Source organism: Flavobacterium sp. CG_23.5, from assembly GCF_017875765.1.
GTDB lineage: Bacteria > Bacteroidota > Bacteroidia > Flavobacteriales > Flavobacteriaceae > Flavobacterium.
In genome coordinates this window covers 1,882,672-1,940,342 of the sequence record NZ_JAGGNA010000001.1, presented here as the reverse complement: position 1 = coordinate 1,940,342, position 57,671 = coordinate 1,882,672, and the positions used below count along the sequence as shown (strand labels likewise).

General features: G+C 33.5%; 51 protein-coding genes and 1 riboswitch (1 of these 52 running past the window's edge). Of the genes, 23 read left to right on the top strand and 28 right to left on the bottom strand.

The window, feature by feature from the left end; translation table 11 throughout:
* Together H4V97_RS08315 and H4V97_RS08310 are read left to right on the top strand one after the other, a co-directional pair.
* On the top strand, positions 1-75 hold the 3' end of the coding sequence (locus H4V97_RS08315; protein WP_196848938.1) for a peptide MFS transporter. 1,437 nt of this gene lie to the left of the window's left edge; the window shows 75 of its 1,512 coding nt (coding positions 1,438-1,512); its start codon lies beyond the left edge, outside the window; its stop codon occupies positions 73-75.
* Positions 76-126: 51 nt separating this feature from the next.
* Positions 127-588 (top strand): thioredoxin family protein, encoded by a 462-nt coding sequence (locus H4V97_RS08310; protein ID WP_196848939.1) that lies wholly within the window; start codon positions 127-129, stop codon positions 586-588.
* 4 nt (positions 589-592) lie between these two features.
* Here H4V97_RS08310 and H4V97_RS08305 read toward each other — a convergent pair whose 3' ends face one another.
* The 5 genes from H4V97_RS08305 to surE all read right to left on the bottom strand — a co-directional run bounded on the left by H4V97_RS08305 (position 593) and on the right by surE (position 5,531).
* Positions 593-2,629, bottom strand: coding sequence for a ComEC/Rec2 family competence protein (locus H4V97_RS08305; RefSeq protein WP_209549444.1), 2,037 nt, complete (start codon positions 2,627-2,629; stop codon positions 593-595).
* A 93-nt stretch (positions 2,630-2,722) separates the two neighbouring features.
* On the bottom strand, positions 2,723-3,229 hold the full coding sequence (locus tag H4V97_RS08300) for a C40 family peptidase (RefSeq protein ID WP_245345218.1): 507 nt from the start codon (positions 3,227-3,229) through the stop codon (positions 2,723-2,725).
* 45 nt (positions 3,230-3,274) lie between these two features.
* Positions 3,275-4,387, bottom strand: coding sequence for a lipid-A-disaccharide synthase (lpxB, locus tag H4V97_RS08295; protein WP_209549443.1), 1,113 nt, complete (start codon positions 4,385-4,387; stop codon positions 3,275-3,277).
* Positions 4,388-4,483: 96 nt separating this feature from the next.
* Positions 4,484-4,756, bottom strand: coding sequence for a hypothetical protein (locus H4V97_RS08290; RefSeq protein ID WP_209549442.1), 273 nt, complete (start codon positions 4,754-4,756; stop codon positions 4,484-4,486).
* Complete coding sequence (surE, locus tag H4V97_RS08285; protein ID WP_209549441.1) at positions 4,749-5,531, bottom strand: 5'/3'-nucleotidase SurE; 783 nt, start codon at positions 5,529-5,531, stop codon at positions 4,749-4,751. Before surE ends, H4V97_RS08290 begins: the two co-directional genes overlap by 8 nt.
* A 204-nt stretch (positions 5,532-5,735) precedes the next feature.
* Here surE and H4V97_RS08280 point away from each other — a divergent pair, with 204 nt between their 5' ends.
* Both H4V97_RS08280 and H4V97_RS08275 read left to right on the top strand, forming a co-directional pair.
* Complete coding sequence (locus H4V97_RS08280) at positions 5,736-8,015, top strand: carboxy terminal-processing peptidase (RefSeq protein WP_209549440.1); 2,280 nt, start codon at positions 5,736-5,738, stop codon at positions 8,013-8,015.
* A gap of 220 nt (positions 8,016-8,235) precedes the next feature.
* On the top strand, positions 8,236-9,063 hold the full coding sequence (locus tag H4V97_RS08275; RefSeq protein WP_209549439.1) for a DNA/RNA non-specific endonuclease: 828 nt from the start codon (positions 8,236-8,238) through the stop codon (positions 9,061-9,063).
* A 39-nt stretch (positions 9,064-9,102) separates the two neighbouring features.
* Here the strand turns inward: H4V97_RS08275 and rodA are convergent, their stop codons facing one another.
* The 6 genes from rodA to purH form a co-directional block, all read right to left on the bottom strand.
* A complete protein-coding gene (gene rodA, locus H4V97_RS08270) occupies positions 9,103-10,338 on the bottom strand; it encodes a rod shape-determining protein RodA (RefSeq protein ID WP_196848947.1) in 1,236 nt (411 codons plus the stop codon).
* Positions 10,339-10,356: 18 nt separating this feature from the next.
* On the bottom strand, positions 10,357-12,312 hold the full coding sequence (gene mrdA / locus H4V97_RS08265) for a penicillin-binding protein 2 (RefSeq protein WP_196848948.1): 1,956 nt from the start codon (positions 12,310-12,312) through the stop codon (positions 10,357-10,359).
* Positions 12,309-12,815 (bottom strand): rod shape-determining protein MreD, encoded by a 507-nt coding sequence (locus H4V97_RS15860; RefSeq protein ID WP_196848949.1) that lies wholly within the window; start codon positions 12,813-12,815, stop codon positions 12,309-12,311. The genes mrdA and H4V97_RS15860 overlap by 4 nt, the downstream gene beginning before the upstream one ends.
* Positions 12,808-13,632, bottom strand: coding sequence for a rod shape-determining protein MreC (gene mreC / locus H4V97_RS08260; RefSeq protein WP_196848950.1), 825 nt, complete (start codon positions 13,630-13,632; stop codon positions 12,808-12,810). Before mreC ends, H4V97_RS15860 begins: the two co-directional genes overlap by 8 nt.
* 87 nt (positions 13,633-13,719) lie before the next feature.
* On the bottom strand, positions 13,720-14,748 hold the full coding sequence (locus H4V97_RS08255) for a rod shape-determining protein (RefSeq protein WP_196848951.1): 1,029 nt from the start codon (positions 14,746-14,748) through the stop codon (positions 13,720-13,722).
* Between the two features lie 54 nt (positions 14,749-14,802).
* Positions 14,803-16,329 carry a bifunctional phosphoribosylaminoimidazolecarboxamide formyltransferase/IMP cyclohydrolase gene (purH, locus tag H4V97_RS08250; RefSeq protein WP_196848952.1) on the bottom strand — a complete coding sequence of 509 codons (1,527 nt, stop codon included), beginning with the start codon at positions 16,327-16,329 and terminating at the stop codon, positions 14,803-14,805.
* Positions 16,330-16,493: 164 nt separating this feature from the next.
* Here purH and H4V97_RS08245 point away from each other — a divergent pair, with 164 nt between their 5' ends.
* The gene (locus H4V97_RS08245) at positions 16,494-17,744 is read left to right on the top strand and encodes an ABC transporter permease (RefSeq protein WP_196848953.1); all 1,251 of its coding nucleotides are present in this window, start codon (positions 16,494-16,496) and stop codon (positions 17,742-17,744) included.
* Positions 17,745-17,864: 120 nt separating this feature from the next.
* Here the strand turns inward: H4V97_RS08245 and accD are convergent, their stop codons facing one another.
* The 3 genes from accD to H4V97_RS08230 all read right to left on the bottom strand — a co-directional run bounded on the left by accD (position 17,865) and on the right by H4V97_RS08230 (position 22,488).
* Entirely contained in the window at positions 17,865-18,719 is an 855-nt protein-coding gene (gene accD, locus H4V97_RS08240) for an acetyl-CoA carboxylase, carboxyltransferase subunit beta (RefSeq protein ID WP_196848954.1), read from the bottom strand.
* Positions 18,720-18,799: 80 nt separating this feature from the next.
* Positions 18,800-19,867 (bottom strand): class II fructose-bisphosphate aldolase, encoded by a 1,068-nt coding sequence (gene fbaA, locus H4V97_RS08235; RefSeq protein WP_196848955.1) that lies wholly within the window; start codon positions 19,865-19,867, stop codon positions 18,800-18,802.
* Positions 19,868-19,929: 62 nt separating this feature from the next.
* Positions 19,930-22,488 carry a BamA/TamA family outer membrane protein gene (locus H4V97_RS08230; RefSeq protein WP_196848956.1) on the bottom strand — a complete coding sequence of 853 codons (2,559 nt, stop codon included), beginning with the start codon at positions 22,486-22,488 and terminating at the stop codon, positions 19,930-19,932.
* 37 nt (positions 22,489-22,525) lie between these two features.
* On the opposite strand from H4V97_RS08230, the gene H4V97_RS08225 reads away from it, so the two are divergent.
* Entirely contained in the window at positions 22,526-23,248 is a 723-nt protein-coding gene (locus H4V97_RS08225) for a TrmH family RNA methyltransferase (RefSeq protein ID WP_196848957.1), read from the top strand.
* A gap of 23 nt (positions 23,249-23,271) precedes the next feature.
* On the opposite strand, the gene H4V97_RS08220 is transcribed toward H4V97_RS08225, so the two are convergent.
* The 4 genes from H4V97_RS08220 to H4V97_RS08205 form a co-directional block, all read right to left on the bottom strand.
* Positions 23,272-23,976, bottom strand: a complete 705-nt coding sequence (locus tag H4V97_RS08220; RefSeq protein ID WP_196848958.1) for a porin family protein — start codon at positions 23,974-23,976, stop codon at positions 23,272-23,274.
* Positions 23,977-24,000: 24 nt separating this feature from the next.
* Complete coding sequence (ubiE, locus tag H4V97_RS08215) at positions 24,001-24,732, bottom strand: bifunctional demethylmenaquinone methyltransferase/2-methoxy-6-polyprenyl-1,4-benzoquinol methylase UbiE (RefSeq protein WP_196848959.1); 732 nt, start codon at positions 24,730-24,732, stop codon at positions 24,001-24,003.
* A gap of 567 nt (positions 24,733-25,299) precedes the next feature.
* Positions 25,300-25,782 carry a dihydrofolate reductase gene (locus tag H4V97_RS08210; protein ID WP_196848960.1) on the bottom strand — a complete coding sequence of 161 codons (483 nt, stop codon included), beginning with the start codon at positions 25,780-25,782 and terminating at the stop codon, positions 25,300-25,302.
* Between the two features lie 12 nt (positions 25,783-25,794).
* Entirely contained in the window at positions 25,795-26,127 is a 333-nt protein-coding gene (locus H4V97_RS08205; RefSeq protein ID WP_196848961.1) for a 2TM domain-containing protein, read from the bottom strand.
* A gap of 236 nt (positions 26,128-26,363) precedes the next feature.
* Between H4V97_RS08205 and H4V97_RS08200 the strand changes: the two genes are divergently transcribed.
* Positions 26,364-26,660, top strand: coding sequence for an isoamylase early set domain-containing protein (locus H4V97_RS08200; protein ID WP_196848962.1), 297 nt, complete (start codon positions 26,364-26,366; stop codon positions 26,658-26,660).
* Positions 26,661-26,727: 67 nt separating this feature from the next.
* Here the strand turns inward: H4V97_RS08200 and H4V97_RS08195 are convergent, their stop codons facing one another.
* The 4 genes from H4V97_RS08195 to H4V97_RS08180 form a co-directional block, all read right to left on the bottom strand.
* Positions 26,728-27,552: a thymidylate synthase gene (locus H4V97_RS08195; RefSeq protein WP_209549438.1), complete on the bottom strand. Its 825-nt coding sequence runs from the start codon at positions 27,550-27,552 to the stop codon at positions 26,728-26,730.
* Between the two features lie 100 nt (positions 27,553-27,652).
* On the bottom strand, positions 27,653-28,276 hold the full coding sequence (locus tag H4V97_RS08190; RefSeq protein WP_196848964.1) for a bifunctional nuclease family protein: 624 nt from the start codon (positions 28,274-28,276) through the stop codon (positions 27,653-27,655).
* Between the two features lie 175 nt (positions 28,277-28,451).
* Positions 28,452-29,420 (bottom strand): electron transfer flavoprotein subunit alpha/FixB family protein, encoded by a 969-nt coding sequence (locus H4V97_RS08185; protein ID WP_196848965.1) that lies wholly within the window; start codon positions 29,418-29,420, stop codon positions 28,452-28,454.
* 75 nt (positions 29,421-29,495) lie between these two features.
* Positions 29,496-30,242 carry an electron transfer flavoprotein subunit beta/FixA family protein gene (locus H4V97_RS08180; protein WP_196848966.1) on the bottom strand — a complete coding sequence of 249 codons (747 nt, stop codon included), beginning with the start codon at positions 30,240-30,242 and terminating at the stop codon, positions 29,496-29,498.
* Between the two features lie 447 nt (positions 30,243-30,689).
* Here H4V97_RS08180 and H4V97_RS08175 point away from each other — a divergent pair, with 447 nt between their 5' ends.
* The 3 genes from H4V97_RS08175 to H4V97_RS08165 all read left to right on the top strand — a co-directional run bounded on the left by H4V97_RS08175 (position 30,690) and on the right by H4V97_RS08165 (position 34,983).
* Positions 30,690-31,691: a pyruvate dehydrogenase complex E1 component subunit beta gene (locus tag H4V97_RS08175; RefSeq protein ID WP_317196507.1), complete on the top strand. Its 1,002-nt coding sequence runs from the start codon at positions 30,690-30,692 to the stop codon at positions 31,689-31,691.
* 62 nt (positions 31,692-31,753) lie between these two features.
* On the top strand, positions 31,754-34,240 hold the full coding sequence (locus tag H4V97_RS08170; protein WP_209549436.1) for a DUF5686 and carboxypeptidase-like regulatory domain-containing protein: 2,487 nt from the start codon (positions 31,754-31,756) through the stop codon (positions 34,238-34,240).
* Positions 34,241-34,374: 134 nt separating this feature from the next.
* Positions 34,375-34,983 carry a DNA-3-methyladenine glycosylase family protein gene (locus tag H4V97_RS08165; protein WP_209549435.1) on the top strand — a complete coding sequence of 203 codons (609 nt, stop codon included), beginning with the start codon at positions 34,375-34,377 and terminating at the stop codon, positions 34,981-34,983.
* A 149-nt stretch (positions 34,984-35,132) separates the two neighbouring features.
* Here H4V97_RS08165 and H4V97_RS08160 read toward each other — a convergent pair whose 3' ends face one another.
* Positions 35,133-35,894 (bottom strand): outer membrane beta-barrel protein, encoded by a 762-nt coding sequence (locus H4V97_RS08160; RefSeq protein ID WP_209549434.1) that lies wholly within the window; start codon positions 35,892-35,894, stop codon positions 35,133-35,135.
* A gap of 386 nt (positions 35,895-36,280) precedes the next feature.
* Here H4V97_RS08160 and H4V97_RS08155 point away from each other — a divergent pair, with 386 nt between their 5' ends.
* Positions 36,281-36,811, top strand: coding sequence for an inorganic diphosphatase (locus H4V97_RS08155; RefSeq protein WP_113637499.1), 531 nt, complete (start codon positions 36,281-36,283; stop codon positions 36,809-36,811).
* Between the two features lie 111 nt (positions 36,812-36,922).
* On the top strand, positions 36,923-39,382 hold the full coding sequence (locus H4V97_RS08150; RefSeq protein WP_209549433.1) for a sodium-translocating pyrophosphatase: 2,460 nt from the start codon (positions 36,923-36,925) through the stop codon (positions 39,380-39,382).
* Between the two features lie 115 nt (positions 39,383-39,497).
* On the opposite strand, the gene H4V97_RS08145 is transcribed toward H4V97_RS08150, so the two are convergent.
* From H4V97_RS08145 to H4V97_RS08135, 3 genes are all read right to left on the bottom strand, one after another.
* A complete protein-coding gene (locus H4V97_RS08145) occupies positions 39,498-39,875 on the bottom strand; it encodes a hypothetical protein (protein ID WP_209549432.1) in 378 nt (125 codons plus the stop codon).
* Positions 39,876-40,076: 201 nt separating this feature from the next.
* A complete protein-coding gene (locus H4V97_RS08140) occupies positions 40,077-40,691 on the bottom strand; it encodes a deoxynucleoside kinase (RefSeq protein WP_103998264.1) in 615 nt (204 codons plus the stop codon).
* Positions 40,691-41,485 carry a hypothetical protein gene (locus H4V97_RS08135; RefSeq protein WP_209549431.1) on the bottom strand — a complete coding sequence of 265 codons (795 nt, stop codon included), beginning with the start codon at positions 41,483-41,485 and terminating at the stop codon, positions 40,691-40,693. The genes H4V97_RS08140 and H4V97_RS08135 overlap by 1 nt, the downstream gene beginning before the upstream one ends.
* Positions 41,486-41,600: 115 nt before the next feature.
* Between H4V97_RS08135 and H4V97_RS08130 the strand changes: the two genes are divergently transcribed.
* Positions 41,601-42,494 carry a GLPGLI family protein gene (locus H4V97_RS08130; RefSeq protein WP_209549430.1) on the top strand — a complete coding sequence of 298 codons (894 nt, stop codon included), beginning with the start codon at positions 41,601-41,603 and terminating at the stop codon, positions 42,492-42,494.
* Between the two features lie 56 nt (positions 42,495-42,550).
* Positions 42,551-45,253, top strand: coding sequence for a carboxypeptidase regulatory-like domain-containing protein (locus H4V97_RS08125; protein ID WP_209549429.1), 2,703 nt, complete (start codon positions 42,551-42,553; stop codon positions 45,251-45,253).
* Between the two features lie 217 nt (positions 45,254-45,470).
* Here the strand turns inward: H4V97_RS08125 and metK are convergent, their stop codons facing one another.
* Positions 45,471-46,721 carry a methionine adenosyltransferase gene (gene metK, locus H4V97_RS08120; protein WP_196848976.1) on the bottom strand — a complete coding sequence of 417 codons (1,251 nt, stop codon included), beginning with the start codon at positions 46,719-46,721 and terminating at the stop codon, positions 45,471-45,473.
* Between the two features lie 743 nt (positions 46,722-47,464).
* On the opposite strand from metK, the gene H4V97_RS08115 reads away from it, so the two are divergent.
* The 9 genes from H4V97_RS08115 (at position 47,465) to H4V97_RS08075 (ending at position 56,737) form a co-directional block, all read left to right on the top strand.
* Complete coding sequence (locus tag H4V97_RS08115; RefSeq protein ID WP_196848977.1) at positions 47,465-47,764, top strand: hypothetical protein; 300 nt, start codon at positions 47,465-47,467, stop codon at positions 47,762-47,764.
* A gap of 134 nt (positions 47,765-47,898) precedes the next feature.
* Positions 47,899-48,099: a hypothetical protein gene (locus H4V97_RS08110; RefSeq protein ID WP_209549428.1), complete on the top strand. Its 201-nt coding sequence runs from the start codon at positions 47,899-47,901 to the stop codon at positions 48,097-48,099.
* Between the two features lie 641 nt (positions 48,100-48,740).
* Positions 48,741-50,045 carry an O-acetylhomoserine aminocarboxypropyltransferase/cysteine synthase family protein gene (locus H4V97_RS08105; protein ID WP_196848979.1) on the top strand — a complete coding sequence of 435 codons (1,305 nt, stop codon included), beginning with the start codon at positions 48,741-48,743 and terminating at the stop codon, positions 50,043-50,045.
* Positions 50,046-50,390: 345 nt separating this feature from the next.
* Positions 50,391-50,585, top strand: coding sequence for a hypothetical protein (locus H4V97_RS08100; RefSeq protein WP_196848980.1), 195 nt, complete (start codon positions 50,391-50,393; stop codon positions 50,583-50,585).
* 177 nt (positions 50,586-50,762) lie between these two features.
* A riboswitch (SAM riboswitch) is annotated at positions 50,763-50,870 on the top strand.
* A gap of 79 nt (positions 50,871-50,949) precedes the next feature.
* The gene (locus H4V97_RS08095) at positions 50,950-51,912 is read left to right on the top strand and encodes an alpha/beta fold hydrolase (RefSeq protein WP_231385379.1); all 963 of its coding nucleotides are present in this window, start codon (positions 50,950-50,952) and stop codon (positions 51,910-51,912) included.
* A gap of 20 nt (positions 51,913-51,932) precedes the next feature.
* On the top strand, positions 51,933-54,347 hold the full coding sequence (thrA, locus tag H4V97_RS08090; protein WP_209549427.1) for a bifunctional aspartate kinase/homoserine dehydrogenase I: 2,415 nt from the start codon (positions 51,933-51,935) through the stop codon (positions 54,345-54,347).
* A 119-nt stretch (positions 54,348-54,466) separates the two neighbouring features.
* On the top strand, positions 54,467-54,892 hold the full coding sequence (locus tag H4V97_RS08085; RefSeq protein ID WP_196848983.1) for an OsmC family protein: 426 nt from the start codon (positions 54,467-54,469) through the stop codon (positions 54,890-54,892).
* Positions 54,893-54,963: 71 nt separating this feature from the next.
* Complete coding sequence (locus tag H4V97_RS08080; RefSeq protein WP_196848984.1) at positions 54,964-56,136, top strand: trans-sulfuration enzyme family protein; 1,173 nt, start codon at positions 54,964-54,966, stop codon at positions 56,134-56,136.
* Between the two features lie 190 nt (positions 56,137-56,326).
* Positions 56,327-56,737: an RrF2 family transcriptional regulator gene (locus tag H4V97_RS08075; RefSeq protein ID WP_196848985.1), complete on the top strand. Its 411-nt coding sequence runs from the start codon at positions 56,327-56,329 to the stop codon at positions 56,735-56,737.
* An 83-nt stretch (positions 56,738-56,820) separates the two neighbouring features.
* Here H4V97_RS08075 and H4V97_RS08070 read toward each other — a convergent pair whose 3' ends face one another.
* Complete coding sequence (locus H4V97_RS08070; RefSeq protein ID WP_196848986.1) at positions 56,821-57,603, bottom strand: sulfite exporter TauE/SafE family protein; 783 nt, start codon at positions 57,601-57,603, stop codon at positions 56,821-56,823.
* Positions 57,604-57,671: the final 68 nt, after the last annotated feature.

The window sequence follows — 57,671 nt, the reverse complement described above, 5'->3', positions numbered from 1 at the left end:
TATGCCTTGATTGCGGGAGTGCTTTTGATAGTTATTTCACCTTTGGTAAAAAAATTAATGCAAGGTGTAAAATAATTCACTAATTTTAGGTATTGTTTTTGATTGATAAAATTAAAATTAAAATATATGAAAAAGATACTAGTACTTATGATGTTGGTTTTTGGATCTGCTGCCATGCAATCTCAAGAATTAAATTGGCATACCAATGTTAAAGAAGCTATTGCTATTGGAAATAAACAGAAAAAACCTTTATTGCTTTTTTTTACTGGTAGTGATTGGTGTGGATGGTGCATTAGATTGCAAAAGGAAGTGTTGAAAACGCCCGAATTTGCAAAATGGGCAAATGAAAATGTGATTCTGGTAGAACTAGATTATCCAAGAAGAACGCCTCAAACTCCAGAAATTAAGCTTCAGAACAATGAATTGCAACAAGCGTTTAGCATACAAGGTTTTCCAACAATTTGTTTTGCCAATGGTACTAATAAAGACGGGAAAGTCAACTTTGAAGGATTAGGGACTACAGGTTATGTAGCTGGTGGCCCTGTCGCTTGGCTTGAAGTTGCCAATGGAATTCTTAAAAAGAAATAATCTTTTAGTCCACTTTATAAAATCCCTTTTCACCAGTCGCGTGAAAAGGGATTTTTTGTTTGTTACAAGTTGCTTTCCAATATTTTTGTATCGTTTTATAGTTAGACGCATCAGCTACTACTATTTTGGGTTGTACGGACTGAAACAGTCGTTCTAAATTTATTTTTGGAGACTGAGTTAGCAACAAAATGTCCGGCTTACTATTTATTGGATAAATACCCGAACTATCCACTATTAGAATTTTTTTTCCATTGAAAAAGACTGTGTTTTGAATTCTTTTTTTTGTTTCCAAAACACTAAAATTGCCCACTAAATAGGAATTGAGAACTGTGTTTTTTCGAGCTATTTTTAAAATACTATCATTGGCATATAAAGTAACATGATTACCATTTCGCTCTGTAATAAGTGTATTCTTTTTTATGTTAAACACCACCAATTCTTTTTGGTTTTGAATATTATAATGATTTTTTATATGAGCTATTTGTAAAATGATAATCGAAAATATAACGATAATTAATTTATTGAAATTTGGTTTTTTCAACCAAATGATAACGGTAACAATCAAAAGGTAACTACAAATTAAAAGGTAGTAATTAAATGAAATATTTTGAATTATAAATTGCTCTAGCGAGGCAATCGAATTAATTATCTTATCCATATAATAGATACTCCATTCTAAAAGTTTGGCAAGAAAAAATGGTACATAACCAAAAGCAGCCAAAACCATAACCAGCACTCCCAACACCATTATAAAACTAAGTAGCGGTATGATGACTAGATTAGTAATAAAGAATAGACCCGGGAATTGATGAAAGTAATAAATACTTAAAGGCAAGGTGCCTATTTGAGCCGCGAAGGAAACTGTGAGAATATCCCAAATGTATTTTAAAACTTTGTTTTTTGGCAGCCAAAGCGAAGATAAAAGAGGCTGTAGCCAAATTATGAAAAACAAAGCGATGTAGCTTAACTGAAAACCAACATCAAATAGAAAAGAAGGTTCGAAAAGTAAAATAATAAAAATGGAAACGAGTAACGTATGATAAATGTTGACACTTTTTCGCAGATGATTTCCAATGGCAACAAACGAAAACATGGTAACAGACCGCAGAACGGATGGCGCTAAACCTGCGATTATTCCAAATAATGATAAGGAGGCGAGAATGATTAACAACTTGATAAACGAACCTCGTTTTGTATTCGGTAAAGGTTTTAGAATAAATGTTACAAAAAGTAATATAAATCCAATATGCAATCCGGAAACCGACAATATATGAACGGCACCGGCATATTGATAATCCCTGATAATTTCTGGAGAAATATCTTGTTGTTGTCCCAGAATTAAAGCGATAGCAACATTTAATTCTGTTTTATGAAAGTTGCTTTTTTCTAGGTTTTGGATTATTGTAGATCTTAATTTGGAAGTATAATACCAAATGTTTTTTTCAATAGTAGCACTTATGTTGATTTCATCAATGTCCGCATAGATTTGAGCATAGATTTGCTTGTTTTCGAGGTATTTGCTGTAATCAAATTGATTCGGGTTATTTGGCGGACTGTTTTCATTTAATACAGTTTTTATTTGTAAAATGTTCCCTATTTCAAAGACATGACTTAAACTGTCTTTTCGGATGTTTACAATTATTCTGCCGGAACTTTCGGATTGGTCGATGTGGTTTACAATAGCGATGTAACGATCATTAAAAGTGGAGCTTTTCAATTTTTCTCTTAGCGTGACATCGATTAAATGAGGCTTTTCAAAAATGGTTTTAAAATGGGAATAATTATCCTTTCGGAAATAATCGGTGTGAATAATTTGAGTTGTTACACCGATAAAAAACGAAAGAAAATAGGTAATTATTCCGAAAAATAAGTGGGAGCTGAAATTTTTCTTTGCCAAGAAGTAACTTATTCCTAATCCAAAAAGAGAAATCAGCAGTAAAAAAAATACTATTTGTGGATTTGGTTTTAAATAAAAAGCAGCAATTATGCCTAGAACAAAACCGAATGTTATTCTCGCTAAAGGAAATTGTAGCACTTTCATGTCTCTAAAGTACAATAATTTTTAGTAAGAAATAACTTTGTATTTAAAAAAGCGTATCGGAATTTAATTTAAGATGCCAGTAGCCGTGATTATTTATAAAATTCTATTCAACTGTACAAATGTTCTTTGATAGTAAGGCTCTTTTGTGGAGGAAATTATAACTCCTTTTGAGGTAGAAGAATGGATGAATTTTATTTCATCATCCGTAACTTCAATAACCATTCCTACATGATTGATTTGTGATTTGCCGTTAGTTTTAAAAAATATCAAATCCCCTTTTTTAGCATGTTCAGGATCTCGATTTACAATTACTCCCACTTTTGATTGCTCATACGAGGAGTGCGGAAGCGGTATATTGTAGGAATTAAAGATAGTGTAAGTGAGTCCCGAGCAATCAAAGCCGGATTTGGTGGTGCCGCCGTATTTGTATTTTACTCCAATATTTTCAGTTGCTGTATCGACTATTTGTTCAATCAAACGGATGTTTTTTCTCTTCTCGGATTTAGTAAGATTTTCTTTCTTCGAAGTAATTACCATGGAGGTTGGTTTACAAGCCGTAAAAAGTACAATTAGTAAAAAAGTATTTAGTATGTGTTTCAAAAGATTCAAATTTTTTAAATATAAATAACGATGAAACAACCGAAATCACTGTAAATCAGCAACAATCAATTTTGCTGTTTTTTCACTCGCACCAATTCCACCTAGTTTCTCTTCTAATAACTCATATTCTTGTAAAATAGTACTTCGATGTTTTGATTCCAGTATTTTTTTTAATTCTTCTCGAATGCGTTTCGTGGAACAGTCTTCTTGGATTAATTCAGTAACCACTTCTTTATCCATGATCAAATTGACTAACGAAATGAATTTAAGAGTGACGATACGTTTTGCAATTTGGTACGAAGCCCAGCTGCCTTTATAACACACAACCTCCGGAACTTTGAAAAGTGCCGTTTCCAATGTTGCAGTTCCTGAAGTAACTAATGCAGCAGTTGCATTTCGCAATAAATCATAGGTTTTATTCGATATGAATTTTATATTTTCATTAGAAATAAAACTTTTATAAAACGAATGTTCCTGACTTGGTGCACCAGCAATTACAAACTGATAGTCCGGAAAATCATTTACAACGCTCAACATCACCGATAACATTTTAGTGATTTCTTGTTTTCGGCTGCCAGGTAAAATAGCAATTATTGGTTTTTCGTTTAATTGATTTTCTGTTCTAAAAACGGCAGCGTCAATTGGTTTCTGGTTATGGATTGCGTCAATCAAAGGATGGCCTACAAATTCAACTGGGAAATTATGTTTGTCTTCATAAAAGCTTTTTTCGAAAGGTAAAATCACGTACATTTTATCAATGTCTCGTTTGATTTCGGTAATTCGGTTTTCTTTCCATGCCCAAATTTGCGGCGAAATATAATAATGGTTTTTGAACCCACATTCTTTGGTCCATTTTGCGATACGCAAATTAAAACCGGGATAATCTATAAAAATTACTACATCGGGTTGAAAGCTGGTGATGTCTTTTTTACATATTTTGATATTATTCAAAATGGTTTTTAAATTGAAAATCACTTCAACAAAGCCCATAAAAGCCAATTCTCGGTAATGTTTTACCAAAGTCCCTCCAACATTTTGCATTAAATCACCACCCCAAAACCGAATATCAGCAGTAGGATCTTCTTTATAAAGTGCTTTCATCAAATTCGAACCATGTAAATCGCCCGAAGCTTCTCCTGCTATGATGTAATATTTCATATTTTATGTTTTGGAGTTTTTAAATTAATTGTAATAAATGTAAAACTCTTTTATCGATGGTTTTTTAGGGAACAAAGGTATAAATAATTGTATTTCTTAAATCAACAGAGAGAGAAGCGTCAGGATAATGACTGCTAAAATGACTCCGCGTGCCATCATCTCTTTATTTAATTTTAGTAAAACGGCAAAAGCGACCAAATCAAGTACAGATCCGAGCGTGATTAGTTTCCCCAGTTTCCCCTCAAATTTCATAATCTGAATACCCGCTAGAAAGGTGTAATCAGTAAAAAAAGTGATGAAAATAAAACTGCCCAGCAATGAAGCTAAAATTCCAATAATGAATCCGGTAAATAAATCTATTTTATTCATTCCATTTCCAGGTGTTAAGTTGTTGCATGCTATGGTGTGCGGTCAAATCAAACTGAACAGGAACTACCGAAACATAGCCGTTTTTCAAAGCCCATTCATCTGTATCTTCGCCATGGTCCTGATTAACAAGTTCACCTGCAAGCCAGTAATAATCTCGACCTTGAGGTGTTTTTCGTTTGTCGAATTTCTCCACATAAATTGCTTTAGCTTGACGGCATATTTTAATTCCTTTAATGTCTTTTGTTTCTAATTTTGGAAAATTCACATTCAATATGACACCGTCTGACAGGCTATTTTCAAGAACTTGCGTAGCTATTTTTCGAATAAAAGGCTTTATGTTTTCAAAATTAGCATTCCAGTCATAATCCAAAAGCGAAAAACCTATAGCCGGAATTCCCTCAATACCAGCTTCTACAGCCGCACTCATCGTTCCGGAGTAAATTACGTTAATTGAAGAATTAGATCCATGATTCACACCGGAAACGCACAAATCAGGTTTTCTATGCAGAATTTCATTTACAGCTAATTTCACGCAATCTACAGGAGTTCCTGAACAACTGTATTCGGTTATGATATCGCCATCTTTTGAAATTTTATTTAAATATAAGGTGTCGTTTATAGTGATGGAATGACCTGTAGCGCTTTGTGGTTTGTCTGGAGCGACAATTACTACAGTGCCAAGTTCTGACATAACGTCAATTAATGCTCTTAGTCCCGGAGCCGAAACGCCGTCGTCATTTGTAATCAAGATTAAAGGTTTGGCCGTTTTTGTCATTTTATTTTAAAAAAAATTGGGGTTTATCGTTTTGAAAGCAAATGTAGTTACACAAAACCAAAATATGTAAACAAAGAATATAAAATTTAACAACTTGATTTAGTAAACTTAAAATAAAAAAAACAATTTTATATCTTTAACAAAAAATTATGCAGCCCTTGTTAACGTTGGCATAGTTTTTACCGTAATTTAGACTAAAAATTGATGAATACTATTATTGACTATATGAAAAGAAATTATAAAATACTTCTTGTTGTTGCGTGTCTTTCGATATCGCTATTTGCGTTCAAAATTAATGCAACAAAAGATACAGACCCCGATAAAGATAAATTGCTTTTGGAGTTATTAACTTTTGTAATTCAAAAAGGACATTATAATCCTGCTGCCATAGATGATACTTTTTCTAAAGGTATTTATAAAGATTACATTCAAGCTTTAGACCCGTCTAAACGATTTTTCTTGCAGTCTGATATTGATGAGTTTTCCAAATATCAAACGGAATTAGACGATGAATTGCTAAATAAAGATTTGACTTTTTTCAATCTTACTTATGATCGTTTGATGAAAAGAATGGAGGAGAGCAAAAAAATCTATAAAAGTGTTTTAAGCCAGCCGTTTGACTTTAAAGTTGACGAGAATTTTAATACGGATTATGAAAAAGCTCCGTATGCAAAGGATAGCAAAGAACTTGCAGATAAATGGCGTAAGCAAATTAAACTATCTGCTCTTTCTTCACTGACTGAACGTTTAAAAATACAAGAGAATAAAAAGAATGGGATTGCAGAAACTAAAGATTCTTTGAATGTTGATAAGCAAGGAGAGAAATTTAAAGTTGATATAATTAATTCTGAAAAAGATAAAAGTGCAACAACGTCAGATAATGGCAAACCAAAAACTTTCGAACAATTAGAGAAAGAAACTAGAGAAAATGCGATAAAATCATTGGATGAATATTTTGGTTTTATTAAAGATTTAGATAGAAACGATTGGTTTTCTGTTTATATTAATTCAATTACAGCCCGTTTTGATCCTCATACTAATTACTTCGCTCCTGAAGAAAAGGAACGTTTTGATGTAAGTATCAGTGGAAAATTAGAAGGAATTGGAGCGCGTCTTCAAAAGAAAAATGATTTTACTGAAATTTCAGAACTTATTTCAGGAGGACCGGCTTGGAGAGGAAAAAAACTCGAGGCAGGAGATTTAGTAATGAAAGTTGCTCAAGGAAATGAAGAGCCTGTAGATGTGGTTGGGATGCGTCTTGATGATGTTGTTAAGAAAATTAAAGGACCTAAAGGAACTGAAGTGCGTCTTACAGTAAAAAAAGTGGACGGAACGATTAAAGTTATTTCTATAATAAGAGATATTGTAGAAATTGAAGAAACCTATGCCAAATCAAGTGTTGTTAATAAAAACGGATTGAAATACGGCGTTATATACTTACCGAAATTCTACATTGATTTTGAAAATAAAGATGGTAGAGATGCCGGAAAAGATATTGCTAAAGAAGTAGAACGTTTGAAAGCGGCGGGTGTAAACGGTATTGTATTAGATGTTCGTGATGATGGTGGTGGTTCTTTATCAACCGTAGTAGATATTGCAGGATTATTTATTGAGCAAGGACCAATTGTCCAAATCAAATCTGCTGGAAAAAAGAAAGAAGTGTTGTTTGACAGAGATAGTAAAATTGAATGGGACGGTCCTTTGGTAATCATGGTTAACAGTTTTTCTGCTTCAGCTTCTGAGATTTTGGCAGCTGCAATACAGGATTATAAAAGAGGAATTATAATTGGAAGTAAACAAACCTACGGGAAAGGAACGGTACAAAATGTATTTGATTTAAACACATTTGTTCGTAGTAGTTCCGTTGGAGATTTAGGTGCCATCAAAACAACAACTCAAAAATTCTATAGAATAAATGGGGGGTCAACTCAACTTGAAGGTGTTAGTAGCGATATTGTTATGCCGGATAGATATGCTTATTTAAAAATGGGTGAACGCGATGTAGATAATGCGATGCCTTGGGATAAAATTGACCCAGCAGCTTATACCGTTTGGAACAAAACGGCTAATTTTAATCAGGCTATTGCTAATAGTAAGAACAGAATTGCAAAAAGTTCCCAATTTCAATTGATTGAAGAAAATGCAAAATGGATAGACAGTAGAAGTGAGGACAATACTTATAGTTTAAATATTGAAAAATTTAAAACGGCTCAAAATGCAATTGAAGAAAAAGCTAAAAAGTATAAACCACTTTACGACTATAAAAACACGCTTAAGTTCACTTCATTGCCTTATGAAGTAGCGGAGTTTGATAAAGACGTAGTTTTAAAAGAGAAACGCGACAGATGGCATGAAGCGTTGTCTAAAGATATTTATGTGGAAGAAGCACTAAATGTTTTAGATGATTTGCAATCAAAAACTATTGTAAAAAAAGCTATTCCTACTGCTAATAAATTAAAAAAAGGCAAACTAGCTAAATCATAATTTGCTATAGTATGCTTATTTTTTTAATATTAATTAAATTGCGCTCCAAGAAACTAGTTTTCTGGAGCGTTTTTAGTAATAGACCATTTGTATTTATTCGAGTTGTCGATTTTTCATTATTAGGCACCAAATTATTTTTGGAAGTCTATTGAAGAATTGATTTCACAATCTAGTGCATTAGTTTTTAGTTGCGTTTAATTATAATTTTTTATAAATAGAAATGAAAAATAAATATCTACACATATATTCAATTGCATTACTTCTAGTCGGTATTTTTTTCTCTTGCAACCGAAATCAAGTAGTGGAAAGTTCCGTGTTTGATGGCACTTCCTTGACTAATGAATTAGACAATAGTCCATCGAATCCGAATAAAATTATTGATTTTTTGCCTTCTTCGACTACCAATCAAATTATTAAACATACTTATTATACGCTCTCTTATAATGAGAAATTTGAACAAGCAGAGTGGGTTGCTTATGAATTAAAGAAGTCGTATATAAGAAATAATCATTTTCAAAGACCCTTTTTTGTGGAAGATCCCAAAGTTACAACGGGCTCAGCTGATTGGAGGAATTATAAAAATTCAGGGTACGACAAAGGCCATTTATGTCCGGCTGGGGATATGGATTTTGATTTAGAGGCATATAACGATACTTTTTTCACTTCAAATATATCTCCACAGATCCATGATTTTAATGATGGAGTTTGGAATAGATTGGAACAGAAAGTTCGGTATTGGTCTGTAAAATATGATGGAATTTATGTAGTTACCGGTGGGGTTTTACAAAATTCATTAGAAACTATCGGAAAGGAAAACGTTTCAGTTCCTAAATATTTTTACAAGGTTTTATTCAGTAATTCGGGAAATAAAATGAAAATGATTGCCTTCCTAGTGCCGAATGAGCCAAGCGACAAGCCATTATATGATTTTGTCATTTCTGTTGACAGTATCGAAAAGATGACAGGGATAGACTTTTTTCCTAAACTAGATGATAAAATCGAAGCTAAATTAGAAAGCAGTCATGATTATAAATCCTGGAGTTTTTAATTAAAGTTTAATCAGGTTTTATTTATTGCAAATTTTTCTTTACCATTCATTCACTTTATTGGCATCCATTTTAATAAAGATAAACAATAAAATAGTGAATCCCCAAAGCCCAGAACCACCATAAGAAAAGAACGGAAGTGGAACACCAATCGTGGGGAATATGCCTACTACCATAGCAATATTCACAAAGAAATGGATGAATAAAATTCCCGCTACACAATAACCGTAAACTCTGCTGAATTTAGTTTTTTGTCTTTCGGCGAGATAAATTATTCTTAGAAATAACCCGACAAACAGTCCAATAACGACTAGCGAACCCACAAATCCCCATTCTTCTCCTACTGTCGTGAATATATAATCGGTATGTTGTTCCGGTACAAATCCTCCTTTAGTTTGTGTGCCCTCAAGAAATCCTTTTCCAAACCAGCCACCTGAACCAATTGCTATTTCAGATTGGTTTGTGTTGTATCCTATTCCTTTTAAGTCGACAGTCTTACCTAATAAAATATTAAAACGATCGCGATGATGTTGTTTAAAAACATTGGTAAAAACATAATTTACTGACAGAACAAAGCCTGAAATTAATGCAAATAGTATGCTGCTTAATACAATGTTTCTGTTGCCTAATCGAGATTTGAAATGAATTAATAGTATGACTAATAAAGCAATCAAGATTACATATTGCGGTTGTAATATCAATGTCATTACAAATAAAAGAATGGTTACAAATCCAGTCCAAACATACCAGGAAGGAAGTCCTTCGCGATATAGAACAATAATAAAGATGCTATAGATTAAAGCACTCCCGGGATCCGGTTGAGGTAAGATTAACATAACCGGTAGCAAAACAATAGCTAACGCTTGAACTTGTCTATTGACTTCTTTTAAGTTAATTTGTGGATCACTTAAATATTTGGCTAATGCCAATGCGGTGGCGGCTTTAGCAAATTCAGAGGGCTGTAAAGTAAATCCACCAATAGCATACCAGCAACGTTGTCCTGCTATTGTTTTTCCAAAAACAAATAGACCTGCTAATAAAAGCAGTGCGAATCCAAAAATTATACTCGCGTATTTTTCATAGAATTTACCATCTACATTCAGTAAGATAAAAATTAATGGAATCGTAAGTATTATAAAAATAAGCTGCTTATCAGATGTTCCTTCCATCGATGATAACGAAGAAGAATAAATATTTAGCCATCCCATAATTACAAGTGAGACATATATAATAATACATATCCAGTCGAGATTATTTTTTATGCTTTGGTTTTTCATTTGAAAAAATATGGCTTATTAATTTTGATTTGTAGTATCTATTTTAACTATTGGAGTAGTAGCTTTAACAGTTGGAACTACGGTGGTTTTTTTATTTAATACAGAATCTTTAGGCGTAGTTTCAATCGCGCTAGATTCTTTAATTCCGCCTAATATGGCATATTGATCTTGTAAACTTGTTGCTAATATTCGCGTCTCCAAATCAGTTCTCGTGATTTTTGTTCTTAAATATTTTTCAATCATCAAACTGGCTATCGGACCTGCAATTGTTGCACCAAATCCACCGTTTTCGACTAAGATTGCTATTGCGATTTTCGGGTTGTCTTTTGGTGCAAAAGCAACAAAAATAGAGTGATCTTTTAGTTGTATTCTTTTACCGCCTATTCTAGCAAAATTCTCTGCTGTACCGGTTTTACCGCAAATATCAATTCCTTCCACACGCAATGAACTAGCTGTTCCCAGATTATAAACATCAAATAGACCACTTATCATAGGTTTGAAATATCTTCGATCTATAGTAGTTACATGTTTTGTGGTGAATTTTTTATCTATACTTTTTCCTTGAATTTTCTTGATGATATGAGGCGTGTAATAATAACCTTCATTAGCAACTGTTGCCATCATGTTCGCAAGCTGAATGGGTGTCATTAAAACTTCTCCTTGACCAATGGCGTTAGATACAATTGTTGTGCTTCTCCAACCTCCGTTAGGATAGATTTTTTTATATGTTTTTGAATCAGGAATGTTTCCTTTTTTTCCTGTTGGCAAATCATATCCCATAAATTGGCCTAATCCAAAGCTTTTTACGTGATTACTCCATACATCGACAGCATAAGCTGGTTTGGCATATTTATTTATCGTTAGCATATAAGCGCTAGCGAAATAGGTATTACAGGAATTGTAAATTCCATTATGCAATTGATGTGGACCAAAACCATGGCATTTCATGAATCGTCCTCTTGCATAACTAAAACCATGGCGGCACATAAAAGTAGTCTGTTCATTTACTGCTCCTTCTTGCAGCGCAACCAGACCTGTAAGGATTTTAAATGGAGATCCTGGAGGATATTCCGCTAAAAGACCTCTGTCGTATAGTGGTTTAGCGATAGAGTCATGATATAAAAGCGTATAGTTTTTAGATCTTTTTCTACCCACTAAAATGGAAGGGTCATAAGATGGCGCAGTGACCAATGCCAGGATTTCCCCAGTTTTAGGTTCAATGGCAACGATGCCTCCCCTTTTATTGATCATTAATTGTTCACCATACTTTTGAAGTTCAGCATCAATAGTAAGATTTATATCTTCGCCCTGAACAGCAATTGTATCGTATTTGCCATTTTTGTAAGAGCCAATTTCTTTATTGTATTTGTCTTTTTGAAAATATTTTACCCCTTTTATCCCTCGTAAAATATCTTCGTAACTTTCTTCAACTCCTTGCCTTCCAATTAAATCGCCACTGTTATAATAGGGATTTTTCGCAACTAATTTTTCGTTTACTTGAGTAATAAATCCAAAAACATTGGCGCCGTAATCTACCTCGTAGTCTCGTAAAGAACGTTTTTGAAAGTAAAAGCCTTCGAATTTTCGAATTTTTTCTTGAAAAGCCGCAAATTCACTTTTGTTTAATTGAGGTAAAAAAACAGAAGGTAATCGCGGACTGTATATTTTGGCTTTAGCCATTCTTTTTAGGAAATCCTCCTTGGTGATATCCAATAATTGACAAAACTCGGTAGTGTCAATGTCTTTTACATCTCTTGGAATCACCATGATGTCATAAGAAGCTTGATTGGCAACTAATAATTTCCCATTTCTATCATAAATATAACCTCGCTCCGGATAATCATATTTTATTTTAATGGCATTATTATCTGATTTTAGTTTGAATGAATCATCAACAAATTGCAAAAAGAATATCCGTATCACTAGCAATGACGCTGCAACAATGATTAAAGAAGGCAGCAATACTTTTCTCATCTTCTGTTTGGCTTAATAAGATATATTATTATTATGCAAATTAGTATAGTAAACACTGAGCTTAATAGAGCTCGAAGTAAAATGTCTAAAAGGAAGCTAAACTGAAAAGCTTCGAAGATAAACAACGTGAAATGGTGAATAACAACGGAAAGCAATATAAAAGAAAATCGTTCTGGAGTTAAAACATCATTTAATTTGATAGTTTGATATTCATAACTCAAACCGAATGAAAATTTGAATATAAAAGGTCTAAAATACGCGAGGACTAAGCAAGCCGTCGTGTGGATACCTCCTGAATTAGAAAACATATCCATGATAAGTCCAAGAAGGAAACTGGCAATTAATAATCCTGATTTATTGCCATTTACAGGATATAATATTATAAAAAGTATATATGGAAAAGGACTTATGTAGCCCAAAAAATTCATGTTATTGAAAATAACAATTTGAACTGCTAATAACAGAACAAATCGAAAAATATTGACTAACAAAGTGCTATTCATTTTTTTCTTTTTTTTCTAAATTATTAAGTTCTTCGCGGTCTTTGCTTTTAATGATATAAACGTGCCCTAAATTGGTCATATCATTGAAAAGTTTCACATTCAATGTATAATAATTAGTTTGATTATCTGTGTAGATTTTATCAATAGTTCCAATGTTTATGTTTTCAGGAAATATTACCGATTGTCCACCGGTTACAATCGTATCTCCTTTTCTAACAGCAGCTAGTCTTGGAACATCAATCAATTGCACGAAGCCTGTATTTTTCCCATCCCAAATTAAAGAACCGAAATGATTGGATTTTTTAATCTTTGCGTTTATTTGAGATTTTATATTTAAAATACTCACCACAGTGGAGTAGTTTGGTGATGTGTTATCAATGATACCTACAATTCCCAAGTCATTGATTACTCCCATGTCTGGTTTTAAACCTTGGATTTCGCCTGAATTTAAAGTTAAATAGTTTTCATGTACATTGAAAGAATTATGAATCACTTTTGAAACTATGATATCGGATGGTTTTACTCCTTTTAAGCTGTCTAATTTTTTTATTGCAGTGGTGTCTTTTTTATTAAATAGAAGACTTTTTAATTTTGCATTTTCAATAGCAAGTGCATCATTTTGAGTTTTTAAATTTAAGTATTCGTGGAGATTATTCACTTTTTCATAAACACCTCCGCTTAAAAAATTAGCGGAACTGATTATTTTACTTCTGTGGAAAGAATGGGATTGAATAGTAAGAGTTAACGAAATACCCAAAAGCAGCAAAAACAGTATACGATTACTGTTTTTAAAAATAAAATTAAATATTTGCTGCATTTTTTTTAATTAAAAATTTTTAAAAAAATCAAATTCCAAACTCCAAAAGTATCTGATTACCATTGGAATTTGAAAAATTGGAATTTGTTATTTTATAAGAATACTTTTGAATTTTGTGATGTTTTTAAGCGCCATACCAGTTCCTCTAACTACAGCTCTCAATGGATCTTCGGCAATGTAAACAGGTAAATCTGTTTTTTGCGAAATTCTTTTGTCAAGACCTCTCAACATCGATCCTCCTCCAGCAAGATAAATCCCTGTATTGTAGATATCCGCTGCTAATTCTGGAGGTGTTTGAGATAAAGTTTCCATTACAGCATCTTCAATTCGTTGAATTGATTTGTCTAATGCTTTTGCAATTTCACGATACGAAACTTCTACTTGTTTTGGTTTACCAGTCAATAAATCTCTACCTTGAACTGACATGTCTTCAGGAGGAGTTTCTAAATCTTCTGTTGCGGCACCGATTTGAATTTTTATTCTTTCAGCAGTAGTTTCTCCAACATAAAGGTTGTGTTGGGTACGCATATAATAAACGATATCATTGGTGAATACATCACCTGCAATTTTCACTGATTTGTCGCATACAATTCCACCTAATGCGATTACAGCAATTTCAGTAGTTCCACCACCTATGTCTACAATCATGTTTCCTTTTGGCTGCATGATGTCAATTCCAATACCTATTGCTGCTGCCATAGGTTCATGTATCAAATAAACTTCTTTACCGTTAACTCTTTCACATGATTCTTTAACCGCTCGCATTTCAACTTCGGTTATACCGGAAGGAATACAAACAATCATTCTTAATGCGGGAGTAAACATCCTTTTCTTTAATGCTGGGATGCTTTTTATAAACAAGCTTATCATTTTTTCAGAAGCATCGAAATCTGCAATTACACCATCTTTCAAAGGTCTAATTGTCTTAATATTTTCATGCGTTTTACCCTGCATCATGCTTGCTTCTTTACCCACAGCAATGATTTTGCCTGATATTCTATCACGAGCAACTATTGAAGGGCTGTCAATTACAACTTTATCATTATGTATGATTAAAGTATTTGCGGTACCAAGATCTATTGCGATATCCTCGGTCATGAAATCAAAAAATCCCATAAGTTTTTTAGGGGTTAAAAAGTTATAAATTTGAGACGGGCAAAGTTAAACAAATTAATGTTTAAAATGACGCGTTCCAGTAAATACCATTGCAACTTTATTTTCATTGCAATAATTGATGCTCAATTCGTCTTTTATTGATCCACCGGGCTGAATTACTGCAGTAATACCTGCCTCTTTTGCAATTTCCACACAATCGGGGAAAGGAAAGAAAGCATCACTTGCCATCACGGCTCCGTGTAAGTCAAAATGAAAATTATTTGCTTTTTCTATGGCTTGTAATAAGGCATCAACTCTTGATGTTTGTCCTGTGCCAGAGGCTATAAGTGTACCGTTTTTTGCAAAAACAATCGTGTTTGATTTTGTGTTTTTACAAATTTTAGAAGCAAAAATTAAATCTTCAACTTCTTGTTCTGAAGGCGCTGTATTAGTAACGGTCCTTAAGTCGTCTTTATTGTCTGTAATACTGTTTCTTTCTTGAATTAAAACTCCATTCAAGCAAGAACGAACTTGCTTTTGTGGTAATACTACTTCATTTTGAACTAATATAATTCTGTTTTTCTTTTCTTGTAAAATGGCAATAGCCTCAGCATCAAACTCAGGAGCGATAACAACTTCGCAAAATAATTTATTTATTTCTGTAGCAGTTTCAACATCGATTTTTGTGTTTGAAATCAATACTCCTCCAAATGCTGAAGTGGGGTCACAAGCCAAAGCAACGTTGTATGCCTCGCTTATTGTTGCTCTTGTAGCTAATCCGCAAGCATTGTTGTGTTTTAATATGGCAAATGTAGGTCCGTCATTTTTGAATTCATTAATCAAATTAACGGCAGCATCTACATCTAATAAATTGTTATACGACAATTCTTTTCCGTGAAGTTTTTTGAACATAGCGTCAAAATCGCCAAAGAAAAACCCTTTTTGATGTGGGTTTTCTCCGTATCTCAGTACTTGTCCATTAGCAATACTTTGTTTGTATATTGTTTCGTCAGTATTGAAGTAATTGAAAATAGCAGTGTCATAATGAGAGGAAACATGAAAAGCTTTTGTTGCCAACAACTTTCTGTCTTCAAGAGTTGTTGCTCCATTTTGATTCGTAATCAAATCTAAAAGCAAACCATATTGGTCCACTGAAGCCACAATTACGGTATCCTTGAAATTTTTTGCGGCAGCGCGAATTAATGAAATTCCGCCAATATCAATTTTTTCAATAATATCAGCTTCACTGGCTCCTGAAGCGACTGTTTTTTCAAAAGGATATAAATCAACAATAACCAAATCAATTTGCGGAATATTAAATTCTTCCATCTGTTGTACATCACTCTCGTTGTCTTGACGATTTAAAATACCTCCAAAAACTTTTGGGTGTAATGTTTTTACTCTGCCACCAAGAATGGAAGGGTATGAAGTTACATCCTCAACTGGTATTACAGGAATTCCAAGGTTTTTTATAAAATCTTCAGTCCCACCTGTAGAATAAAGTATGACATTTTGAGAGTGTAATTTTCTTACAATAGGTTCAAGCCCTTCTTTAGAAAATACCGAAATTAATGCAGATTGAATAGTTTTAGTTGTGCTCATTGTGTAGTTATAATTATAAAATGCAAAAATAGTTTTTTTTTGATTATAAATTTCTATCATCGTTCGTAACATTATCTTAAATAATCATACTAACTGGAAGATAGGTTTTGATTAGGATTTAGAATAAAATTTATTGAATTTTACCTTAACACAAAAATGATTGTATGTTAGTCTATTTTCGATTATTAAAAGAGAGTTTCAGTTTTGCGATGAATGCTTTAACAAACAATAAATTAAGGACTTTGCTTTCTTTATTGGGTGTTACCATAGGTATTTTTTCTATAATAGCTGTACTTGCAGCCGTAGATTCTTTAGATAGAAAAATTACAAAGGATTTAAGCAGCTTAGATAAAAACACTATTTATTTAATGAAATTTTCTTTTGGACCCTCGGATATTCCACAATGGAAGAGGGAGCAGTTTCCTAATGTGGAGTATGATGAATATACCTATATGAAAGGTACTATGACTAATACGGCCCAAATGGGATATCAAATATTTACCAAAAGAGAATCTATTAAATATGATTCTAAAACGGTAAGTGACGTCAATGTTGTACCGGTTTCACACGAATTTATAGATATTCAAGGGCTGGAGTTTGAGAAGGGGAGATTCTATAACGAATCGGAAGCTAATTCTGGTGCGACTGTAATTGTCTTGGGAGATGAAATTGCTAAATCATTGTTTGAAAATTTAGAACCCATAGGAAAAAATGTACGTTTGTACGGGAAACGCTTTACGGTAATAGGTATTTTGAAAAAAGAAGGTGCAGGATTATTTGGAGACAGTAATGATACCACTGTTTTTATTCCCGTTAATTTTGTTCGTCAATTATACGGGGACAGTAATAAGTCATCAACTAATGTGATTATTTTAAAACCTGAAAAAGGGGTTGATATGGAAGCTTACAAGGGTGAAATATCGCAAAAATTAAGAAGCTACAGAGGATTGAAAGCGGGGGAAATTGACAATTTTTTTATTAATGTGTTTTCCGGTTTCACCGATTTTATTGATGGTATTTTAGGACAAATGAACGTTGTGGGATGGATTATCAGTGGTTTTTCTCTACTTGTTGGAGGTTTTGGTATTGCCAATATTATGTTTGTATCTGTAAAAGAACGCACTAATTTAATTGGAATCCAGAAATCATTGGGTGCGAAAAACAGGTTCATCTTGTTTCAGTTTTTATTTGAAGCAATTATACTTTCTGTAATTGGTGGAATAATTGGGCTTTTGTTAGTTTGGATAATTTCCGTTGTTTTAACAAAATTGGTGGATTTTGAATTCGTTTTAGGCATGGGAAATATTCTCTTGGGAACTGGCCTTGCTGCATTAATTGGCTTGATATCTGGAATCCTCCCTGCTATTGCCGCTTCAAAATTAGATCCTGTTGAAGCGATCAGAACGGGAATGTAGGTTTTAATAATTTTGATTATAGATCTAATATAGAAGCGGCTTTCAAAATATTTGAAAGCCGCTTTGTTTTTGTTTGTTATTTTTAAACAAAAAAAATCCCGATTATCTCGGGATTTGAATTTATCTTATTTCGTTGTTTTGAATTAAATCAATGTACAAGTTAATCTTGTCTTTCAATTCTTTTCTAGGCGTTATAAAATCTAAGAAACCATGTTCCAATAGGAACTCAGCAGTCTGAAAACCTTCAGGTAAATCTTTACCGGTCGTGTCACGCACAACTCTTGGTCCTGCAAATCCGATTAATGCGCCTGGTTCAGAAATGTTAATATCTCCTAGCATGGCGTAAGAAGCAGTTGTTCCACCAGTGGTTGGGTCAGTACAAAGTGAAATGTAAGGTAATTTTGCTTCGGCAAGTTGCGCCAGCTTTACTGATGTTTTTACTAATTGCATTAACGAGTATGCCGCTTCCATCATCCTTGCTCCACCTGATTTTGAAATCATAACAAATGGCAGTTTGTTTTGGATAGCGTGATCAATTCCTCTTGCGATTTTTTCACCTACTACTGCTCCCATCGAACCACCAATGAAGGCAAAATCCATACAGCAAATCACCAATTCCTTACCTTTTGATTTTCCAACTCCTGTACGTACTGCGTCCTTAAGTTTGGTTTTTTCCATGACATCTTTTAACCGGTCTGCATATTTTTTTGTATCCACAAAATGCAAAGGGTCTTTAGAAGTCATGTTTTTATCTAATTCAACAAATTCATTATTGTCAAATAAAATTTGAAAATAGGCTTCACTTCCAATTCTGACATGAAAACCATCTTCAGGGCTTACATATAAGTTACGTGCCAATTCATCGGCATCAATAATTTTTCCAGTAGGAGATTTGTACCAAAGACCTTTTGGGATGTCCATTTTGTCTTCAGTAGGAGTTGTAATCCCTTTTTCTTTTCTTTTAAACCAAGCCATATTTTTGTAATTATAAATTATAAGTTATGAGTTATGAGTTATAAGCTATAATCCATAACTCATAACTCAAAATTTATAACTTAAAGTGTATTCACGTTGTTCAAGTCAGCAAATGCTTGTTCAAGTCTTGTATTGAAAGTGATTTCGCTTTCACGCAACCATTTTCTTGGATCGTAATGTTTTTTGTTTGGAGCATCAGAACCTTCTGGGTTTCCAATTTGAGTTTTTAAATAGTCAATATTTTTGATCATGTAATCACGAATACCTTCAGTAAATGCAAATTGCAAGTCAGTATCGATATTCATTTTTATTACACCGTAGCTAATACCTTCTCTGATTTCCTCCAATGTAGAACCGGAACCACCATGGAAAACAAAATCTACGGGATTAGGTCCTGTATTGAATTTGTTTTGAACGAAATCTTGAGAATTTTTTAAGATTTTTGGTGTCAATTTCACATTTCCTGGTTTGTAAACACCGTGAACATTTCCAAAAGCGGCTGCTATTGTAAATCTTGGGCTTACTTTCGAAAGTTCTTCGTATGCGTAAGCAACTTCTTCCGGTTGTGTATATAATTTTGAACTGTCAACATCAGAGTTGTCAACACCATCTTCTTCACCACCTGTAATTCCAAGTTCGATTTCCAATGTCATTCCCATTTTGCTCATTCTTGCTAAGTATCCTTTGCAAATTTCAATATTCTCTTCGATTGGCTCTTCAGATAAATCGATCATATGAGAACTGAATAATGGTTTTCCTGTTTCAGCAAAATGTTTTTCTGAAGCATCCAATAAACCATCAATCCAAGGCAATAATTTTTTTGCACAATGGTCGGTATGAAGGATAACGGTTGCTCCGTAAGCTTCCGCCAAAGTATGAATGTGTAAAGCACCAGCTATTCCACCTGCGATTGCAGCTTTTTCATTAACGTTAGAAAGTCCTTTTCCAGCATTGAACTGAGCTCCCCCATTAGAAAATTGAATAATGACCGGAGCATTAAGTTTTGCAGCAGTTTCAAGAACGCCATTTATTGTGTTAGATCCCGTAACATTCACAGCTGGAAGAGCAAATCCTTTCTCTTTTGCGTAATTAAAAATTTCTTGTACTTGATCTCCCGTAGCTACGCCCGGTTTTATATTATGTGCCATTGTGTGTTTTTTTAGTTATTAATTTTTAGTTTTTAGATTGCAAAAATAAGAATTAATTAGCATTAGAACGGGTAATTTATTCCAAAATTTAAAACCGAGTGGGCAAGATTGTATTCGTTAAACCATTTTTTACCACTTTCATTCGCTGGATTATAAGTCTTGAATCCTAAATCGAAACGAATTACAAAAAAACTAAAATCATATCTTATTCCAAAGCCGGTGCCTAGTGCAGCATCTTTTAAATCACTAAAACTGGTAAAAGTTGACTTTTCATCCTTCACATTATCCAATACATTCCATATGTTTCCGGCATCAGCGAAAAGAGCTCCTTTTAAACCGCCTAAAATTTTGAATCTAAATTCTCCACTAACGGCTATTTTCATATTTGCTTCGTTGAAATCATCAATAGCACCGCTGCTTCCCGGTCCTAAAGCATAAGGTTGCCAAGCTCTGTTATCATTAGATCCGCCGGAAAAATAACTTCGTGAAAAAGGAACGTTGTTTGAATTTCCAAAAGGTATGGCAATACCAAAAAAAGTTCTGACTGCAAAGACTTTTTCTTTCGTTAAATCCCAGTGTTTAATATATTCGAATTCTGTTTTTACATATTCTGAATATTCTAAATTGAATAATTCATGGTTGCCATTTGAGTTTACAGGTTGATTTAAAGTTTTTTCTACTACTGATAAAAGTGTACCTGCAGATTCAATTTTAGTCCTAAAAAGATGAAAATTATTATCTAACAGATCTTTTTTAGTTGTTTTTGTAAAAGAAAAACTGGTCGCCAAAATAAGATCATTTTCGCTAAGTCTAATTCTTCGCTCTTCAATACTTCTCACTCTTTCAAAATCTGTTTTTTCTATTGGTTTTGTAAAAGTTCCGGTTCCTGTTAAAACGTCATTGGTAAAACCAGCGGTTCCTTCCTCAATAATTAAATCACGATTTTTGTCAAAATAAGAATTGGTAGTATTATAGGCTTGTCCTATTTCATTTAATGCTTTATAAGAAGATTGGTAAACGTTAAAATAATTTTGTGGATTTAAATTTCGCACAAATTGTATGTTGAATAAATCAAAACGGGCTGTGTTGTTTTTTTTAGGTGTCCAATTGTAAGTTAAAGCCCCGGTAAAATTTTCCTTGTCTAAACCAATATTTCTCTGCTTTGTAAATCCTGCAATGACGAGCGTTGACGGAATCATACTTTTAGGAATAATTTTCTCTGTACTAAAAGGCATGAAAATCCTTGGGATATTCAGTTTTAAATCAAGTCCGTATTCTAAAACATTGAAGAAATTATTTTTAGGGTTTGCCAAATCTTTTGATGAACCAATGTTCCCTCGAGCGCCCACTTCTAAAGTTTCGGCACCATTAAAAACATTTCGAATCGTTTCAGAAACACTCAATCCAATACCAACATCTTGAATGTTAGAATGGGTTAAATCTAAGGTCGTCCCAAAACTATATTTTTTCCTCGGTGTCAGGTATATTTTGGCAATTAATGAGTGCGCCGTAGTGTCTCTAGTGTCAACTTCGTACTGAATGGAGGGGTAATTAAAAATTTTAAGATTGTTCAAATACCGCGTTGTTAAAACTGTTTTGTTGTCGGCAAATAAATTTCCCTTATTGATAAAGATGGCATTAGTAATGGCGCGCGGTTTGTATTTTAGCTTTTCCTGACTGTATAAATTAAAATTATTATAAGTGGTGCTGTCCGTTATATTTAACTTCTTAGTGGGTGAATAATCCGTGTAAATTTTTACATCACTTATTTTATACATTTTAAAAGGCTCTGTTTTACTCGAGTCTTGCTCTTGATACGTATAATTATTGATAATTAAATTTACATTTGCCTTATTTACTTTTTTTATGGTGTCAATATCAAAAGTTACATAATTAGGTTGAAAATAATACACACCATTATTTCTAAAGTGCGTAGTGATTCGATTTTTTTCATTTTCAAAATCTATTGTTTTATATTGATTGCCAGATTTTATTAAAGTGTTAGATTTTATAGATTCATATAAAGAGTCTAAAACAGGAGTTTTAATAGTTGTCTTTATGGTGTCCAATGAATACGGTTCACGAGTAATAATCGCGTATTTTATTTTGGCTTTTTTACCGCTCAAAGTATCTATCGTATAATTCGCTTTTACATTAAAAAAACCAGTATTAAAATAGTAATATTTCAAACGCAAAATCGATTTATCAATTTTCGTCTTGTCAATAATTACGGGAGGTTCTCCAGTCTTTTTTAAAAAATCATGGATTCCGTGGTACCAAAAAGACTTCCCAAGACGGTCCACTTGTTTTGAAGATAACCATTTTGATTTCCGTTCGTATTTTCCTGGATTATTAGTAAATTTGGCTTGATAGGTGGAGTCTGGATTTAGGTTTGCCAAATTATATAAATTCAAACGCAATCGATACCCTAAAAAAGTGCTATTCGGTTTTTGGTAAAGCTGGTTGAAAAGGATTTCTTCTTTTGAAGTCTTGTCATTTACCTTAATTTCATTTTTGGTAAGAAGTAATTTCCCTTGGGGAACTCTTTTTACAGCGTTACAGGCGCAAATAAATATTGCTATTAGAATAAATGCTGCTATTTTTGTGGAAATCTTCTTCAAGTGTAATAAATATTTTAATTCAAAAGTACATTATTTTATGGTTAGTAAAAACCAAATAAAACTTATAACGAGTTTACAGCAAAAAAAATATAGATATAGCAATAAATTATTTTTTGCCGAAGGGGTAAAGGTAATACAAGAATTTCTTCATTCAAATTTTGAATTAGAGCATTTGTACTCAACTCAAAATGATTTTGACGAAGTTTCAAATTTAAAAAAGACGATTATTGATGACAATGATCTGAAAAAAATTAGCGCATTAGCTACTCCAAACTCCTGTCTGGCCGTTTTTAAAATGCCAGTGGAGAAAAAAATTATTGAATCAGGATTAATTCTTGGGCTTGATTCCATTCGTGATCCGGGAAATTTAGGCACAATATTGCGGTTATGCGATTGGTTTGGAATCAATCAGTTAGTGTGTACTAAGGAAACAGTTGATATTTATAATCCAAAAGTAGTTCAGGCAACAATGGGTTCAATTACCAGAGTAAATGTAAATTATATTGATTTGAATGCTTTTCTGGCTCAAACAAAATTGCCGATTTTCGGGACTTTTATGGATGGAGAAAACATTTATAAATCCGCTTTGCCTCAGGAAGGAATTATCATCATGGGAAATGAAGCCAATGGAATTTCGTCCCAATTGGAACAATTAATTCAAAAAAGAATAACGATTCCTCGTTTTGGAGACATCCAAAAAACAGAAAGTTTAAATGTAGCTACAGCTACAGCTATTATTTTGAGTGAATTTCGTCGATGATAGTAAAAAAATGATAATGGTTTTTAATGGAAAGTAAAATTGATAAAAACGGCTCTGGTTTTTATGGATTCAATATTGCTTGTCCACGGACTATTAGGATCATTATCCCTAATTAACTCGTCTTTAAGCCCAAAAACACCGCGAATTGAAGGAGAAAATATAAAATATGGTGAAAAAAGATCAATTCCAAAACCCAGTTCGTAATTTGTAGTCCAAGGCTTAACTCTAAAACGCTGCGCTGAATTATCATCTACCGATTTTGAATTACTGGATAAATTTAAAGTGGTTGAAAGACCGCCTTCAAGGTACGGGCGAATATTTCCAGTTCGTAGGGAAGAGAATTTCAATAATAAAGGAAAATGAATATAAGTACTGTTAACTTCTCTTATAGCATCTGCTGTTTTAGTAAAACCCGGATAATATAAATCTCTTTTGGTATAATACAATCCGGGTTCAAACCGTAAGTTTATATATTCATGAAGTTTTAAATCGCCAACAATTCCCACATTAAAACCAGTTGTTTTTTTTACCTGAATATCCGGACCAACAGTTTTATAATCTATTTTGAAATCATAAGAATTGAACCCTAAAAAATAGCCAAAATAAAGTCTTTTATTCTGAAAATTTTCGAGATTAATAATTGGATCCTTACTGAACATGTTTTTGGTAAACTGCGCATATCCGTTCAGAGTAAAGGCAAAGAAAATTAAGAAAACTATTTTTTTCATGTTAAAGCTAAATGATCTTCAGTACTATTTTTTTGAAGCAGAATAAATGGTGGCCACGCCAAATGTTTGAGGCATAGCTATAACATCTATAAACCCCGTTTTTCTCAAAATATTGTTTAATGCTTCTCCATAAGGAAAGGCAGCTGAAGATTCTGATAAATAGCCGTACGCCACGTTATCTTTAGAAAATAATTTTCCTATTATAGGAAGTATATTTTTACTGTAAAAATGATACCCTTGTTTATAAGGAGTTTTTTCAGGAACGGAGGTTTCCAAAATTACAAATACCCCATTTGGTTTTAAGACTCTTAGAATTTCAGATAATCCTTTTTCTAAGGTTTCAAAATTTCGAACACCAAAAGCAACAGTTATCGCATCAAAATAATTGTCTTCAAAAGGCATGTTTTCAGAATCCGCTAAAATCATTTCAATAGTTTTAGATAGATTTTTAGCGGCAATCTTTTTTTTGCCCACATCAAGCATTCCCGCAGAAATATCTAGTCCGATGATTTTTTCGGCATTAGTTTGGGCCATTAAAATAGCCAAATCTCCTGTTCCTGTTGCAATGTCTAAAATTATTTTAGGATTGGATTTAGCTACTATTTGCAATACTTTTTTGCGCCATTTTATATCGATTCCAAAAGAGATGACACGGTTTAGATTGTCATAATTCCCGGAAATGGTATCAAACATTTGAGCAACTTGTTCCTTTTTTCCTAAGGTCGAATTTTTATATGGAGTAATATTTTTTGACATTTTATTTTTATTTCCACAAATATAATACAAACGATACGAACTAAAAATGGGTTTCAAAATTTGAGTACACTTTATTTGATGAAAAGTGCTACTGATTTAGATATTGATTAAAAAAAAACTGAAATATCACTAAAAGTGGGTATTGTAAGAATGATTTTTAAAGGTCAATTTTACCATTTAGTATTAAATAATTACAGCAATGATTAAGAGGGGTTTAATGACTCAAACAAAGTGGTTTTTTCTTGCGTTAACAATCTCATTTGTTCTTGTAAGCTGTGTTGAAAGTACCTTTTTACAAACTGGTACTTTGTTAAAAGCGCAACATACGTTCTTAGGATTAAATTTGTTTTTGGAAATTTTGGTTTTCTTTGTCTTTAGTACCTTCGTGGTATTTGGTATTAAAGGCTTTTTTGAGATGTATTCTCAAAAGACATCAAATATTATTATCTTCATTTCTGGAGTATTTTTAATATTTGTAATTTTTATTTTATGTTTTCAAATACTGTTTCAAGAGTAGGTCATTTCTCTTTTCATTGCAAAAAAAAACATCCCGTAATGGGATGTTTTTTATTTTCTTAAATAGGTGTCGTAACTATAATCGTAAAGATGTTTTTCATCTTTTTCATTAAATTCCGAATTTGTTTTTTCCCACTCTTCAAGATTTATTTCAGGGAAAAACGCATCAGCGTCAAAAGAGTGATGCACTCTTGTTAATTCAATTTTATCTGTAAAGGGAAGTCCCAAAGTATAAATTTCACCACCGCCAATAATAAAAGAAGTTTCATTTAAAGGGCAGATTTCAAGTGCTTTTTCCATGCTGTCCACAACGATGCATCCTTCAGGTTTGTAATCTTCCTGTCTGGAAATTACAATATGAATGCGATTAGGCAATGGTTTTGGAAAGCTTTCAAATGTTTTTCTCCCCATTATGATATGATGGCCTGAAGTTAGTGTTTTGAATCTTTTGAAATCATTTGGAAGATGCCAAACCAATTCATTGTTTTTTCCAAGCGCATTGTTTTCGGCAGCTGCCGCAATCATTACTATCATTTTTTTTAAATTTTATGTAGCGGATTCTTCATTTATTTGTGATTCTAATTGAGTAAGCTTCTTTTGCTGTAAGGCAACGAGGCGGTCTATTTGTTCTCTTTCCCAATCTTTACTCATAAAACGGTCGGTTATATAAACTTTTATAAAATGCAATATAAAAAGGAAAAACCAGATTGTAATGAACCAAAGATGCCAATTTGAATCCATGCCAATATTAAAAAAAGTATGGCCAATAAATAAAAATAGACTTCCTAAAAGAAATAAAACTGCATGAAAATACAAGCCTTTTTTTTGTTTTATTCTTCGTCGAGCATATTCATATTGTTCATGTATTTCTTTTTCCATGGTTAGTTTTTAGTTTATAAAGATAAAATTTATTTCGGAAAGGTAATATTTTGGTTGGGTATTATTTAGTAAGAAATCGTTTTCTTATTTTGGATATCAAAATTAAATCTTAGAAATTTAGGAAATCATTTAAAAATTAACACACTTTATCTGATTCCATCAAAACTTCATTTGGTTTTTTGAAAGTTCAAGTGAATTCATTTTCTTTGTTACATAAATCTAAAAATGAAATAGTTATGTCGATAAAGAAACAATTTGTGAAAACAAAACCAGTGTGTAAAGTTACGTTTTCGGTAGAAGCAAAACAAGCTGCATCAGCATCAGTAGTTGGTGATTTTAATGGTTGGAATTTAGAAGAAGGTGCGTTAAGTAAATTAAAAAATGGAACTTTTAAAGCTACTTTCGACTTGAACAAGGATTCAACTTATGAATTTAAATATGTTATCGATGGTGAATTCGTTAATGAGCCAGAAGCAGATTCGTTCTTGTGGAATGATTTTGCCGGAGCAGAAAACAGTGTTTTAACGGTCTAAATAAATAGATAAAATCCGCTGTGAAGCGGATTTTTATTTGGTTAAATATTTTAGGATTGAGTCTAATTTAAACAGCAACACTCCCTTTTATTAGGGCGTGTGGTTCATAGCCTTCGAGTGTGAAATCTTCGAAATTAAAATCAAAAATATTTTTTATGGCTGGATTTAAAATCATTTTTGGTAGTGATTTTGGCTCTCGTGATAATTGTAATTCGAGTTGTTCGAAATGATTGTTGTAAATATGTGCATCGCCGAAAGTGTGGATGAATTCTCCAACTTCCAAGTTGCAAACTTGTGCAATCATCATCGTTAGAAGCGCATAAGAAGCGATGTTGAATGGTACTCCCAAGAAAATATCGGCACTTCGTTGGTATAATTGACAGGATAGTTTTCCATCAGATACATAAAATTGAAAGAAAGCATGGCATGGAGGCAAAGCTGCTTTGTTGTTGGCTACATTTTCATCAAATGATTTCGTTGTGTCAGGCAAAACAGATGGATTCCAAGCCGAAACAAGCATTCTGCGGCTGTTTGGATTCGTTTTGAGTTCAATAATGAGATCTGAAATTTGATCAATTTCTTCGCTGTTCCAGTTGCGCCATTGATGACCGTAAACCGGACCCAAGTCGCCATTGGCATCAGCCCAAGCATCCCATATTTTCACTCCATTTTCTTGAAGATAAGCAATATTTGTGTCGCCTTTCAAGAACCATAGCAATTCATAGATTATAGATTTTAGATGCAATTTTTTAGTGGTTACCATAGGAAAACCTTCGCTTAAGTCAAATCGCATTTGGTACCCAAAAACACTTTTTGTACCTGTTCCTGTTCGATCTCCTTTTTGACAACCGTTTTCCATTACGTGTTGTACTAAATCTAAATATTGCTTCATTTGTTTTATGCTTTATGCTTTACGCTTTATGCCATAAGCTGTAATTCAAAGTTTGTATTTTGCCTTAAGCATACAGTCTAAAGCTTAATGCTTTTTAGGATTATCTTTTTGAAATTTCATCTCTTATTTTTGCTGCCTTTTCATAATCTTCGTGCGTTACCGCTTGGTCGAGTAACTCATTTAATTCCTGTAAACTATGTTTGGAATAAGTGCTGCCTGATTGATTGCTTTCTTCTTCTCTTCCAAAAGTATCTGGATTAGAAAGCACGTCATCTATTTCTTGAGAATCTTTATTGGCATCCGAAGGGTTTGCTTTCAAATAAATACCAGCTTTGTCGAGAATGTTCTTGTAGGTGAAAATAGGAGCATTGAAACGCAAAGCCAACGCAATAGCATCAGAAGTGCGAGCATCTATAATTTCCTCAATTTTATCTCTTTCGCAAATGATACTGGAATAAAAAACACCATCTACTAACTTATGGATTATGACTTGTTTTATAGTGATATCAAAACGCTCAGCAAAATTTTTGAATAAATCATGCGTCAAAGGACGTGGTGGTTTTATCTCTTTTTCTAAAGCGATAGCAATAGATTGTGCTTCAAAAGCTCCTATGACAATAGGTAACTTTCTTTCGCCATCAACTTCATTCAAAATCAAAGCGTAGGCTCCATTTTGAGTTTGACTATATGAAATTCCTTTTATAGATAATTTTACTAAGCTCATGGTTGTAAAAGTGAAAAGTACATGGTACCTAATTAGTGTTGTTTTTTGATAAAAATTAAAAATGCAATTTTAATCAAAAAAAGGCTAACAAAAAAGCTACCTAAAAACAAAGATACGAATATCTTAATTTTAGGCAGCTATATGCTACTATTTATTATGTGAAGGAATCTTAAAATTAAGAATGGTGCTCCTTGAATGCTTTAAGCTTCTCAATCAATTTGGGAACGATTTCAAATGCATCACCAACAATTCCATAATCGGCAACCTTGAAGAAAGGCGCTTCTGGGTCACTATTGATAACTACTTTTACTTTGGAAGAATTGATTCCGGCAATATGTTGTATTGCTCCAGAAACTCCAATGGCGATATACAAATTAGCGGCAACAGGTTTTCCGGTTTGCCCTACGTGTTCTCCGTGAGGTCTCCAGCCTAGATCTGAAACTGGTTTAGAACAAGCAGTTGCAGCTCCAAGAACAGACGCTAATTCCTCTATCATTGCCCAATTCTCAGGACCTTTTAATCCGCGACCAGCTGAAACAACTATGTCGGCATCGGCAATGGTAACTTTTCCACTAACTTTTTCAACTGATTCTACTTTTACGCCAAAATCATTTTCTCCTATTGTTGGATTGAAATCTTCTTCCGTTAATGCAGATGCACTTTCGAAAATACCGTAAGAATTTTTGGCAAGTCCTAGCACTTTTACATCAGTGTCAATTTCAGTGATATTAAAAGCTTTGTTTGAAAAAGCGTTTCTTTTTACTTGAAAAGGAGAAGTACTTACAGGTAAACCAACCACATTTGAAGCAAATCCAGCTTCTAAAGCTACTGCAACAAGTGAGGAAAGGTAAACGCTATCAGTAGTTGATGATAACAAAATTAATTTAATGTTTTCTTTTTGAGCCGCTTGTTTAATTACATCAGCGTACGCTTTTGCAGTAAATCCTGATAATTTATCGTTGTTTACTTTTAAAACTTTGTCTACTCCGTATTTTGATAGTTCTGAAACATCTCCTGCATTTACAGTCACTGCTGTAACCGTTGTTCCTAATGATTCCGCTACTTTTTTTGCATATGAAGCCAATTCGAAAGCTACTTTCTTGAATTTTCCTTCTGCGTACTCTGCGTATATTAATATTGACATGATTTTTTTGTTTAAAAGTTTAAAAGTGTAAGGTTTAAAGTTTTGCAACTGAAAACTGCGACTGAAAACTGATTACTAGATTACTTTCGCTTCGTTGTGTAATAAATTGATTAACTCATCTATATTGTCAGACGAAATTAATTTCACTGCAGATCTAGGAGCCGGTTTTTCAAATTTTATAGCTTTAGTAGATGTTGATGCATCTACAGGCTCAAGTATAGTTAAGACTTTAGTTCGAGCAGTCATAATTCCTCTCATATTTGGAATACGCAAATCTTTCTCTTCAACCAATCCTTTTTGTCCACCAATAATTAATGGTAAAGTGGTAGCAACTGTTTCTTTTCCACCGTCAATTTCACGAACCGCTTTTACATTGGTACCATCAACCGTTAGGGAAGTACAAGAATTCAAGAAGTTATAACCTAAAATACCGGCAATCATTCCAGGAACCATTCCGCCATTGTAATCCAAAGATTCTTTTCCTGCGATGATAACATCGTACCCGCCATTTTTTATTACTTCAGCTAGTTGCTTGGCAACAAAAAAGCCGTCTTTTGGATTTGCGTTTACACGAATCGCTTCGTTTGCGCCTATTGCTAATGCTTTTCTCAAAGTTGGTTCTGTTTCTGGTCCCCCAACGTTGACAACAGTAACTGTTGCGCCTTGTTGTTCTTGGAACCAAATAGCACGTGTTAAACCAAATTCATCATTTGGATTAATTACAAATTGTACTCCATTTGTATCAAATTCAGAGTCTCCGTTGATGAAGTTGATTTTTGAAGTAGTATCAGGAACGTGACTGATGCAAACTAATATTTTCATAATTATAGATTTAATTTTCTTAATCGCTGTTACAAAATTAGAATAATAATTCGAATATATACTATGCATGCATAATATTTTTTACCTAAACTATTACGATTTCGGGAATTAGGTAGCGAGATTTAGCTATTGGGTTAACGAAGACAGCTTTTGGTAGATAATCGTTTAGTTATTTTAGTGAAGATAAGGATTGTTAAAAAAAATAAATGAACTGGAATTTAATCGTTCGATTTGCCCCTTCAACAAATGTAATTATTACTGACAAAAGGATTTCTTCTGTATTACATCGATTTCGTAGCCCGAATAAAAGCGGCATCCTTCTTGCAGTCTAGTTTTTTAGGACTAGACTGCAAGAAGATATAGCGGTTAGCCGGAAATAGCTCGTGATTATTTTAAAGTGATTTATGCATTTAAGTGATTTTAAATATTTATTTTTGCTTTTCGAAAATTACACACGTACAATATACAACTATGAGAACTATACAATTTAGAGAGGCCATTTGCGAAGCGATGAGTGAAGAAATGCGTCTGGATGAGTCCATATACTTAATGGGTGAAGAAGTTGCTGAATATAATGGTGCGTACAAAGCATCCAAAGGAATGCTTGCTGAATTTGGCGAAAAAAGAGTTATTGATACTCCAATCGCTGAGCTTGGTTTTACTGGTATTGCAGTAGGATCAGCGATGAACGGGTGTCGTCCAATTGTAGAATATATGACATTCAATTTCTGTTTAGTGGGAATTGATCAAATTATAAATAATGCGGCGAAAATGCGTCAGATGACTGGTGGACAATTTAATGTGCCTATCGTTTTTCGTGGGCCAACCGCTTCAGCAGGACAATTAGGAGCGACTCACTCACAAGCTTTAGAAAACTGGTTTGCGAATACGCCAGGTCTTAAAGTTGTGGTTCCCTCTAACGTTTATGATGCCAAAGGACTTTTGAAAGCTGCAATTCGCGATAATGATCCTGTCATTTTCATGGAATCAGAGCAAATGTATGGGGACAAAGGAGAAGTTCCAGACGGTGAATATTTAATACCGCTTGGTGTTGCAGATATTAAACGTGCCGGAACTGATGTTACGATTGTGTCTTTCGGAAAAATAATCAAAGAAGCTTATATTGCTGCCGACGAATTAGCGAAAGAAGGAATTTCTTGTGAGATTATCGATTTAAGAACCGTTCGTCCTATGGATCATGAAACGATTTTAACTTCGGTTAAGAAAACAAATCGATTGGTAATTCTTGAAGAGGCTTGGCCTTTTGCAAGTGTTTCATCGGAGATTGCATACATCGTTCAAGAACGTGCTTTTGATTTTCTTGATGCGCCAATTCAAAGAATCACCACGGCTGATACGCCAGCGCCTTACTCTCCAGTATTACTGAAAGAATGGTTGCCAAATTCAGCCGATGTTATAAAGGCGGTAAAAAAAGTAATGTACAAATAATCAATAACAATACTAAAGAAACTTCATCATAAGAAAATTTGATGAAGTTTTTTTTTACAATTATGAAAAAAATCCTAATATTAAGTCTGCTTTTTTTATTCGTCTTTGCGAATGACATTTTTGCGCAAACAAAAGTGAGCGGCATTGTTCTCGATAAAACAAATCTGCCTATTCCTTTTGCAAATGTAGTTTTCAAGGATTCGTACGAAGGTATTGTTACCAATGAAGACGGTCGTTTTTATATCGAATCGGCAAAAACATATACCACAATAGTTGTATCTGCGGCAGGATTTTCAGAGAGGGAAGTTACTTTGGATAAACCGGTGAATTATAATTTCAAAATTGTGTTGAGCGAAGCCGAAAGCTTAAAAGAAGTAGTAATTTTTACGGGTAAAACTTCAAAGAAAACTAATCCTGCATTGGATATTCTTAGGGAGATTTGGGCGCACAAGCGCAAAAATGGTTTGAATTTATTTGCTCAATACCAAATGGAAAAGTATGAGAAGGTAGAGTTTGATATGAATACTATTGATAGTGCTTTTATGAAAGGTAAGCTTTTTAAAGGCATGGAATTTATTTTCGATCAAGTGGATACCTCTAAAATCACCGGAAAAACCTATTTGCCTGTTTTTATCAATGAAGCGTTATATGATGTGTATGGCGATAATAAATTGAAGAAGGTAAAAGAGAAGATGAAGGCTAACAAAACATCAGGTTTTGAAGAGAATCAACAAATTTTGTCTTTTGTTAAAGATTTGTATTCGGATTATAATATCTATGACAATCACCTTACTTTTTTTGACAAAAGTTTTACAAGTCCTTTATCTACTACTGGAATTGATGTTTATAATTACGTGTTAAGAGACAGTGCGTTTGTGAATAAAAAATGGTGTTACAATATTGTGTTCTATCCTCGCCGTAAAAATGAACTGACTTTCAAGGGGGATTTTTGGGTAAATGACACCACATTTGCAATCAAAAAAATTAACCTGGCGGTTACCAAAAGTGCCAATATCAACTGGGTAAAAGACATTTATTTAGAGCAGGAATTTGATGTGGTAAATGATTCCGTCTTTTTATTGACTCGCGATTATATTATGTCAGACTTTGCTTTGAACAAAAAAGAAAAATCAAAAGGGCTTTACGGAAAGCGAACTTCATTGTATCGACACCATGAATTTAATAAGGAGAAACCAGCCTCTTTTTATAAAGATGAGGTCAATTATGTTGACAAATCAGTTTACGAAAAAACAGATGATTTTTGGCATGAAAACCGATTTGAAAATTTAAGTAAAGATGAATTAGGAGTTTATAAAATGCTGGACACGTTGAAGACCGTCAAGAAGTTCAAACAAATAACGAGTTCAGTAAAAGTGCTTGCCAGTGGTTATGTGCAGTTTGGCAATCTGGATTATGGCCCTATTTTTTCGACATTTGGATACAACGAAGTAGAAGGTGTTCGATTGCGCACTGGAGCAAGAACTTATTTTGGTACTGGTGATACTTGGCGATTACAAGGGTATACGGCCTATGGTTTTAAAGACGATAAATTCAAGTACGGATTTTCCGGAAAATGGATGGTCGATAAGAAAAACCGACTTATTTTATCTGGAGGAAACAGGCGTGATGTGGAACAAATAGGCGCGAGTTTAACAACATCATCGGATGTCTTGGGTAGGAGCAGTGCTTCGTCCACGATTTTTGCTTCCGGGAATAATGGTAAATTGACAAACATTAATTTAAGTACATTCGGTTTAGAAGTTGAACCGATTAAAAACTTAACTTTTCAAACCGGATTTTCCTATAGAACCTTAGAATCTGCTTCACCTACATTTAGTTTAGATTATTATACGGATGCAGCCCAAACGATTACTAAAAGCGATGTCAAACAATCAGAAGTTAATTTTCGGGTCAATTTTACGCCCAAAAGAAAAGCGATTGGATTTGCTGTAGAACGAGATATTGTAGACAGTCCATTTAGTGATGTTTTTGTCAATTTCAGTCACGGCTTTAAAGGTCTATTCAATAGTGATTTCAAATACGAAAAAATCCAATTCTATTATAAGCAACCCATCATAATAGGACCTTTAGGGCGTTCAAACATCATTGTTGAGGTGGGGAAAACCTTTGGTACAATTCCTTTGGGATTGATGAGCGTTATTCCGGGAAATCAAACTTTTTTCTCTAACGAAAGTAGCTTTAGTAACCTGAATTATTATGAGTTTATTACGGATCAATATGCTACATTTCAATGGAACCATAATTTTCAAGGGAGATTGTTTTCTAGAATCCCTTTTATGAGAAAACTCAATTGGAGGGAAATTATTGGGGTAAGAGGAGTATATGGAACGATATCAGATGCGAACAGAGCCATTAATGCTTCTGGCTTAGCCTATAATGCACCTGAGAACGTATATTGGGAATACCAAGCGGGAATTGGGAACATTTTTAAATTTTTGCGTATTGATTTGGCTTGGAGAGGCAGTTATTTAAACACGCCGGATACCAATCGTTTTTCCGTAAAAGGATCATTTGGTTTTTATTTCTAATACTTGACCAATCTGTCATTCGGATAATAAGCGGAATTTGGAGCTATTTCCAGCTGTTCACTATATCTTTTTATCTCGTTTTCAAAACGAGATAAAAAGGATGCCGTTTCCATCTGGGCTAAAAAAATTAGATTATGCAACAAGCGATCGAATATCTTTCAGGAAAAGATGCTATTTTCAAAATCATTATAGAAAAATACGGACTTCCCACGATTCCAAAAAGACCGCAAGGTTTTGAGACTTTAGTGTTGCTGATTTTAGAACAACAAGTGTCTATCGAATCTGCTAAAGCTACTTTTTTAAAAATAAAAGCCAGTCTAAAAGTAATAGAGCCAGAGATTTTGCTTCCTGTTTCGGAGGAAGAATATAGAAATCTTGGTGTAAGCCGTCAGAAAACGTCCTACATCAAAGCTTTGGCGACAGCGATAGTAAATAAAGAGTTAGATTTAGAAACTTTGCCTGATAAAACGGTTCAACAAGTACGGGAAGAGCTTATTAAAATCAAAGGAATAGGAAATTGGACCATCGATATTTATTTGATGTTTTGTTTGCATGTCCCAGATTTATTGCCTTTGGGCGATATTGCGGTGGTTAATACCATGAAGGAATTACTGAGTATTCATGATAAAGAGGCTATGGAAATTCATGCTGAACAATGGAGTCCATTCCGTTCGTATGCCACTTATCTTTTGTGGCACCATTACTTGAATAAACGAAATAGAACGATCACCTATCAATATTAGTTTTTTTAAAATTTAATGTACAGATAACATGGATTTTAATAACAAGCTAAGCAAGGTTTAAACGCAAAATAGTGCGATAAACCCTGCTCAGATGTTTTTTAATAAATAATTAAAATTAAAGTTTTTCTAAGATTGCGTTTGAGTATTTTTTAGTGTTTTTGCAAAGCACAAAAACCACACCCTTTTAAAGAAAAATGATATTGAAGACCAAGTTCTAGTCCTAGCCTAAAATTGTTAGCTTTATTCTTATTTAAAATGTAATATTCATCTAAATCTGAATAAGTTAAATCATACTCATATCTCAAATTTGTACTATATGATATTTTTTTAGTTAAAAAACCTTTTATACCAACCGAACCGATTATTCCAAATGTGTTTTTTTTATATATCCACCCAGGATTTGTGTTATTGGAGTCATTTGCATTAATTTTTGAGATGAAAACCCTCTGATTAGGTGTGAAAATTGTACTTTGCAGCGCGTCATCGATTGTTGTTTTGTAATCATTTAAAAAAGAGAATTGGATACCTTGATTGAATGTTAGGTATCTATTTTTGTTTATTGGGTGTGAATACTGAATAGTTAATGGGATTTTGTAATATTTAAAATCCATATTAATATCGGCCAGATAAACATTTCCACTGTACTGGGCATCATCATATTTTTTGTTCTGTTTAGAATATTCTACACCTGTTTTTATACCCCAATGTGTATTCCAATTTTTTTCTACGGTTAGACCAAAACCTAACCCATTTGGGATGTTTTGATGGACATCAGTGAGTCCTTGATCGTTACTGTTCCAATCGAAATAAAAAGGGTTTAGATTAATCCCCACTTGCCAATCTTCTATAGATTGAGCATTCCCCAAAAGGGGGATACTCAATAAAAGTAGTGCTATTATTTTTTTTATCATGAGATTAACGATTTAAAATATTTTGTTTTTTTATTACATCAGTTTCCGTTTTTATTTGAATAAAATAGGTTCCGGAGATTAATTTGTTATTTAGATTTACCAGTAAACTTTTTGTATTTCTTATTTTGGCAGGATAAACTAATCTGTATATAGATGTAAATTCTGTCCTATAGTTTATTTTTAAACGAAAATATAACAAAATTTCTTATAAATGTTGTTTTGTTTATTTTTTATAGAAGTAAAATGAGTTAAAATTTACTCGAATTGACGTATTTAATAGTTGTACAAAATAAGTTGAAATTAATGTACAGATAACATGGATTTTTCATTGTAAAAACGTATCGTTTGCTTATTTTTGCAAGATAATTATAGATAAGAAAATTAAAATGACTGCAGACAAATTAACAACTTTCGATGTCTTAATCGAAATACCAAGAGGAAGTAGAAATAAATACGAATATGATTTCGAAATAAAAAGAATGCGTTTTGACAGAATGTTATTTTCGTCAATGATGTATCCTGCTGATTACGGGTTTATCCCGGAAACATTAGCTTTAGACGGAGATCCATTAGATGTTTTGGTTTTAGTAAATGAACCAACTTTTCCTGGATGTGTAATGGAAGTAAAACCAATTGGGGTTTTTCACATGGCAGATGATAAAGGACCAGATGAAAAAGTGATTTGTGTACCAGTTTCAGATCCAATCTGGAATTCATTGAATGACTTGTCAGATATGAATCCACATTTATTAAAAGAAATTGAGCATTTTTTCCAAGTATATAAAGATCTGGAAAATAAAACAGTAGATGTTGGTGGTTGGGGAGATGTAAATGAAGCGTATGCGATCATTAAAGAATGTACAAAACGTTTTAATGATATTGAAAACAAACCAGAAGGATTATTTAGTATTAAATAAATAATTTTCATAATTTTTATAAATAAAGCAATATTCTGTAAAGAGTATTGCTTTTTTGTTTATTTTCGTTTCGTTACATTAACGAAAATAACCAAAAACCACACCAAAATTATGAATACAATAATGATTTACTTGCCAATAGTCATGGCATTTATTGGATTGGCATTTATGTTTGCCAAAAGAACTTGGGTTTTAAAACAAGATGCTGGAGACGGTAAAATGAAAGAGATTTCAGATTATATCTATGAAGGCGCTTTGGCTTTCCTCAAAGCAGAATATAGATTGTTAGCTTTCTTCGTAGTTGGAGCAAGTATTGTTCTTGCAGGAATGTCTTTTTTATTCCATACCACCAACATATTAATAGTTGTCGCTTTTATTTTTGGAGCATTTTTCTCTGCTTTTGCTGGAAATATGGGAATGAAAATCGCAACAAAAACGAACGTAAGAACCACACAGGCAGCGCGCACCAGTTTACCTCAAGCATTGAAAGTTTCTTTTGGTGGTGGAACAGTAATGGGATTGGGAGTTGCCGGTTTAGCAGTTTTAGGTTTGACTAGTTTCTTTATTTTTTTCTATAATTATTTTATGGGCGGTGTTTGGACTTCATCAGAAGATATGACCAAAGTACTGGAAACATTAGCTGGGTTTTCTCTTGGCGCAGAATCGATTGCTTTGTTTGCCCGTGTTGGTGGTGGTATTTATACAAAAGCGGCCGATGTTGGTGCTGATTTAGTGGGTAAAGTTGAAGCAGGAATCCCGGAAGATGATCCTCGTAATCCAGCTACTATTGCAGATAACGTAGGGGATAATGTAGGAGATGTGGCCGGAATGGGTGCCGATTTATTTGGTTCTTATGTTGCCACAGTTTTGGCAGCAATGGTTCTTGGGAATTATGTGATTAAAGACATGGGCGGAAACATTCAAGATGTTTTTGGCGGAATTGGTCCTATTTTGTTACCAATGGCAATCGCAGGTTTTGGAATTTTATTTTCTATCATCGGAACGATGTTAGTGAAAATTACTGATGAAAATGCAAAAGAAAAACAAGTTCAAAAAGCGTTAAATATTGGGAACTGGGTTTCTATTTTATTAACGGCAATTGCTTGTTATTTCTTAGTTCAATATATGTTGCCGGAAACGATGAAAATGAATTTCTTCGGAGAAGGAATTCAAGATATTTCATCGATGCGAGTTTTTTATGCAACCCTTGTTGGATTAACTGTTGGCGCAGTCATTTCATCGGTAACTGAATATTATACGGGATTAGGGACAAAACCAGTTATGGCTATTGTTCAAAAATCAAGTACTGGTGCAGGAACGAACGTGATTGCTGGTTTGGCAACTGGAATGATTTCTACCTTTCCAACCGTTTTATTATTTGCTGCGGCAATTTGGACTTCATATGCCTTTGCAGGATTTTACGGAGTAGCATTAGCGGCTTCAGCAATGATGGCAACAACGGCGATGCAATTAGCAATCGATGCTTTTGGACCAATTTCTGACAATGCTGGTGGAATTGCCGAAATGAGCGAATTACCAAAAGAAGTGCGTACCAGAACCGATATTTTGGATTCAGTAGGAAACACTACTGCTGCAACAGGAAAAGGTTTTGCTATTGCTTCGGCGGCATTAACTTCATTAGCTTTATTTGCAGCTTATGTAACTTTTACAGGAATTGACGGAATCAATATTTTCAAAGCACCAGTTTTAGCGATGTTATTTGTGGGTGGAATGATACCGGTGGTTTTCTCCGCATTAGCGATGAATTCTGTTGGAAAAGCAGCAATGGATATGGTTTATGAGGTGCGTCGTCAGTTCAAAGAAATTCCGGGAATTATGGAAGGAACCGGAAAACCGGAATATGCAAAATGTGTTGATATTTCTACCAAAGCAGCTTTACGTGAAATGATGTTGCCTGGGGTTTTGACTATTGGTTTTCCAATTGCAATTGTTTTGCTTGGAAAATTAGTTTATGGAGACAATAATCAATTAATCGCCGAAATGTTAGGAGGTTATATGGCAGGAGTAACTGTTTCAGGAGTGCTTTGGGCGGTGTTCCAGAACAATGCGGGCGGTGCTTGGGATAATGCTAAGAAATCATTTGAAGCAGGAGTTTTAATCAATGGTGAGATGACATATAAAGGTTCTGATGCGCACAAAGCGGCGGTAACTGGAGATACTGTTGGAGATCCATTCAAAGATACTTCTGGACCGTCAATGAACATTTTAATTAAATTGACTTGTTTGATCGGATTGGTAATTGCGCCAATTTTAGGTGAAGGAAGCCATACTATTTCTGCGACCGCATCTTGTTGTGCTACTTCTGAAATGTGTACTTCAATGTCTGCAGCCGAATGTATCGCTAAAGGATGTACAAATGCAAATTGCAAATTCATGAATGCAAAAGCAATGGGGAACAATATGGTTTCTAAAGAAATTGCAATTGAAAAAACAAATGGGGATGGAAAAGTAACAGCAACAATCAAAACAACCATAAATGGGAAAGTTACTACTCAGAATTTTGAAGGAACAGATACCGAAGTTCAGGCCAAAATCGATGCCTTGAAATAAAACATTTAGTTGTTAAATAATAAATGCCTCGCAATTGCGGGGCATTTTTGCTTAAACGAGAATATAAACGTCAAAGCAATTAATGAAGGTCCAAAAAATGCAAGTGATCGAGAACCTAATATACTTGCACTACTGCAATCGCTGCGGCTACAAGAAATGTAATTACTAAAGAACCTAAAACAATTCCAACAGTTCCTATTGTTGTCGCACTTTTGTTAAGAATTCGAATTGTTCTTATGTCATTTTCTACTAAAATAATTTTTTCAGTTTTGCCATCAACTTTTACTATCCCGTAATACTTTCCATCTGTCAGTTCCACTCTTTTAAGTTTAAGTTTCGCTCCATCAGTCTTAGTAATTAATACTTTCCTGTTTGAAGCCACAGCATCATCTAGAGAAACCGATGTCTTCTGATAAATCGCACAACTCTGCATTAGAAGAACAAAAATTAATAAAACACAAACAATTTTACTTTTAAAATACTTTTGACTCATAATTTTTTAATTTTAAATTAATATGAAGAAAACAAGAATTTATAAATTGAATTAAGATGAATTTTATAAAAGATACATGAATCACTATTTTTTGTAATCTATTGATTAGTAAAGATATTAAAATATAAATGCCTCGCAACAGCAAGGCATTTAATATATTCAGTTTTTCGCTCTCTCGTTTGGAGAGCGCTAAAATAGATGCTAAAACAATCCGTGTAACTCGGCGTCAATTCTATTGATGATATTACCTAAATCTTCTGGGTTATCGACAAAATTGATGTTGTCTACATCGATAATTAATAGTTTTCCTTTGCTATAAGTATGAATCCAGGCTTCATAACGCTCATTTAGGCGGCTTAAATAATCAATTGAAATAGAGTTTTCATATTCGCGTCCGCGTTTGTGAATTTGCCCGACTAAATTAGGAATCGAACTTCTTAAATAAATCAGTAAATCAGGTGCTTTAACCGTGGATTCCATTAATTCAAAAAGAGAAGTGTAATTCTGAAAATCACGATTTGTCATCAAACCCATTGAATATAAGTTGGGTGCAAAAATATGAGCGTCTTCATAAATCGTTCTGTCCTGAATGATTTTTTTACCGCTTTCGCGAATTTGCATCACTTGACGAAAACGACTATTCAAGAAATATATCTGTAAATTAAAGGACCAACGTTCCATTTGATGGTAAAAATCATCCAAGTATGGGTTGTCAACTACGTCTTCAAAATGGGGTTCCCATTTGAAGTGTTTCGACAATAAACGCGTTAAAGTTGTTTTTCCTGAGCCAATGTTTCCTGCTACTGCTATGTGCATTACGGTATTGTGATTTTATAATTTGTAATTCCCTCTGATGTAAAAATAGATAAAATTTGGTCTTTGTAGTAGAATTTTTTAAACGTTTTTTCTGAAATCTCAATTTCAAATTTTAGACTCTTTGCAACATCTTCATAAAAGAGAATATTGTTCTTGCTAAAGAGATAGGTGCTTTGATCTATTATTTCGATAGAATCAAAAGAAGGTATTGTTCCTTTATTGGCTATTTTCCCGAATGGATCACAAGTGAACCAATTATTCTTTTCGTCAATCCAATAAAAAGTATTGAAATCAGTATGGTATATTTTTATGCTTTCGGCAAACGGAATAGAAACCGTCTTATATTCTTTTTTTAAAAAATCAAAAAGACCTATTTGTTGATTCATGCTATTGTAAATCCAAAGTTGGTTTTGCGAGGCTAATCCTATTGCAGCAACTGTTATTGGAATAGGAATTTCAGAAAAATTTATCTTTTGGGTTTCATTCAATTGATTGTCGAGTAAAATGACGGTATTGAAATTCTCATAAAACAACACAATCGTCAGCGGATTTAGCAAATCTACTTTTGTGATTCTACCTAAAGAAACATTCTTATACTCGAATGACTGTTTTTCTTTAACCTTAAACAGAACATTATTTTTAATAAAGTAATAAAAACCAAATGGGTCATAGCCTAAAAATTGGTCACAATCCAAATGAATAGAGTCAATTTTAGTGGCAGTTAGTTTTTGGCTTTGGCCAAAAGCACCACAAAATGAAATGACAGTAAATAACAGAATTAGAATATTCTTCATAGAATGCTAAATTACAATTAAACCTTATACAATTGTGCATGTCTAATTGTTATTTTAACAGTATAATTGTAACATAAACAAGAGATTATCGTCTTATCATTTAAAATTAATAATCATGTATAAAATAATTTTCGTTTTAGTATTTGCTATAGCCTCCTCTTTGGGGATTCAGGCACAAGAATTTCAAGGTATGGCGGTTTATGAATCAAAAACCAGCACTTCTGATTTCAAAACTCGAATGCAAGGTAATAAGGATATGAATCCAGACATGCAAAAGATGATAGAAGAAAGAATGAAAAAAATGTTTGAAAAAACGTTTATTCTTAATTTTGACAAGTCAGCATCAATATACAAAGAGGAAGAAAAATTAGAGACACCAGGTTCTGGTCAAGGTAACGGGATGAGAATGATGTCCTCAATGATGGGAGGCGGAGGAACTTTCTATAAAAATGTAAAAGACAAATCCTATACGGTTGATAAAGATTTCATGGGAAAAGAATTTTTAGTAAAAGATTCATTGCCTAATTTAAAGTGGAAAATGGAGGCCGAAACTCGAGTTATTGGAGGTTATAATTGTTTTAAAGCTACGGCAATTCGACCTGCCAGTAAAACCGATTTTAGAAATTTCAGACCAAAAAAAGAAGATGCTACGGTTGTGAAATCAGCTGATGTAACTAAGAAAACGAGCTTTATGGATGATTTGGACATGCCAAAAGAAATTACAATCACTGCATGGTACACTCCTGAAATTCCCGTAAATCAAGGTCCGGAAAACTATTGGGGACTGCCTGGTTTGATATTGGAAGTAAATGATGGAAAAACAGTTATTTTATGTTCGAAAGTAGTTTTAAATCCTAAAGAAAAAGCGGTGATAAAACCATCAACAAACGGAAAGGTTATTTCTCAAAAAGAATTTGATGAAACGGTAATCAAAAAAATGGAAGAATTCAGAGAAATGAACCAAGGACGCGGAGGAAATGGAGGAATGCGTATGAGAATTGGAGGATAATAAAATTAAATTCACAGTTTAAAATTAATAATCAAAATTTCTCCAAAGTTTCATAAATGAAAAAATCAATACTGCTGACCTTATTTTTTATTACTTCAATATCTTTTTCTCAATCAGTTAAACTGGAAGGAACTATTACTGATTCAAAGACCGTAGGCTTAGAAATGGCAAATGTCATGGCGGTAAATAAAGTAACAAAAGCGATGGATTCCTACGCTATTACCAATGACAAAGGAAAGTATGTGCTGACTTTGAAGCCCAATACAACTTATAATCTTAAGATAAGTTATTTGGGAATGCAAAATAAAGAGATTGAAATTGTTACTTCTACTGAAAATAGCACTAAAATCATTGCTTTGCAAGAAGGCGGAATTGAATTAGACGGTGTAGAAATAGTTCGAGAAATGCCGGTTTCGATAAAAGGAGACACCATTGTTTATAACGGGGATTCTTTCAAGACCGGAACGGAGCGAAAACTGGAGGACTTATTAAAAAAACTACCGGGTGTTGAGGTAAATGCAGATGGTGAAGTAGAAGTAGAAGGGAAAAAAGTCACCAAGTTAATGGTGGAAGGAAAAGATTTTTTTGATGGAGATACTAAACTTGGCGTAAAAAATATTCCGGCGGATGCTATCGATAAAATTCAAGTTTTACGCAATTACAATGAGAATTCAATATTAAAAGGAGTTGAAAACAATCAGGACAATGTGGCAATGAATATCAAACTAAAATCAGGAAAGAAAAATTTCTGGTTTGGAGATATGACCGCGGGAATAGGCGTAGCACATACAGAAAGCCGTTATTTGATCAATCCGAAATTGTTTTATTACAGTCCAAAATACAGCATCAATTTAATTTCAAATTTTAATAATATAGGGGAACTTCCATTGACAGTTCAAGATTATTTTAAATTCACAGGTGGTTTTAGAGGCATGATGCAAAAAGGAGGATCGAGTTTTAATGTTTCTTTAAATGATTTAGGAATTTCACTTTTAAGAAACAATCGTGCCAAAGAGATTGAGACCCAATTTGGAGCCACCAACTTTTCTTATAATGTAAATAAAGCGTGGAGTTTGAGTGGTTTTGGAATTATTTCTTCTTCCATAACCGACTTGGAAACCAAATCACAAACCAATATTTTACAGCCTAACTCGTCAGAAATTCTTTCAACAGAAAACCGTCAGGAAATGGCGCATCAAAAAAGTAATTTGGGATTATTCAAATTGAGTTCGAGTTATAAACCCAATGCAAAGTTTCAATTTGATTATGATGTTTTGACTAAATTGTCTAAACAGGACGAAAATAATTCTTTGCTTAGAGAATCGATTGTGAGTAATAATTCGCAAACAGAGAACATCAATACATTGAAAAAACAAAACCCGATTTCGGTAAATCAAAACTTGAGTTTGTATTACACTCAGAGCGATAAAAATATTTTTGCTTTCGAAATGCAACATTTGTATCAGGAAGAAGATCCTTTTTATAATGCTAATTTGAAATCACAGCCCTTTAGTTTATCGGGTTATGCTTCCGGTCAAAATAGAAACGATATTAATCAAAATCGTTTTGTGAAAACCAATAAAATAGATGCCAAATTAGATTATTATTATATGCTTACCCAAAAAAGTAATGTCAATGTTACACTGGGAAACACGTATTCAAATCAAGATTTTAATTCGAATATTTTTCAGATTTTAGACAATAAAACGGTAAATAATTTGGGCGATGCCGTAAATACTAATAATGTAACCTACAATTTTAATGATACATTTTTAGGACTTCATTATAAAATTCTGACAGGTAAGTTTACTTTAACTCCAGGAGTGAGTTTGCATGCTTATACTATGAAAAACGAACAATTGGGGGCCAGTAATAACAATAAATTTTATAGAGTATTACCGGATTTTTTAGCTATTTATCAAATTAAAAAAGCGGAAAGTTTAACCTATAATTTTTCGTTCAACAATAATTTCACTGATATAAATCAATTGGCCGAAGGCTATGTTTTCTCCAATTATAACAGTTTGACAAAAGGAAATCGACTTTTGGAAAATGCGACTGCACTTGTACATTCTTTACGTTATTTTAAGTACAACATGTTTAATTTCGAAAACATTAGCGCTTTTGCAACTTATTCTAAAAGGGTTGATGCTATAAAAACGCGTGCCATATTCAACGGAGTAAATCAGACTTCATCCCCTTTTAATTCTGATTTTGCCGATGAAACATTGTCGGGTAACGGGTCTTATGGTCGTTCATTCTTGAAGAATTATAAAGCCTCTTTGGGAGCCAATTTAAATTGGTCGAAATTCAATAACATTCAAAACAATATTTTGTCTACAAACGAAAGTTTTACACAGAGCTACACTTTGAAAGCTTCTACCAATTATAAAAAAATGCCCAATCTGGAGCTTGGATATAATATTGTTAAAAATGATTACAACAACTCTACTTTTTACACGGAGAAACCTTTTGCTAAACTGGATTATTTCTTTCTGGAAAGCTTTTCATTCGTAACTGAATATGAGTTTTACCACTATTACAACAGTAGTAAAACGGTCAATAATGAGTATGATTTCTTGAGCGCTAGCTTGATTTATCAAAAGAAAGGGAGCAAACTGGAATACAAAGTCAGTGGAACCAATTTATTGAACACGACCTCGCTAAATGACGATAGTTTCTCTCAATTTTCCACCAGAACCTCGCAATATACCGTTCAGCCACGCTACGTAATCTTTTCTTTAAAATATAATTTGTAGGAAGCTAATCCAGCTGTTCCTTTCAATCTTTCCATAAAAAGATTTTTTTTCTAAATAAATAAAGGAGCTTCCGTTGGTCGCTCTTTTTTTATAAGAAAAAATGAATCTTTTTTTTGGAAAGGATTTTCTTTACCTCCCGAGACTTCGGGATGGGCTAAAAAAAAACCGTCTCGTTTATAAAACAAGACAGTTTTCTGTATATAAATGCTTAGAATTGTTACAATCCAAAAGCAGTTTTAACTTGGTCAACAAAATCTAATTTTTCCCAAGTAAATAATTCAACAGTAACTGTTTTTTCGTTTCCGCCTGGAGCAGAGAAAGTTTTAGTAACTGTTTCTGGCGTACGTCCCATATGCCCGTAAGCAGCAGTTTCGCTGTAAATTGGATTTCTTAGTTTCAAGCGTTGTTCAATAAAGTAAGGACGCATATCAAAAATTGCTTCTACTTTTTTGGCAATTTCACCATTGGTCATATTCACTTTAGAAGTACCATAGGTATCAATAAAAATACCCATTGGTTTAGCTACACCAATTGCATAAGAAACCTGTACTAAGATTTCTTCGGCAACACCTGCAGCAACTAAATTTTTAGCGATATGACGTGTCGCATACGCCGCACTTCTATCTACTTTACTTGGATCTTTTCCAGAAAATGCACCACCACCGTGAGCTCCTTTTCCACCGTAAGTATCCACAATAATTTTTCTTCCTGTAAGTCCAGTATCTCCGTGTGGTCCTCCAATTACGAATTTCCCGGTAGGATTGATATGGTAGTGAATTGCATCGTTGAATAAATGAGCGTGTGTTGGATTTTTAGCAATGATTCTTGGAATCAAAATTTCAACAAGATCTTTTTTGATTTTTGCAAGCATAGTAGCTTCTTCGTCAAAATCATCATGTTGTGTCGAAATTACAATCGCTTCAATACGTGTTGGTTTATTGTCATCACTGTATTCTAAAGTTACTTGAGACTTAGCATCCGGACGTAAATACGTAATTTCGTTATTTTCACGTCTTAAAATAGCTAATTCCTGCAATAATTTATGTGATAAATCAAGTGCCAAAGGCATGTAATTTTCGGTTTCATTAGTTGCATAACCAAACATCATTCCCTGGTCACCAGCACCTTGCTCTTCAGGGTTAGCTCTGTCAACCCCTTGATTGATATCAGCAGATTGTTCGTGAATAGCCGAAAGAATACCACAAGAATTGGCTTCAAACATATATTCGCTTTTTGTGTAGCCAATTTTTCTAATTACCTCACGGGCAATATGTTGAACGTCTAAGTAGGTATTGGATTTTACTTCTCCTGCTAGGATTACTTGTCCGGTAGTAACTAAAGTTTCACAAGCTACTTTTGACTCTGAATCAAAGGCTAAAAAATTATCAATTAATGCGTCTGAAATTTGATCTGCAATTTTGTCTGGATGTCCTTCACTCACAGATTCTGACGTAAATAAATATGCCATAATAAATATAAATTTAAAATTAAGGGAGGAAAAATAATTGCGGGAAATACTAAAGGAGAGTTTCTGCTTTAGCATTTTTTCTACTGAAAATTTTTCAGCATCCATAATGAATTCGTTTCATTATGAAGAGGTTGCAATCAGTTCAAATTTTTCCTCTTGTATTCGGATGCAAATGTATGAAACCATTTTGAATTGCAAATTAATCTTGACTTATTTTTTTATAAGTAGATAGCTTCGATTTTTTTAAAATCAACAGATTATCTTTTGTAAGGCTGGGATATTTGTTAATTTTCAAATATTTAATTTTCAATTTAAAGATAGTTTTGGATATTAATCAGTATAAAGGTTAAAAATGTAATATTTCTATTTATTTGAGTTTTTCAGGAAATTTTGATTGAAAGCAATTTCTAATGTTGTAGTCGAATTTTTTTGGTTTTGAATTCTCATCAAACTATTGTCAAAATTGTTATTTATAACGTTTTTCCTATTGTAAGTTGTGAATAAATGCTTCTCATCTGATATTGAGTTAATTGAACGAGTAAATTTTATAGTAATAAGGTTAATTTAGTAAGTTTGTTAAACTCTAAAATTAATTAATTATTGCTTTTAAAAGCGATTATTTTTAACAAAAACAGGAGACCAGCTAAGAATTTCAGTTATTAATTTTATTTACGTATTCCGGAAGTATCTATTAAAAGTAATAAGGCCAAATATGAACTATTAATTTATTAAATAATTTAGTTATGAAAGCAAGTGAAAAGTTTTTTGTATTGGAAAATGCACCGAAAAGAGAGTACACAATTGGAAATCACAAGTGGGATAAATGTCTTGACGATTATTATAATTATGTGAAAGAATACAAAATGCATTATAAAAAATCAAAAGAAGGTAACGAAATGTCATTGTCATTATATCCTTATATGAAAGAAAAATGGCAATCGTTAAAAAAACGAATTCATAGAGCTTATCAGAATAAACGATTAAATGAAAAGCAAATCGAAAGGGTTGTTAATATGAAAATAGTTAAAGCTTGCTCTAAATGATTTACTACTAGTTTTTAGGACAATTTTATTAATAACAAAATTATTTATTTATAAAAAACATCAACTATTGCGACGGAAAGGTTAAGGAATTTATTACTGCAGGAAAAATAAACAAACAACTAAAACTAAATTTTATGAAAGCGCCTAAAACCATTTCGTCTTTGCCAAGTTTTAAATTAGAGGCAAATAGAACAAAAGAGATTCCGCCTATCCCTGCAAATGAAATAATTCATCCTAGGGTTAAAATAATAACAACGGCCACTTTGGGACAAAAAAGTGCTGATTCATTATTAGCATTAATGTATTCTCAAGAAAATGAAGTTTTATTTATTTGATTCAAAATATTTTTTAAAAGCCATGATTTGACATGACAAAAAACGACTTTCATAAATTTAGAATTTAATCGTTCCTTTTTTTGATATTAAATTAATCTCCGCATGTTAATAAAAAGAGAATGGTTTAGTTGAGTATTTTTTTCGATGTTATTTTTTTTTTAAAAATTTGGATATCTAAATAATAGTTTGCAAATTTGTTTCAACAAAAAAAGAAAAATGAAATTTAATATGTGTAATATGTGTAAATCCGTTCAGGATAAATCCTGTGGGTCGACTATTGCATAATTTTAAATTAAAAAATTATATAGCAAAAGCCTCCCACATACCGGGAGGCTTTTTTTTTGAACTATACCAATCGGAATGCTTTTTGCATTAAAAATAAATATTTAAAAAATGAACAACTTAAATCTTCAACAAATGAATAAATGTACTGTCAAGACCATGATTTGCGCGAAAGCTATTATGTGTGTTTGCGTCTGTTGATTCCGAAAGTATAAGTTTATAACACAACTTAAAGCCCTTTTGGATATCTATCTAAAAGGGTTTTTTTATTCTCAATTTATTGCAACATCTTAAATTAGTAAAAAAAATATAATTGAAATTAATTTAGTTTAAGAATCGAACATTAAAAACAAAAAATTATGAGTACTCAAAAATTTGCAACCAACGCATTACACGCAGGACACGACGTTACCAAAACAGCAGGAACCAGAGCTGTGCCTATCTATCAAACCAGTTCTTATGTTTTCAACAATTCAGAACATGCAGCCAATTTATTTGGACTTGCCGAAGCAGGTTTTATTTACACACGATTAAATAATCCAACCAATGATATTTTGGAGCAACGCCTTGCTGCGCTTGAAGGAGGAATAGGCGCAGTAGTTACCGCATCTGGAACCGCTGCAATTGCCACGGCATTATTGGTTTTGCTAAAAACGGGAGATCATATTGTAGCATCAAACAGTTTGTATGGGGGAACTTATAATTTACTGAGCGTCACTTTGCCAAGATTAGGCATCACAACCACGTTTGTAGACCCATCAGATCCTGACAATTTCACTAAAGCTGCACAAGAAAACACAAAAGTGTTTTTTGCCGAATCTCTTGGAAATCCGAAATTAGATGTATTGGATCTGAAAGCTATTTCGGCGCAAGCCAAAGCATTCAAAGTTCCCTTTATTGTAGATAATACAGTTGCTTCCCCTTATTTACTGAATCCTATTCAATACGGAGCCAATATTGTAATTCACTCTTTGACTAAATATATTGCCGGCAACGGAACGTCTCTTGGAGGCGTGGTTATTGATGCAGGAAATTTCGATTGGTCTAATGGAAAATTTCCTGAATTCACGGAACCTTCTGCAGGGTATCACGGATTGGTTTATCATGAAGCGCTTGGAAATGCTGCTTTTATTGCCAAAGTTCGAATAGAAGGATTACGTGATTATGGAGCGGCATTGAGTCCATTTAATGCGTTTCAGATTATTCAAGGATTAGAAACCTTACCTATCCGCGTACAGAAACACAGTGAAAACGGATTGGCTTTAGCCCAATGGTTAGAAGGTCAAGAAGAGGTGGCTTGGGTGAATTACCCAGGATTGAAGTCGAGTAAATATTATGATTTGGCTCAGGAATATTTGCCAAAAGGACAAAACGGAGTAGTCACTTTTGGTTTAAAAGGGGGTTTTGAAGCCGCCAAAAAAGTCGCCGATGAAACAAAACTATTTTCGCTTTTGGCTAATATAGGAGACACGAAATCTTTGATTATTCATCCCGCAAGTACTACGCATCAGCAATTGTCAGATGAACAACAAGTCGCAACAGGAGTAACCAAAGATTTAATACGATTGTCGGTTGGATTAGAAGACATCGAAGATTTGAAAAATGATTTACAAGTTGTTTTCGAAAGCATCAAAAATTCGCAATTAGTAAAAAATGAACACTAAAAAATAAGTCAATTTAGATATGCGGCCAGCGATGCTCAGTTCATCGTAAAAGCATAAGTAGTCAAAATAAGAATCAGTAAAAATGCGACAATAGTAGTTTCTGAAAAACTTAATCCATCGGGATAATTATTAGCTGGATACTGGTTCTTTAAATGGCATTGGACAAATAGTTGCTAAGAAAAGAATTTTAAATTGAAATCGCTGCAAATGGGAAAATGCATCATTTTTATCTAAAGGGATAAATCAAGGCATTCTTTTTGAGATAAGGGATTTGACTTTCTAACATGAAAGGATTTTATATTACAACGTACGGGTAAAATAACAAACAACTAAAAAGTAATAATTATGAAAACATTAAAATATATTTTAAGAGTATTTCAGTTTTTAAGAGAGAAACTGTTCAGTAATAATCAGCCTATAAATGAATTGATTCATCCAAGATTTGAAATAACAAAGAGGGATCCTTCGGCTCAGAAAAAGGCAGTAAATTCATTGCTTTTTCTAATGTACTCGCAAGAAAATGAAGCAATGTTTATCTAAATGGAAACGACTGTAAAAAATCATTGTGGACTTGAAACAACATAGGGAAAGAGTCCGTTTATAGACTCTTTCCAATGTTGTTATTTAAGATTGTAGTCAAAATCAATTAATGGAAAAATTTGTTTGTTTAAAAAATTAGTAGTTAATTTGTGCCTTTAAGTTCACATACGTATTGAAATGTTATAAAGAAAGGACGAGGGATTAGACCCAATGAAGCCTTAGCAACCCTTCGATTTATCGAAGAAGGTGCTGCATTCTACCACGCCAAACGTGGAAAGATAACAACGAGAATTTTACTGGTTTACCCTAGTTTTTTCTTTCTAATATTTCCAGACACAAATCAAACATCATAAAAGATTTGAAATTGGAAAATAAACCAACCCATATTACATTACAAAATTTCACCACCGAAAGTGGCGTGTTTTATCCTGTTCTAAGCTTAAGTTTTGAAGTTTTTGGACCGGCATTACATACGGCGCCAATAGTTTTGGTAAATCATGCATTGACAGGAAACTCGACAGTTGTAGGTTCGACTGGCTGGTGGAATGATTTAATTGGTGAAAACAAAACAATCGACACTAATAAATATACTGTGTTAGCTTTTAATGTTCCGGGCAATGGCTATGATGAAACTAGTATTGAGAACTATTTGGATTTCAATGCCAGAGATATCGCTAAACTCTTTATAGAAGGAATTAAATTTCTTCAAATTAAACAACTGTATGCTATTATTGGAGGTTCAGTAGGCGGAGGAATTGCTTGGGAAATAGCGGCTTTAGAGCCTAAAATAACGAAACATTTAATTCCCATTGCCACCGACTGGAAATCGACGGATTGGTTGATAGCTAATTGTTTCTTACAAGAGCAAATCCTGAATAATTCTCGAAATCCAATTGAAGATGCCAGGATTCATGCGATGTTGTGCTACCGTACTCCAGAATCTTTTAAAGAAAAATTCCAACGTACTACCAATGAAGAATTGGCCATTTTTAATGTGGAAAGCTGGTTGAGTCATCATGGTACGAAATTGCAAAAACGATTTCAACTTTCTTCTTATAAAATGATGAATCAATTGCTGAAAACGATAGACATCACCAGAAATACAGCTACGTTTGAAGAAATAGCATCAAAAATTCAAGCCGATATTCATATCATCGCCATCAATTCTGATTTGTTTTTTACTGCAGATGAAAATAAGGCAACTTATAAAGAATTAAAAAAATATAAAAGTAATGTCACCTATCAGGAAATTGTTTCCATTCACGGACACGACGCTTTTTTGATAGAATACAAACAATTAGACAATTTGCTTCAGGATATATTCTAAGCCAAAAACAACACAACACAATGAAAATATTAAAATTTGGAGGTAAATCTTTATCGAATGGTGAGGGATTAAATAAAGTGGTTGCTATTATTACAGATAAAGTAACTCAAGGAGAGGAAATTGCTATCGTAGTTTCAGCGCGTGGAAATGCTACCAATGAGCTAGAAGATATTTTAGGGATTGCATCTCAAAATGGAAATTACAAACCGCTTTTTGAAGATTTTAAAACCTACCAACAAGCCGAATATGAACATGTCGATTTATCTGAAGAATTTGAAATATTGGAAAAACTTTTTGAAGGTGTAAGCTTGATTGGTGATTACAGCAACAAAATTAAAGATTTAGTCTTGTCTAAAGGAGAATTGCTTTCGGCTAAGTTGCTTACCGCAATTTTAATCAAAAATGGAATCAACGCTCGTTTTACCGATTCGAGAGAGTTGATAAAAACGGATTCAAAATTTGGAGATGCACAACCTTTGGAACAAATTTCGAAGAAAAATGTAGTGCAATATTTTAAACAAAATAATGGCAATACGGTCAATATTGTGACCGGTTTCATAGGTTCAAACAATAAAAATGACACAACGACTTTAGGAAGAAACGGCAGCAATTATACCGCTTCTTTGATTGCTAATTATTTAAATGCTGAAGAGCTTCAGAATTACACGCATGTCGATGGGATTTATACAGCAAACCCGGATTTGGTTTTGGATGCCAAAAAAATTGACCATTTGACCTTTAACGAAGCGAATGAGTTGGCTAATTTTGGGGCGACAATTCTTCATGCTAAAACGATAATTCCTTTATTAGAAAAGAATATTCCTCTTCGAATTTTAAACACATTCAATCATGAAAACAAAGGAACTTTAATTACTTCCAATTCGAATAATGAAGGAATAAAAACACTTTCCGTACTCGAAAATGTATCGTTAGTAAACTTAGAAGGAAGAGGATTACTTGGTAAAACTGGCGTCGATGCTCGTATTTTTAGAGTGATGGGTGATAACGATATTAGTGTCAGTATCATTTCACAAGGTTCATCAGAAAGAGGAATTGGTCTTGTGGTTGCTGCTGATCAGGCGACAAAAGCAATGATTGAATTAGAAAAAGAATTCGAAAATGATTTCTATTCTAAAGACGTCAATAAAATTTCGGTGACGGATGATGTTTCGGTGATTTCTATCATTGGTCAGGATTTGAGTACTTTCCATAAGCCCTACACCGCTCTTATAAAAAACAAGATTGTCCCTATTCTTTTCAATAATACAGTTACGGGGAAAAATGTGAGTTTGGTGGTCAAAAAATCACAACTTAACAAAGCGCTAAACGTTATTCACGGAGAGATTTTTGGAGTTTCAAAGAAAATTAACATTGCCATTTTTGGGCATGGTTTAGTTGGTGGAACGCTGATTAATCAAATATTAGAATCGGCTGCGACTATCGAAAAAAGAAAAGATATCAAACTAAATGTTTTTGCTATCGCGAATTCAAAAAATGTCCTGCTAAATAAAAACGGGGTAACTCCAAATTGGATAAATGAAATTCAAAATAACGGGTTCGCTTATACTATTGAGGATGTTATTGCTTACGCAAATGAGCATCACTTGGAGAATTTGATTGCAATCGACAACACGGCAAGTGCTGAATTTGTTGAAAATTATGTGAAATTGGCCGAAAATAGTTTTGATTTAATCTCTTCGAATAAAGTAGCCAATACATTAAGTTATGAATTTTACAAAGATTTAAGAAAAGTATTAGCAGACAATCAAAAGAGTTATCTTTATGAAACCAATGTTGGAGCTGGATTGCCACTGATTGACACGATTAAATTACTACATCTTTCGGGTGAAAATATCACTAAAATCAAAGGCGTTTTTTCTGGGACATTGAGTTATTTATTTAATAATTTCTCTTCCAAAGAGGTTCCTTTTAGCGAAATATTGAAAGAAGCAATCGATAACGGATACACGGAACCGGATCCAAGAGAGGATTTATGTGGAAACGATGTAGGGAGAAAATTATTGATTTTGGCAAGAGAATTGGATTTGCAAAATGAATTTGAAGAAATCGAAATTCAGAATTTAATTCCAGAATATTTACGTGAAGGAAGTGCGACTGATTTCTTGACGAAGCTGAAAGAATTTGACCCGATTTATGAAAAAATAAAAAAGGATCAAAAACCGAATCACGTTTTGAGATACATAGGTGAATTGTCCGGAGATTTACAAAATGACAAAGGGAATCTTGAGGTAAAACTAGTTTCGGTTCCGTCCGATACGGCTTTAGGAGGATTGAAAGGTTCTGATTCTTTTTTCGAAATTTATACAGAATCCTACGGAGACCGACCAATAGTAATCCAAGGCGCAGGCGCAGGATCAGCAGTTACAGCGAGAGGGGTTTTTGGAGATATCTTGAGATTATCGGATAAAGGGTAATGATTTAAGATTGCAGATTAACGATTTTTGATTTTTGATTCAAAAAAATAAACAGTAATAATTCTCCAGTTTCGGCTCCCACTCTTTTGAAGAGGGTCGAGGAGAGAAAAAAGATAACAATGAAAATAACACTAAACAGAGTAAACGACAATTTCCACTTCGAATTAAAAAACGAAAGAGGACATATAGTAAATGTAGATAGCCGACCAGAATTTGGCGGGAATGACATGGGAGCAAGTCCAATGGAATTAGTATTGATGGGTGTAGCGGGTTGTAGCGCTATTGATATGATTTCGATTCTGAAAAAACAAAGACAAGAAATAACTTCTTTCAAAGCAGAGGTTGAAGGCGAGCGCGTGCAAGTTGGCGAGGCAAAACCGTTTAAAAATATACATGTTGTATTTTATTTGGAAGGGCCAATAAACGAAGAAAAAGCAGCCAGAGCTGCTCAACTTTCTTTCGAAAAATACTGTTCGGTTTCTAAAACATTAGAGCCCACAGCGACCATACATTACAAAGTAGTTTTGAATAATAAAACATTGTAGTTTAAATACAAAAGGTTGGAGTTTCATGATTCCAACAACTTTAAACCTTAAACTTTAAATTAAAAAATAAAATGAACGAAGAAGAATTTGGTTTTGAAACCGAAGCAATCCGTACCCAATTAGAACGCACGCAATATTTAGAGCATTCCGTTCCATTATACTTAACTTCTAGTTTTGTATTTGAAGACGCCGAAGACATGCGTGCCTCCTTTGCAGAAGAGAAAGACAGAAATATTTACAGCCGTTACAGCAACCCAAATACTAACGAGTTTGTAGAAAAAGTGTGCAAGATGGAAGGGGCAACTGCTGGTTTTGCCTTTGCCTCAGGAATGGCTGCGGTATATTCAACTATGGCTGCATTGTTGAAATCTGGCGATCATATTGTCTCTTCCAGTAGTGTTTTTGGAGCGACACATTCGTTATTTGTTAATTATTTTCCAAAGTGGAATATACAGACCACGTATTTTGATATTAATGAGCCAGAAACGATTGAAAGTTTCATCACACCTGATACAAAGATTCTTTTTGCTGAATCGCCAACTAATCCTGCGGTCGATATTATTGATTTGGAATTGTTAGGAAAAATTGCCAAAAAGCACAATTTGATTTTAGTAATCGACAACTGTTTTGCAACTCCTTATTTACAGCAACCTATGAAATGGGGAGCGCATTTGGTGGTGCATTCTGCCACAAAGTTAATGGATGGTCAAGGACGAGTTTTAGGCGGAATAACTGTTGGTGATCCCGAATTGATTCAAAAAATATATTTATTTTCCCGACTTACGGGGCCTTCTTTATCTCCGTTTAATGCTTGGGTTTTGTCCAAAAGTTTAGAGACCCTAGCGATTCGTTTGGATAGACATTGCGAAAATGCTATGAAAGTTGCTGAGTTTTTAGAACAGCATCCAAATGTTAATCGCGTTAAATATCCGTTTTTGAAATCGCATCCGCAATACGAAATTGCCAAAAAACAAATGAAATTGGGTGGGAACATTGTAGCTTTCGAAATAAAAGGCGGAATTGAAGCAGGACGTAACTTCCTAGATAAAATAAAATTATGTTCGCTTTCGCCAAATTTAGGCGATACCCGAACAATTGTTACTCATCCAGCATCAACAACACACAGTAAATTATCTGTTGAAGAACGTTTAGCAGTAAGTATTACGGATGGTTTAGTGCGTGTTTCAGTAGGATTGGAAACAGTGAAAGATGTAATTGCCGATTTAGAAAAAGCGCTTTCGTAAGATTGTCGAATGATGATTAACGATTTTTGATTTCAGATTTCGAGTTTGACAATAATCGTTAATCATCATTCACTATTCTTCATTCAAAAAGTATATTTTTGTTGTTACAATATAAAAGACCTTTTGACTTCAAATTGTTTTTAAATCTGAAATCAAAAATCGTTAATCTTCAATCTTATATCTTTTTAACATGCTTTCAAAGAAAACAAAATATGGAATAAAGGCATTGACTTTTTTGGCCCGCCAAGAAGATCAAACACCTGTTGCGATTGCTGATATTGCAAAAAGTGAAAATATTTCGATAAAATTTTTGGAAAGTATTTTATTGCTTTTGCGTCATTCTAGTTTTTTGGGTGCCAAAAAAGGAAAAGGCGGAGGGTATTATTTAATTAAAGATCCCAAAGAAATCAATATGGCGCATGTCTATCGAATTCTTGAAGGACCTATTGCACTTTTACCTTGTGCCAGCCATAATTTTTATGAAAGATGTGAAGATTGTACCGATGAAGCTACGTGTGCAGTTCGAAAACTAATGATTGACGTACGCGATAATACTTTGAAGATTTTAGAGAGTAACACGTTGGCTGACATTGCATTTTAATCAATCTTGGATTAAATAAAAAAAAGAAAAAGAAAAAGAAGATTTCATGAGAGAAGCCTAATGAAATGTTCTTTTTTTTATTTCTAAAAAACCAATTTGTAACCCACGAAAAATAGCATTATCGCGATGGCATTTCTAAGAAACAAATCAGGAACTTTTCCACTCAACATACTCCCAATATAAATTCCAGGAAGAGACCCCATTAATAACTGCCCTAATAATCCTAGATCTAAGTTCCCCATTGAGGCATGTCCTAATCCGGCAACAAGGGTTAACGGGACAGCGTGAGCAATTTCGGTTCCAACTAATCGCGGAGTTGCTAAAATCGGATATAGGAAGAATAATGTAACAGTACCTAATGCACCCGCTCCGATAGAAGTAAGGGTTACTGTTGCTCCTAACAATACCCCAATAGCTACTGTTAAGACATTCTGAGTTTTACTCTCACTATGAAACTTGTCACCAGCATGTTTTTGAGAAAAAAGCAATAGTTTCTTTTTGAACAAAACGGCCACTGAAGTAAAAAGCAAGGCCCAACCCAAACTGTATTTTATGATGGAATTTAAGGTCGTAAGATCTGTTTTTATGCTATGAAGAATCCACAACGTTAATAAAGCAGCAGGAATGCTACCTAAAGAAAGCCAGCCTGTAATAGACCAATTAATATTCTTTTTTTTATGATGTACATAGACACCCCCCATTTTAGTAAATGCCGCATATAATAAGTCAGTCCCAACAGCAGTAGTAGGTGGAATACCAAACCATAATAAAATGGGAGTCATTAATGAGCCACCGCCTACGCCGGTTATCCCTACGATAAAACCTACTGTTAAACCAGCAATGACCAATCCTATTTGAAAATCCATAAAATAAAATTTTGACAAAAATAACAACTATTTTACAATTATCCTATCGGAATAGTAGGCTATGTGAA

Coding starts and splice junctions, on each gene's coding strand:
- H4V97_RS08310 (WP_196848939.1), top strand. CDS start 127: ATGAAAAAGATACTAGTACTTATGATGTTGGTTTTTGGATCTGCTGCC.
- H4V97_RS08305 (WP_209549444.1), bottom strand. CDS start 2,629: ATGAAAGTGCTACAATTTCCTTTAGCGAGAATAACATTCGGTTTTGTT.
- lpxB (WP_209549443.1), bottom strand. CDS start 4,387: ATGAAATATTACATCATAGCAGGAGAAGCTTCGGGCGATTTACATGGT.
- H4V97_RS08290 (WP_209549442.1), bottom strand. CDS start 4,756: ATGAATAAAATAGATTTATTTACCGGATTCATTATTGGAATTTTAGCT.
- surE (WP_209549441.1), bottom strand. CDS start 5,531: ATGACAAAAACGGCCAAACCTTTAATCTTGATTACAAATGACGACGGC.
- H4V97_RS08280 (WP_209549440.1), top strand. CDS start 5,736: ATGAATACTATTATTGACTATATGAAAAGAAATTATAAAATACTTCTT.
- H4V97_RS08275 (WP_209549439.1), top strand. CDS start 8,236: ATGAAAAATAAATATCTACACATATATTCAATTGCATTACTTCTAGTC.
- rodA (WP_196848947.1), bottom strand. CDS start 10,338: ATGAAAAACCAAAGCATAAAAAATAATCTCGACTGGATATGTATTATT.
- mrdA (WP_196848948.1), bottom strand. CDS start 12,312: ATGAGAAAAGTATTGCTGCCTTCTTTAATCATTGTTGCAGCGTCATTG.
- H4V97_RS15860 (WP_196848949.1), bottom strand. CDS start 12,815: ATGAATAGCACTTTGTTAGTCAATATTTTTCGATTTGTTCTGTTATTA.
- mreC (WP_196848950.1), bottom strand. CDS start 13,632: ATGCAGCAAATATTTAATTTTATTTTTAAAAACAGTAATCGTATACTG.
- H4V97_RS08255 (WP_196848951.1), bottom strand. CDS start 14,748: ATGGGATTTTTTGATTTCATGACCGAGGATATCGCAATAGATCTTGGT.
- purH (WP_196848952.1), bottom strand. CDS start 16,329: ATGAGCACAACTAAAACTATTCAATCTGCATTAATTTCGGTATTTTCT.
- H4V97_RS08245 (WP_196848953.1), top strand. CDS start 16,494: ATGTTAGTCTATTTTCGATTATTAAAAGAGAGTTTCAGTTTTGCGATG.
- accD (WP_196848954.1), bottom strand. CDS start 18,719: ATGGCTTGGTTTAAAAGAAAAGAAAAAGGGATTACAACTCCTACTGAA.
- fbaA (WP_196848955.1), bottom strand. CDS start 19,867: ATGGCACATAATATAAAACCGGGCGTAGCTACGGGAGATCAAGTACAA.
- H4V97_RS08225 (WP_196848957.1), top strand. CDS start 22,526: ATGGTTAGTAAAAACCAAATAAAACTTATAACGAGTTTACAGCAAAAA.
- H4V97_RS08220 (WP_196848958.1), bottom strand. CDS start 23,976: ATGAAAAAAATAGTTTTCTTAATTTTCTTTGCCTTTACTCTGAACGGA.
- ubiE (WP_196848959.1), bottom strand. CDS start 24,732: ATGTCAAAAAATATTACTCCATATAAAAATTCGACCTTAGGAAAAAAG.
- H4V97_RS08210 (WP_196848960.1), bottom strand. CDS start 25,782: ATGATAGTAATGATTGCGGCAGCTGCCGAAAACAATGCGCTTGGAAAA.
- H4V97_RS08205 (WP_196848961.1), bottom strand. CDS start 26,127: ATGGAAAAAGAAATACATGAACAATATGAATATGCTCGACGAAGAATA.
- H4V97_RS08200 (WP_196848962.1), top strand. CDS start 26,364: ATGTCGATAAAGAAACAATTTGTGAAAACAAAACCAGTGTGTAAAGTT.
- H4V97_RS08195 (WP_209549438.1), bottom strand. CDS start 27,552: ATGAAGCAATATTTAGATTTAGTACAACACGTAATGGAAAACGGTTGT.
- H4V97_RS08190 (WP_196848964.1), bottom strand. CDS start 28,276: ATGAGCTTAGTAAAATTATCTATAAAAGGAATTTCATATAGTCAAACT.
- H4V97_RS08185 (WP_196848965.1), bottom strand. CDS start 29,420: ATGTCAATATTAATATACGCAGAGTACGCAGAAGGAAAATTCAAGAAA.
- H4V97_RS08180 (WP_196848966.1), bottom strand. CDS start 30,242: ATGAAAATATTAGTTTGCATCAGTCACGTTCCTGATACTACTTCAAAA.
- H4V97_RS08170 (WP_209549436.1), top strand. CDS start 31,754: ATGAAAAAAATCCTAATATTAAGTCTGCTTTTTTTATTCGTCTTTGCG.
- H4V97_RS08165 (WP_209549435.1), top strand. CDS start 34,375: ATGCAACAAGCGATCGAATATCTTTCAGGAAAAGATGCTATTTTCAAA.
- H4V97_RS08160 (WP_209549434.1), bottom strand. CDS start 35,894: ATGATAAAAAAAATAATAGCACTACTTTTATTGAGTATCCCCCTTTTG.
- H4V97_RS08155 (WP_113637499.1), top strand. CDS start 36,281: ATGACTGCAGACAAATTAACAACTTTCGATGTCTTAATCGAAATACCA.
- H4V97_RS08150 (WP_209549433.1), top strand. CDS start 36,923: ATGAATACAATAATGATTTACTTGCCAATAGTCATGGCATTTATTGGA.
- H4V97_RS08145 (WP_209549432.1), bottom strand. CDS start 39,875: ATGAGTCAAAAGTATTTTAAAAGTAAAATTGTTTGTGTTTTATTAATT.
- H4V97_RS08140 (WP_103998264.1), bottom strand. CDS start 40,691: ATGCACATAGCAGTAGCAGGAAACATTGGCTCAGGAAAAACAACTTTA.
- H4V97_RS08135 (WP_209549431.1), bottom strand. CDS start 41,485: ATGAAGAATATTCTAATTCTGTTATTTACTGTCATTTCATTTTGTGGT.
- H4V97_RS08130 (WP_209549430.1), top strand. CDS start 41,601: ATGTATAAAATAATTTTCGTTTTAGTATTTGCTATAGCCTCCTCTTTG.
- H4V97_RS08125 (WP_209549429.1), top strand. CDS start 42,551: ATGAAAAAATCAATACTGCTGACCTTATTTTTTATTACTTCAATATCT.
- metK (WP_196848976.1), bottom strand. CDS start 46,721: ATGGCATATTTATTTACGTCAGAATCTGTGAGTGAAGGACATCCAGAC.
- H4V97_RS08115 (WP_196848977.1), top strand. CDS start 47,465: ATGAAAGCAAGTGAAAAGTTTTTTGTATTGGAAAATGCACCGAAAAGA.
- H4V97_RS08110 (WP_209549428.1), top strand. CDS start 47,899: ATGAAAGCGCCTAAAACCATTTCGTCTTTGCCAAGTTTTAAATTAGAG.
- H4V97_RS08105 (WP_196848979.1), top strand. CDS start 48,741: ATGAGTACTCAAAAATTTGCAACCAACGCATTACACGCAGGACACGAC.
- H4V97_RS08100 (WP_196848980.1), top strand. CDS start 50,391: ATGAAAACATTAAAATATATTTTAAGAGTATTTCAGTTTTTAAGAGAG.
- thrA (WP_209549427.1), top strand. CDS start 51,933: ATGAAAATATTAAAATTTGGAGGTAAATCTTTATCGAATGGTGAGGGA.
- H4V97_RS08085 (WP_196848983.1), top strand. CDS start 54,467: ATGAAAATAACACTAAACAGAGTAAACGACAATTTCCACTTCGAATTA.
- H4V97_RS08080 (WP_196848984.1), top strand. CDS start 54,964: ATGAACGAAGAAGAATTTGGTTTTGAAACCGAAGCAATCCGTACCCAA.
- H4V97_RS08075 (WP_196848985.1), top strand. CDS start 56,327: ATGCTTTCAAAGAAAACAAAATATGGAATAAAGGCATTGACTTTTTTG.
- H4V97_RS08070 (WP_196848986.1), bottom strand. CDS start 57,603: ATGGATTTTCAAATAGGATTGGTCATTGCTGGTTTAACAGTAGGTTTT.